Raw genomic sequence first — 57,671 nt, forward strand, 5'->3', positions numbered from 1 at the left:
GAGACCCTCACAAGGGGACTCTCACGCACATTCCGACTGCACGACCTTCTAAGTACACTTATCCCGGACGCTACTGGGCAACGCCCTAGGTTGGCAGGCCGATTACGCACGTTGGCTGAAGGCCAACGTCAACGCCCGACCGACGGTTAAATTTGGCCTTCAGCCAAATTGGGTTCATCGCCAACCATTACCTAGGGCGTTGCCCTAGGCTACGATGATTTTGGCCTTTGGCCAAATTCCCGCGGCCGCGGCTAGCGCGATGCCTTCTTATCGGCGTCCTTCAGCGCGACCTGCTGGTCGGCCTCGTTGCACGGCTCGCAGTTGATGTAGTAGTAGACGTCGCGGTACTCGACCACGGGCTTCCAGTAGAAGAGCTTGACCTTTGCCTTGCAGGGGTGCAGCTGCTTGACGATCTTGGTGCCGCGGGTCTCGATACAGCGGCCGTCGGCGCACTGCTTGTCGGTAAACTCCTTCTCGCTCACAAAGCACTTCTGCACGACCGCGTCGGTCGTGTAGTGCTCCTTCACGTAGCCCAGCACCGGCTCCTTCACACAGACCACGCAGTCCTGCGCGATGTCGGGGTGGGTCGGCTTCTGGAACGACCGCCACACCTTGCAGGCCTCGCCCGGGGTCTTGCCATCGCAGGTGCAGTCGAGGCAGCCCGGCGGCACCGCCAGTTCCTCCAGCCAGCCGATCGGTTCCTGGCCACGGATCGGCAGCCACGGGTTCTCGACCGCGTTGTACTCGACCAGCCGCGAGGCCTCTTCCTCGGTTGGCTCCACGGCGGGCGCCAGATCCTTGTCGTCCTGCTCGCCATCGAGGGCCGGGGCGGCCAGCTCTTCGGGGTCGTTGTCGGCCGGCCGAGGCCGCGGGTCGGTCCGGTAGTCGTCGACCGGGTCGGGCGACCCCGCCTCGTTCGGGCCGTCGAGAGGGAACGGCAGCTGCGCCGACGCGACTCCGCAGCACGATCCGCCGGCGAGGGCAATCGACAGGACGAGGCGTTGCAGGGAGATCTTCATGGGAGGCTCCGGTCCGGCGGGGGCTCGCGGCGCTGAGGTTCATGTTGCGTTGGGGCAACACACCGCGCCCCGCGCTGTTGCGAAACTGCAACACGAGAATCGTGCGCGACGCCGGCGCAAAGGCAAACGCCTGGGCAAGATATTCGGCCGACTTACGGGCCGCGGCCGCCGGCCGTGACGGTGGCGCCGGTTGCAACGCCAGGCCAGTCCCCGGTTAGCGGCTCGTGAGCGCGCTGCCGGTCTGCCGGTCGTAGATCGGCAGCGGGAAGTCCGGCTCGATCGTGCGGTTCGCCAGGTACGCCCGCTCCAGCCCGCGGACCCGCTCGGGGTGGTCGGCCGCCAAGTCGCGCGACTCGTTGGGGTCGTCCGCCAGGTTGTAGAGCTCCCAGTCGAGCTTGTTCTTCCGCTTGAGGTCCCGCCGCAGCGCCTTCCAGTCGCCGTCGCGGACGGCGACCATCCCGCCGTAGCCGCCGAACTCCCAAACCATCGGCCCAGGCCGCGTGAGGGCCTCGCCCCGGAGCACCGGCCGCAGGTCCTGCCCGTCCAGCGGCTGGGTCGGCTGGGCGGTCGCGTCGGCGATGCCCGCCAGCGTGGGGAACCAGTCCGGGAAGTAGCTCGCGGCGTCGGTGGTCTGTCCCGGCTTGGTGACGCCGGGCCAACGGACGATGCACGGCACCCGCAGGCCCCCCTCGTAGACGCTCGCCTTGGCGCCCTTCAGCCCGCCCGTCGAATCAAAGAATGCGACGTCCACGCCGCCCACGCCGCCCACGCCGAAGGTCGAGCCGTTGTCGGAGGTGAACACCACCACTGTGTTCTCTGCCAGGCCGTGCTGGTCGAGCGCTGCGAGCACTTGGCCGACGTGCTGGTCGAGGTCGGAGATTATGGCCGCGTAGGCCGCGCGGGGGCGGGGGTGCGGCAGGTAGCCGTTCTCGCCGCGGTACGGCCCGCGTTCGGCGTCCCACTCCTTGGGGTAGCGCTCGACCCACTCCTCGGGCGGCTGCATCGCCAGGTGCGGTTCGACAAACGGCAGGTACAGGAAGAACGGCCCCGACTTGTGGTCGTCGAGGAACTTGAGCGCCTGCTCCAGGATCAGGTCGGGCGCGTAGTTCTCGCCGCGGTAGTCGGCCGCGGCGACTTCGCCGGTAGGCTGCCGGAAGTGTCCCGGGATAGCGAACCGGTTGACCTCGACTTCGTGGTCGTCGCTGTCTAGGAACCGCGGGAAGTAGCTGTGGGCGTTCCGCTGGCAGAGGTAGCCGTAGAAGCGGTCGAAGCCCTTGTCGTTGGGGGCGCCCGTACTGCGCATCGGGCCGAGGCCCCACTTGCCGAAGGCTCCGGTAGCGTAGCCACGCCGCTTGAGCACCTGAGCAATGGTCGTGACCTCGGACGAGATGGGCCACTGGGCCGGGAAGATGCGTCCGTTGCCGGAGTCGCGGTTGGCGCGGATCTCGGCGTGGCCGCCGTGCTGCCCGGTCAGCAGCGAGCACCGAGCCGGCGCGCAGACCGGCGAGCCCGAGTAGTGCTGCAGGAACCGCACGCCCTGGCCGGCGAGCCGGTCGATGTTTGGCGTGCGGATCTTCTCCTGGCCGTAGCAGCCGAGCTCGCCGTAGCCGAGGTCGTCAGCCAGGATGAAGACGATGTTCGGCGGCGTTTCGCGGGTGGTGGCGTCCTCGGCCGCCAGAGCGGGCAGGGCGCGGCAGACCACCAGCAGGAACAGCAGGGCGCAACGCGTCATGGTGCAGACCAAAAGATCGGAGGAGGGGACCAGCGGCACGCGTTAGCATGCGCGATCCGCCCGCGCCGTTCAACTCTTGCCGCCGGCCCGCTACAGCTTCGCGACCCACTGCAGGAAGTTGGCCTGCAGCACGTCGAGGTCGGATCCGAAGGCCTCCGTAAAATAGGACACGCGTTCGGCCGCCGAGAACGTGCTGTAAACCGGGCGGTCGGCGGTCTGCTGTAGGTGCTGAGCGAACTCGCGGGGGCGGGTCTCGCTGAGGTAGAACGACAACGCCCACGCCTGGGCGTAGGCGGCCGAGGTGTTCCGCTTGAACGGCTGGTCGGAGGCGACAAACTCGCGGAGCGAGAACGGCGGCTTCTTCTCCGTGGCGTGGCGGCGGAACGCGCTGAGGTAGCCGTAGTTCACCCGGTCCCCGCGCTGGTCCGAGCCGCTCGGCCGCCAGACGCCGCGGGCCTCGAACAGCGTGGCGAGCCCCTCTGGGATCCAGTAGGGCGGCGGGCTGGTGCGGCTGTGCACGCCCAGGTTGAACGCCACCTGGTGGGTCGCCTCGTGGATGATGGTCGACGAGTTCTCGGTCCAGTCCTGATTGGGGTCGCCGCCAGTGATGTCATACAGGCAGACCCGGTTGGTGGAGTGGCTGTAGAAGCCAAGCGAGTTGGGCAGCAGCTTCGCGCCCGACCCGCGGACGTGCGACTCGTACTCCACCTTGTTGCGGAACACGACCGCCACCAGCGGGAACTGCGGCTGCTGCACGCGGAAGCCGCGGACCCGCACGCAGTTCACCAGCGCGCCGTAGATCTGCTCGAACCGCTCGGTCCAGGCGCTCCGCTCGCCGCGCGGGTGCACAACAATGTAGTGCTGCGTCGTGGAGATGCCGAACCGCTTGTCGAATTCGTCGCGGAGCAGCTGGGTCATCTCCCGCTCGTCGTAGCCCCGGAACTTGGGGGCGGTGCGGCGGGCGTCCTTGACGACGCGGGGGTCGAACTCGTGGAGCTGCCCGTCGCGACCCAGCAGGGTCATGACGCTGTCGGTCCAGTCGAGCGGCCGGCCCTCGACCCGGGCTCCGTCGACCACGGCGCTGAACATGAAGTCGGCCCCGGCGGCCGGCGCGGCCAGAATCGTGAGGCAGCCGAGTGCTATCAGGGTTCTGAGCGACATGTTCAAGGGAGTTGGGTGTCTGGGATTGCCCTAGGCGCCCTCGCTACCAGTAGAAAAGAAGCTGTTCCGCGGGCCCGCCGTACTTAAACCTAGTACAGCATTCGCCCACCCGCGGACGACGGGCGCGGACGTATCGATTAAACTACCGGCAGCGGAAAACCGGTACCTAGGGGTCGTGACATGTCGCTACGCTGCTGTTTGCTCGTCCTGGGGTCGTTGTTCGCCGCCCCGCTGATCGGTCGGGCCCAAGAACCGGCCGGACAGCCGCCGGCCGCCTTGGACTCGGCCGCTCAGGGACCGACCGCCGCCGGGCGGTTGGGCGAGGAGGTTGAGGGGCTGATCGGCCAGCTCATCGCCGACAGCGCCGCCGAGCGGGCCGACGCCCGGGCGCGGCTGCTGGAGCTCGCCGGCCCCGGGCCGAAGCGGGGCGAGCGCGTTCTCGAGCTGCTCCCCGAGCCCGACGAGCTGATGCCGCCGGCGCTCCGCACCCAGCTGAACGACCTCCGCCTAGAGATCGAGAAGCGGATCGCGAAGACCGCCATCGGCGAGTCGCGGGTCACGCTCGACGTGGCCGACGCGACGCTCGCCAAGGTGCTCTCGGCGATCACCCTCGAGACCGACAACAAGCTGCTCGACAACCGCGGGCAGTTCGGGCAGCAGGTGGTCGATCGCGCGATCACGCTCAAGCTGACCGACCGGCCGTTCTGGGAGGCGGTCGACCGGGTGCTCGACCAGGCCGAGCTGGACGTCTACGCGTACTCGGGCGAGGACGCCCTGGCGCTGGTCAACCGCGACGACGGCCGCGCCCCGCGGTCCGGGGCGGCGAGCTACGCCGGGCCGTTCCGGATCGCGGCCAACTCGATCACCGCCACCCGCAACCTGACGCGTCCCGATCAGAAGTCGATGAACGTCGAACTGGAGATCGCGTGGGAGCCGCGGCTGAGGCCGATCGCGCTGACGCAGCGGCTCGACCAGGTGGTCGCGACCAACGAGAACGGCGAGCGGCTGGAGCTCACCGGCCGCGAGCAGATCGACCTCGAGCTGTCGTTCGGCAACCAGGCGACCGAGCTGCGGCTGCCGTTCGCGCTGCCGCCGCGTGACACCACGACCATCGCCACGCTCCGCGGCACGCTCGAGGTGCTGGCGCCCGGCCGCGAGGCCGAGTTCCGCTTCGAAGACCTCAAGGCGGGACGCGAGTCGGTCACCAAGCGGGTCGGCGGCGTGACGGTCACGCTGGCCGGCGTGCAGAAGAACGGCGCCGTCTGGGAGGTCCACATGCGGCTGCGGCTCGACCAGCCGGGCGAGGCGCTCGCCTCGCACCGGGGCTGGGTCTTCGACAACGAGACCTACCTCCTCGACGCCGACGGCAAGAAGATCGACCACGCCGGATTCGAAACCACCCTGCAGACCCACGAGGAAATCGGTCTGGCGTACCTGTTCGACCACGAGCCGGGCGTCGAGGGCCTGACCTGGGTCTACCACACCCCCAGCAGCGTGCACCGCTTCCCGGTGGACTACGAACTCAAGGACCTGAAGCTGCCGTAGGCCAGCGGCGTGCTCCTAGCCGCAAGCCGCCGGCGCCCGCGGTGGGGTGCTGGCGGCGAACCCCTATTGAAGACCGCGTCGTCTGGTTGCGGCGCGACGCGTCCCCGCTGGCAGTGCGCGCGGCGCCTAGGCCCGACTGATTTATTGTGTTTCTACTAAAGGCGTAGTAGTATAGGTGTTCGATTAGATCGTGCGTTCAACTGCTACACGTCGGTGCGTGGTTTGAGTCGGTCGAGGATTTTCTAGCGATCTCTTTCGCAACCCCTGGCAAGCGGTAGAAGACCCTAAGTCCAGACGGGCGCGGCAGCGTCCTAAACCGATCGGCTGGCAAGGCGGATCGTTCGCTTCCCGCAGCGGCAGTTCCCTTCAACAACGCCAGCGTCGTTGGTGGGGCAGAGCGTGTTGCACCCCCGATCTACTAGCGCCTGCGCTTCGTATTCGGCAGACCCAACCGAGCGCTTGGCGGTCGGCACAACTCCCTGATGAGCGGCATCCATTGTCGGAGCGGAAGCTATGGCGGACGGCAAACGACTCGCGTGGACACGGCGCGTTGGTAGGAACAGCACTTCACAACCCCGCAAGCGACTCTCGCTCGAGCTCCTTGAAGACCGCCGCGTGCTTGCGGCGAGCGCGGTGATTAACGAGTTCGTCGCCTCGAACTCGTCCTCGCTGCTAGACGGCGATGGCGCCTCGTCCGACTGGGTCGAGCTCTACAACCCGAACGCCGCGGCCATCGACCTCACCGGGTGGCATCTCACCGACAACGACGCCGAGCCCGACAAGTGGACGTTCCCCAGCGTCACGCTCGACCCGGGCGGCTACCTCGTGGTGTTTGCCTCGGGGCAGGCGACTGAGAGCTACGTCGACCCTCTCGGCTACCTGCACACCAACTTCAAGCTCGGCGCCGGCGGCGAGTACCTCGGCCTGACCGACCCAGCCGGGATGGTCGTGCACGAGTTTGCCCCCGCGTTCCCGCCGCAATCGACCGACGTGTCGTTCGGCCTCGACTCGACCGGCGAGGGGTTCTACTTCACGAACCCGACGCCGGGCGCCGCCAACAACCAGGCGTCCGCCGTTTCGTCGAAGGTCGCGATCTCCGAGATCATGTACCACCCGGCCTCGAACGTCGACGCCGACGAGTTCATCGAGATCTACAACGGCGAGTCGACCGTCCTCAACCTGACGGGCTGGAGCCTGAGCGGCGCCATCTCGTTCGACTTTCCAGCGGTCTCGCTGCAGCCGGGCCAGTACCTCGCCGTCGCGAGCGACCTGGCCGCCTTCGCCGCCAACTACCCGGGCGTCACGAATGTGGTCGGCGGCTGGCAGGGTACCCTCGGCAACGACTCGGAGACCCTCGTCCTGTCCGACGCCAACGGGATCGCGGTCGACCGGGTCACCTACGCCGACGAGGGCGCCTGGGCGACCCGCGAGCGCGGCCCGCTCGACCACCTGCACGAGGGCTGGGTCTGGAGCGACGCCCACGACGGCGGCGGCGGCTCGCTGGAAGTGGTCAGCCTCACGCTCACCAACAGCCGCGGGCAGAACTGGGCCGCGAGCACTGCCAGCGGCGGCACGCCCGGCGCCGCGAACTCCGTCCAGGACGCCGACAACAACACCGCGCCGCTGATTGTTGATCTCTCGCAACTGCCGGTCATCCCCCACTCAACCGACGCCGTGATCGTCACCGCGCGGCTGATCGACGAGGGGACCGCCGCGCCGACCGGCTCGGTCATGTGGCGGCTCGATGGCGCTTCGACCTTCACCTCCGCGCCGCTCAGTGACAGCGGGACCGGCCCCGACGCCATCGCCGGCGACGGGCTGTACTCGGCGGTGATCCCCGCCCAGGCCAACGGCGCGATCGTCGAGTGGTACGTGTCGGCCGAAGACGCCCAGGCCAACGCCCGCACCAACCCGGCGCCGGTGCAGCCCTCCGGCCTGCAGTCGGCGAACCTGCTGTACCAGGTCGACGACACGTTCGACCCGGCCGCGCTGCCCGCGTCCGGCGACATGCCCGAGTACCGGCTGATCATGACCGATGCCGAGCGGGCCGAGCTGCAGCAGATCGGCTCGAACAACAACGAGGGCTACAGCCACGCGCAGATGAACGGCACGCTGATCAGCCTGTCGTCCAGCGGGGTGCAGGTCCGGTACACGGTCGGCATCCGCAACCGGGGCGAGGGCAGCCGCAACGAGCTGCCCAACAGCTACCACGTCAACCTGCCGACGGACGCCGAGTGGGAAGGGGTCACGGCCTTCAACCTCAACACGCAGTACACTCAGTCGCAGCTGATCGGCCTCCGCGCGTTCGCCGCGGCCGGCCTGATCGCCGAGGACGCGGCGCCGATCACCGTGCGGGTCAACGGGACCAACCTCGCCGGCCCGGGGAGCCCCGCGTACGGCGTCTATATCCAGCTCGAGGCCGCCGACAGCGACTTCGCCGCCAACCACTTCCCCGAGGACGACAACGGCAACCTGTACCGCGCGCTGCGGGGCGGGCCGGAGGGCGTCGCCGACCTGGCCTACCTGGGCGAGGACCCCGCGGCGTACTACCCCAACTACGAGAAGAAGACCAACGCCAGCCAGAACGACTACACCGACCTGATCAACCTGCTCCGCGTGATGGCGACCACGCCCGACGCCGACTACGTCAAGCAGGTCAGCAAGGTCGCGGACATCGACCAGTGGCTCGGCTACTTCGCAACCGTCGCGATCCTCGGCAGCGAGGAGACCAGCCTCGCCACCGGCGTGGGCGACGACTACCTGCTGTACGCCGGCGCGAAGGACCCGCGGTTCATGCTCATCCCGCACGACTTCGACACAATCCTCGGCGAGGGCGACACTGCGGGCAATCCGCAGAGCGGCATCTACCGCGCGACCGGCGTCGACGCGATCGATCGCCTCCTCAACCACCCCGAGATCCTGCCGCTGTACCACGCCAAGCTGCTCGATCTGCTCCAGACGACCTTCACGCAGGAGAACTTCGACCAGCTGATCGACCAGACGCTGACCGGATTCACGCCCGCGGCAACCATCGCCGACATGAAGGCGTTCATGGACGCCCGGCGCGAGTACATCCTGGCGGAGGTCGCCGGGCCGCTCACGATCGCGTCCAACCTGACCACCGCCGGCGGCTTCTACTCCACCACGCAGGACGTCGTGGGGCTGAGCGGCTTCGCGCCGCTGGCGGGCGTCGAGTCGGTTACCGTCGCCGGGCAGCTTGCGCAGTACGACCCCGCGGACGGCAGCTGGAACTTCGGCGAGACCCTCGGCGGCGTCACCGAGAGCTTCATCAACTCGCCCCACGTCTGGGACTACCTAGACGCGGGCCGCGTCCCGTCGACCGACCCCGACAGCGACTGGCGCGTCGACGACCCGGGGTGGACCGACTCCGGCCCGTCGCCGCTGGGCTACGGCGGCAACGGCGAGGTGACGCTCACCAGCTACATCGACACCGACCCGGGCGCGTCCGGCACGCAGAAGAACATCTCGACCTACTTCCGCACCACGTTTAACGTAACGAACGCCGACGAGATCACTTCGCTCAACCTGCGGCTCCGCCGCGACGACGGCGCTGTGGTCTACCTGAACGGCGACGAGGTAGTGCGCTCCAACATGCCGGGCGGTGTGATCACGCCGAGCACAGTCGCCAGCTCGACGGTCGGCGGCTCGGACGAGAGCACCTTCTTCGAATTCGCCATCAACCCTTCGCGGCTCGCCGAGGGCCAGAATGTGATCGCGGTCGAGCTGCACCAGCGTAACGACTCGAGCTCCGACACCATCTTCGACCTCGAGCTCACCGGCACACGCGGCGACAGCACCTCGCTGTCGGGCGTCCCGCTGACGCCGGGGATCAACCAGGTGCGCGTCCGGGCGTATGACGGCCCGGAGGGGCAGGGCAATCAGATCGCCGAAGAGACCGTCGACGTCTGGTACGACAACGGCTCGACCACCGCTGTCTCCGGAGTCATCTCAACCGACACCACCTGGACCGTCGCCGCCGGCCCGTACGTCGTGACGGGCGACCTGACGGTCTCCGGCGGGACGCTGACCATCGAGCCCGGGACCACCGTGTTCTTCAACCCGGGCGTCGGCCTGACCGTGTCCGGCGCAGGCCGCGTCGTGGCGGTTGGCGGCGATACGCCCCAGCAGCGGATCCGCTTCAGCCACAACCCGGCGATCGGCACGGAGCACTGGGACGGCCTGACCATCGAGAACACGCAGTCCGACAACCGCTTCGAATACGTCGACTTCCAGAGCGGCGACGCCAAGGGCAACGCGGTCGAGATCACGCACGGCCGCGCGGTGTTCGACCACGTCCGGTGGCTGGACACCAACAACCAGGTGCTCGACCTGGTGCACCCCACGCTCATCGTGAGCAATTCCGACATCCCCGGCATCAGCGGCGGGGAGACCATCCACCTGGTCGGCCTCGACTCCGGCGAGCAGCTGGTCTTCGACAACAACACGATCGGCAAGAACACCAGCGGCGACGACGTCGTGGACATGGCGCCCGACTCGTCCGACCGCCAGACCATCTACTTCCGCAACAACCGCTTCCTCGGCGGCCTCGACGACGGTGTCGACACCGACGGCACGCGGGTGGTGTTCGAGAACAACAGCTTCGTCGACTTCCACATCGGGACCGGGCGCACGACAACGTCCAACGCGGTCACCACCGGCCGCCAGGACGTGAGCGGCGGCACGCTGTACAGCGAGCTGACCCTGATTGGCAACACGTTCAACGACGTCGACCACGCGCTGCTGCTCAAGGATTACGGCTTCGCCACGGCGATCAACAACACTTTCGTGGGCGCCACGATTGGGGCGATCCAGATGCAGGAGCTGGCCGGCACGAACGTGATCGGGCCCGGCCTGGGCGTCGCCCTCGACGGCAACATCTTCTGGCAGAACATCCAGATCTTCGAGGCGATCCACCCCGACAGCCAGATCACGCTCGACCGCTCGATCGTCCCCGCCTCCCTGGTCGCCCTGGGAGTAGGGAACCTGGCGGCCAACCCGCTGCTGGCGGACCCGGCCGGGGGCGACTTCAGCCTGTTGGAGGGCTCGCCCGCGTTCTTTGCCGGCCCGAACGGGACCGACATCGGCGCCGTCCAGGCGCCGCGATACCCGGCCGCCGCGGCGGGCAACCTGCAGATCGGCGAGGTGCACTACAACCCGCTGCACGGCTCGGCGGACGCCGACCTGTGGGAGGTCTTCGCCGACGGCGACCTGTTCGAGTTTATCGAGCTCCACAACCCCACCGGCCAGACCATCGACCTCTCGCACGCCGCGCTGGTCGACGGCGTCGACTTCGAATTCCCCTGGGGCACGACCCTCGCCGCCGGCGAGCGGGCGGTGCTGGTCAACGACGTCGACATCTTTGTGTCGCGCTACGGCGCGTCGCCGCGGGTCCTGGGGCAGTACGCCGGCAACCTGTCCGACGGCGGCGAGGCTATTGAGCTGGTCGCGGCCAACGGCTCGCCGATCGCCGCGTTCACCTACGGCGATAGCAACGACCTCAACTGGCCCGCCGCGGCCGACGGCGCCGGACCGTCGCTCGAGCCGATCGACGCCACCGGCGACCTCTCCGACCCGCTCAACTGGCGGCTCGGCCTCGACCCGGGCGGCACGCCGGGCTACGTGGTCACGCTGGCCGGCGACTACAACGGCGACGGCGTGGTCAACGCGGCCGACTACTCCGTGTACCGCGACAACCTCGGCGGGTCCTCGCTGCCGTACAACGAGCCCGCCAGCCGCGGCGTCGTGGACCGGGCCGACTACGAGGTGTGGCTCGCCAACTACGGCGCCACCGGCCCGGCCGGCCAGCCGCTCGAGACCAGCCCCGGCATCGCGCTACAGGCGATCGCTGTCGACGCCGCGGTGGTAGCCGAGCCCGTTTCCGCCGCCGCGATAGTCGCCAGCCCGGACGAAGCCGACGGCGACGACCCGTCGGTCGAGGCCGCGTTCGCCTCGCTCGACGCCGAGGACACGCCGACGGTCGCACGACCGCACCGCCCGCGAACCGCTGCGTTCGCCCGGCCGGTCAGCTTCGACAACCTATACCTGCTCCGCCACGCCCGCGGTGGTGAAGCCGGTGAGCACGGGCAGGACGCTCCGGGCGACGCTGCGCCCGGCGGCGAATCGACCGCCGAGCCAACGCTCGAGCCCCGCATCCGCCGGCTATTCACCGGCCTTGGCCGGCGGTTCGGCTAGCCAATCGCGCAACACCGGACCCCAGTAACCCCCGGCGGAAGCCGTGGGGTAGGGGCCGCAAGCGCCCAGGCGGCGTGAAGCCTCGGCAACGCCGAATCCCTGGGGCTTCCGCCGCAGGTTATGGGGCCCGCATGGCAGGCGCGCTACTACTCGTCATCGCTGGCTTCTTCGCCTTCTTCCTCGTCCACGGCGAAGGCGTCGTAAAACTCTTCACGGGTGAAGAACTGCACGCCGGCGAGTTGGCCGCCGTGGGGTTCGGAGATCTGGTTGAGCTTGGCGATGGTGGCGGCCAGGGCGGCCTCGTTGTTCGTGCCGGGGACAAACAGGCAGATGCCGCAGTCGCCCTCTTCGTCACGCTCGTCGAACTGGTCGAAGTCGGCGAAGCCGGCGGCGACCGCCGCCTCGGCGATCTTGTCGGTCGAGGCCGGGTCGGGCGCGACCACCAGCAGCGTCCAGGCGAGTTCGGCGTCGGCTTCGACGCCGGCCTCGGTCATGTAGTTGAGCCGGGCCGAGACGTCCCCTGGCTGAACCCAGTCGTGCATGCCGTCCTCGTCCAGCGGGTCGGCGCACTGCACGCCCTCGTACTCCAGCCCCCGCGCGGCGGCGACCGCGTCGACCCGGGCGGCGATCTCCTTGACCTGCTCGGCCGTGAGCGCCTCGACGCAGATGACGCACATCAGCGGGTCGCCCGGCGTGGCGTTGCCCTCCTCGTCGAGCTCGTCGACCTCTTCGAACAGGTGGATGGCGAACTCGTCCTCGAATTCGTGGGCCGCCTCTTCCAGGGCCGCGTAGTCGCTCGAGCGGACGATGAACGCCCACTCCAGCTCGTCGGTCAGCTCGTGGTCGAGGTCGACCGTGAGGTGCTCGAACAGGGCGTCGATGTCAAAGGCCAGGTCGGGTTCATCAGCCATCAAAGGACTTTCGCAGAAGGGAAGCGACGCCGGCGGCGCCGGTCGGTTAAGGCGGAGCATTGTACACCCAAACGGGCCGGCTGACGCGGGCCCCCAAAGGGCGGGTCCCCTGGTACCAGAGGCCGCGGGATTCAGCCGCCCGGCAGCGAGAACTCGATCACCGGCGCGCCGCCGCTGCGGAGCTCGTCGAGCATCACGGCGATCTCGGCCGGGTCGCGCGGGTCGAGGCCCCGCGTGTAGGCGAGGATCTCGTCGGCCAGCTCGGGTTTGCCCTTCTTCTCTAGGCAGAAGGCCAGACCGCGGGCCGCCTCGTAGAACGGCAGGTTGGCCGGCTGGGCGCCCAGCAGCGGCCCGCTGCACTTGGCCCGCTTGATGGCCTTCTGGCCGAGCTGGTAGGCAAAGCCGAAGTGCCCCCGGGCGAGCGGGATGTCGTTGTCGAGCTCAATGGCGATCACGCCCGCTAGCACGTGGGCGGCCATGAACTCGCTGCAGCCCGACAGCAGCCAGCGGAGCTCGTCCTGGGCGATGTCGAGCTCGCCGGCCTCGATCATGTCGTTGACCTCCTCGAGGTCCTCACTGCGGTCGCGGGCCTCGCGGGGGTGGACCAGCACCCAGTCGCCGGCGGAGAGCCGCCGGGCGGCGACGCCCTGCTCGGGGCGGGACGGCTTGCGGTTCGGGTTGCCTTTGCGTTTTGCCATGCTGACAACAGCGTAATCGGCGGCCGCCTGCCCGTCTAAGGGGCAGCAATTGAATCGCGAACTCCAGGGGGCGTACGCTCGTGGGTGCGGCGGGTACGGCTTGGCTTTCGAGCGGGGTACCATAGAGAGGACCCCCTCACCAACGGAACGAGATGAGCCACTCCGACCTACCACCCGCGTTTGAGTTCGACTGCCCGCTGTGCGGCGGCGCGTTCGAGGCCGACCTGGCGATGCTGGGCCAAGAGGTCGAGTGCCCGCACTGCGACCGGGTAGTCGAGCTGCCGCAGCCGAGCGAAATGCAGCCGAGCGAATTGCCGCCGGGTGAACTGCAGCCGGACGGGCCGCCGTCAGAAAACTCCGGGCAGGCTCAGCCAGAGCCCGCGGGTGCTTCACAGTCGGCGGCGCCCGCGACGCGGGACGAACCACCAAGCCGGGCCGCCGCAGAGCCCGCGGCGGCCACCGAAAGCCGACCGCTGACCAGAGAAGAACGGGCGGCGGCGCGGCGGCGGCTGAACCTCACGCTGGCCGCCGTGGGGGCGGTGATCCTGATCGCGACCTTCGTGCTGCTGGTCAACCTCAGTTAGACCCGCACGGGGCGGTCAGTCCTCTTCGTCTTCTTCGTACTCGTACTCGTAGTCGTCGTCCTCTTCTTCCTCGTCGTCGTCTTCGTACTCGTACTCGTCGTCCTCGTACTCCTCTTCGTCGTCGTCGAGCTCTTCTTCCTCGTCGTCGTCCTCTTCATCGTCGTCGACTTCGACCCACTCTTCGTCTTCGCCGAGCTCCTCTTCCTCGTCGTCGAGCTCCTCTTCGTCGTCGTCGTCCTCTTCATCGTCGTCGACTTCGACCCACTCTTCGTCTTCGCCGAGCTCTTCTTCCTCTTCGTCGCCTTCTTCTTCGTCGTCCTCTAGTTCTTCATCCTCGTACTCGACGTCGTCGTCCTCTTCGTCTTCCTCTTCATCGTCGTCTTCGTACACGTATTCATACTCGTCGTCGTCGTCCTCGACTTCGTCCTCGTCGTCTTCATCCTCGAGCTCTTCTTCCTCTTCCTCCTCCTCGTCGATGTACTCGGCGAGCGGGCAGGGGATGGTCTGTCCCACCAGCGACGGGTGGGTCAGCAGCAGGTCGTCATCGCTGTCGTTCAGGAGCATCATCGTGCGTGTCATCGGTTGGTTTACCCCCCTCGCAGCGTCTGCCTGCGGCCGGCAGACCGCGACGAAGCATGCGTTCAGCTCGTGGCCAGTGGTATCGTCGCCGAGTCCGTATCGGCTTCAGCATCTTCTGCCAAATCCGCCGTCGAGAGGCCGGCCACACGGGGCAGGTCGTCGAGGCTTTTGAGGCCAAAAACTCGCAAGAAACGCTTGGTTGTCCCGTACAGAATCGGCCGCCCCAGCTCCTGCGAACGACCGACAATACGCAATAAGTCTCGTTCCATCAACTGGCGGAGCAGGTCGCCGCACTGGACGCCGCGGATCGCCTCGATCTGGGCCCTCAGCACGGGCTGCCGGTAGGCAGCTACGGCGAGCGTTTCCATGGCCGGCTGGGTGAGCCGCAGCTCGGCCTTGTCCGCCGCCAGCGGCTGCAGCCACGGCGCCAGGATCGGTCGGGTCAGCAACTGGTGCCCCCCAGCGATCTGAGTGATCTGGAACGCCGCGCCCCTAGCGTCGTACAGGCGGCGGAGCTCGTCGAGCAGCGTGCGGGCCTCGGTGGCGTCCTCTAGGTTCGCCATCTTCGCTAGACGCCGCAGCGGAAGCGGCTCGTCTGCTAGCAGCAGGATCGCCTCGAGGCGGGTCCTTCGGGCGACCGTGGTCCGGGGCCGCGGGGCAGGGGAGGGGGCCGCGGAAACCGCCGTGCTGGGTCGCCGGACCGCTCCGCCACCACGCAGGACAAGCGGGCTGTTCCACCGCAGGGCCGGGCTGGTCAGTCGCCGCGCGAGTGTGGTCATAGCCGGCCTTCCTCTAGCGGCTGAGCGCCGGGTTGGCGACCCGCCACTGCCGCACCTGATCACAAACCCGCGCCACAGCCAGCGGGGCGTTCGGCTCGATGGCGTCGAAGTGGCGGACGAAGCCGGTTTCGCCTGGCAGCGGCGCGCAGCAGGCAAACCGGTGATAGGCGCCCTCTGCCCCCCACGGCGTGAGCTGGATGTCCTCGGCCCCCAGCGCGCGGAGCTCGGACACAAGTTGCTTGACGCTCTCGGGGACCGGCTCGGCGGCCGGCTCTTGCAGCGCGGGGAGCGGGGCCAAGGGGGCCATCGGCTCGCGGCTGAAGTCGGCAACGGGGGACAACTCCGACGCCTGCAGACGCCCGGGCGCGGGCGGCATCAGGTCCTGGACCGGCGCCGCGAGGGGCGTCACGGCGACCGCCGGGGAGGGCGAATCCCCGCCCTGCAGCTTGTGGTACTCGGTCCGCGCCTGCTGGACAATCCGATCCAGCAGCGCCGACGCCTCGCCGGCTGGGGGACCGTACAAGTGGTAGGCCATGCCGCCTACGACCACGATGCCAACCATCACTACCAGCTTCAATAACGCCTGCACTGCCGCTTCGAACATCGCCTGGAACCTCGGGTTGGGCTCGGGTTGCGAGAAGGGGCGGATAGTAGGCGCCTGGCAGCACCAGCCGCAATGGCAATCGGGGGCCGCGCGGCAGGGTTGTGCGGCCCCCTCGGCCGTGGCTCTCCGGTGTCTCAAAGGCGAAAGCGGAAAGGGGAATGCCGCGCAAGCGGGTGGCGGCAGCAACCCAGGGTTAGCCACCCCTTTCCGCTTTCGCCTTTCCCCTTTTTGAAGTTCCCTTTTCGACCGCCCCCGTCGGTACGCTCGGTTTCCGCGTAGAATGCCCGCATGCAGCCGATCTACCTCGACCACAACGCCACGACTGCCCCGCTGCCCGCGGTAACCCAGGCAGTCGCCGACGCGCTGGCCGCGGGTTACGCGAACGCCTCGAGCCAGCACGAGCCCGGCCGCCGTGCCCGCCGCGTGGTAGAGCAGGCCCGCGGGGCGATTGCCGCCGCCCTCGGCGCCCGCACTGCTGGCATAACGCCGGACGAGCTGCTGCTGACCTCGGGAGGGACCGAGTCCAACAACCACGCCCTGCAGGCGCTGCTCGGCCCCAAGCCGGCCGGCGAGCGGCTGGTGATCAGCGCTATCGAGCACCCCAGCATCACCGGCTTCGCCGAGCTCCTCGAACGCCGCGGCGTGGCAGTCGACCGCCTGCCAGTCGACGCCAGCGGTGTGGTGCGGCTGGATGCCCTGCCAGAGCTGCTCGCGAAGCGGCCTCGGCTGGTGAGTGTAATGCTCGGCAACAACGAGACCGGCGTCCTCCAGCCGGTCGCCGAACTGGCCGCCCTCTGCCGCCCGCACGGCGTGCCCGTCCACACCGACGCGACGCAGGTAGTCGGCAAGCAGCCGGTCGACTTCCAGCGGCTAGGGGTGTCACTGCTGACGTTCACGGCCCACAAGTTCCACGGCCCGCGGGGCATCGGCGGGCTGCTGGTCGAGGGCGGTTTGCAGGCCGAGCCGCTGCTCTACGGCCAACCCGGCGCCCAGCGGCCAGGCACGGCGAGCGTCGAACTGGCGGTCGGGATGCAGCGGGCGATCGAGCTGTGGCAGGCCGAGGCGGCCGAACGAGAGGCCCGCATGCGGGCCCTCCGCGACCGGCTAGAACAGGCCATCACCGCCGACGACCCCAACGCCATTGTCGTGGGGGCCGACGCCAAACGGCTTCCCCACACGTCCTGTGTGGCGTTCCAGGGGCTCGACCGGCAGGCGCTGCAGATGGCTCTCGACCACGCCGGAGTGGCGTGTTCGACCGGTTCGGCGTGCGCCAGCGGGTCGAGCGAACCATCGCCAACGCTGCTCGCGATCGGCGCCGCTGGGGGGCTTTCTGAGGCCGCAATCCGTGGCTCCGTGCGGTTTAGTTTGGGCGCCGCCACAACCGCCGCCCAAATCGACGATGCCGCGGAGCGTATCTTGTCTATCTGCAAGCGGTTACGAAGACGCGAATAACCCTGGAAACTAGCCCGTTAGCGCTCCCCGAGGGGCCTGCAATCGGGTACAATCCGGGCTTGCCTGGCGGCCGCTAGCGCCCACGGATGCGGCCGCTTTTCCTTGCCTCATTTTTCACTGCCGATGCAGGACGGAGCCGACGTGGTCCCCGCGACCCAATCGACAGCCGAGGCACACCCCCAGACGGCCCCCCCACACACACCGGGTTCGGCGGGTCTGGCGGCGACGGACCCGTCGTTGTCCGCAACGTCGCGTGCCGCCCAAGGCGCCGCCGGCGGGGTGGTGAAGCTCCCGCTGTCTGGTCGACGGATGCACGCCACCAGCGACGATCCGAGCACCGCCGCGGCCTGCACGCTGCCAAGCTTTGTAGCCGGACCCGAGAACCGCTTGGTCGCCGCGGTCTTCGAGCGGCTGCTCGACGACAAAACCACTGGGCAGACCCCGTCAGAGTCTGCCCCGTCAGGGTCCGCCCCCGCAGGCGGCCTGGGCGTTGGCTCGCTGCTCCTGCTCGGCCCCAGCGGTAGCGGCAAAACGCACCTCGCCCGAGGGCTTGGCGAGGCGTGGAACGCCCGGCTCGGACACACCAAGAATGGCGACTCGCAGGTCGCCTATTTGACCGCCAGCGACTTCCGCCGGCAGGTCGCCTCGGCCGTTTCCGATCGCTCGATCGACGCCCTCCGGCGTCAGCTGCGTCGGTGCCGACTGCTGGTGCTCGACGACCTCCCGCGGCTCGCCGGCGAGGCCTACGTCCTTGAGGAGCTAGTCCACACGTTAGACGCCCTGTCCCAGAGCGGGGCGCTCTTTGTCGCAGCGTCGCAGAAGCCGCCCGCCGAACTCCCCGGCCTGAGCCGCGCCCTGATCGGCCGCCTGCTCAGCGGCCTGACGCTCGAGATTGCCCCGCCGCGGCTCGCCGCCCAGCAAGAGCTGCTGCTGCAGGCCCTAACCGCGATGGGCTGCTCCGCCACGGCTGGAGCGCTCCGGGCCCTAGCCGAACAAGCCCCGGCCGACCCCCGCCAGCTGCTTGGCGTCGCGATGCGAATCCGCCGGCGGCTGCGGGCCGGAACGGTCCTCGACGAGCAGACGGCCCTCGGGCTCATCAAGCTCGACCTGCAGCGGCCGACCCCGCCCGCCAGCGATATCCTGACCGTGGTCGCCCGCTACTACGGGCTCCCGAAGACCAAGCTCACCAGCTCCAGCCGGCAGAAGTCGATCGTGCTCGCCCGGGCGGTCGCGATTTTCCTGATCCGCGAGCTAACACCGCTCTCGTACGACCAAATCGGGAAGATGCTCGGCGGCCGCGACCACTCCACCGTGCTGCACAACTACCGCCGGATCGAGCGGGCGCAGGCAAGCGACCGCGTGCTCGGCCACGCCCTCGGTGAATTACGCCGTTCAATCACCGTCGGGGCAGCAGCGTGAACAACCTGTTGATAGACGGTCGAGAGGCAGACGACTCGGCGTCGCGTACCTGGCCGATCCGCCAAATAGCCGCGATTGATCAACACGAATTGCCGGTCAGCCAACACGCGATCGACAACCAGCCAACCGGTTTTCCACAACTCAACGGACACTGTAAGTGATTTACCTGAAACAACTTGCAGCACAGATTCGGCAGTTGCCAACAATCCAGACCGCCGATCTTTAATAACTGCGTAATTAAAAACTAAATCTATTAACTCTCTGGCCGACCGTCCCCAGGGGACGCTCGGCGGCCCTGAGTTCTCCCATGAAGATCACATGCAACCGTGAGCAGCTCCTGCAGGCCTTCCAGGCTGTGGCGGCTGTCGCCCCGACCCGCAGCCCCAAGCCGATCCTGCAGAACGTCAAGCTCGAGGTGAGCGACGACTCGGCCACCTTCCTCGCCACGGACCTCGAGGTCGCGATCCGCTACCAGGCGACCGGCGTCGAGGTCGAGCAGGCCGGCGCGTGCATCCTGCCGACCGCGCGGTTTGGCCAGATCCTCCGGGAGAGCTCCGACGAGACCTTCCACATCGAGGCCGACGAGAAGCAGATCCGCGTGCGGGGCGAGCGGAGCCAGTTCAACCTCGCGGCCGAGAACCCGATCGACTACCCGAGCATCGCGGTGTTCGACGACCAGTCGTACTACGAGACCGCCGCCCGCTGGTTCAAGGAGTTGATCCGCCGCACGATCTTCTCGACCGACAACGAGTCGAGCCGCTACGCGCTCGGCGGCGTCAAGATGGAGTGGGTCGACGGCGTGCTGACCGGCGTCGGCACCGACGGCCGCCGCCTGGCCAAGATGGAGGGCCCGGTGCGGGCCGTTGGCGAGCCGGCCGACTTCGGGGCCGCGACCATCGTCCCCAGCCGCTCGCTCAACCTGGTCGACCGCGCCGTCAACGACGACGACGGCGAGGTCCAGATCGCCATCCGCCAGAACGAGATGCTGGTCAAGAGCCCGCGGGCGATGATCTACTCCCGCCTGCTTGAGGGCCGCTACCCCGACTGGCGGCGGGTGTTCCCGCAGCGGACCAACTCGGTGCAGGTCGAGCTGCCGATTGAGCCGTTCTACCGGGCCGTGCGTCAGGCGGCGATCCTCACCAGCGACGAGAGCCGCGGCGTCGACTTCACGTTCGGCGAGGGCTCGCTGGTCCTCTCCGGCCACGCCGCCGAGGTGGGCGAGTCGCGGATCGAGCTGCCGATCTCGTTCGACAGCCCGGAGGTGACCATCACACTCGACCCGCGGTTCGTGATCGACTTCCTCAAGGTGCTCGACAGCGACAAGTCCTTCACGCTCGACCTGCAGGACGGCGAGTCGGCCGCGGTCTGCACCACCGACGACGGCTACGGCTACGTGATCATGCCGCTGGCGCGGGACCGGTAGCGGCGGCTAGTTGGAAGGCGCCGGTTCGCCGGCGCCGCGATTCCCGGCCGCGACAACCGAACAAGCAAGAACCAGAGAACGAGCATCGTGTGCCACTGGCTCTGCCAGTGTTTCACCAGCTGATTCAGGAGATTGAAGCCGGGCAATCAACCGAGACACACCATCTCACTGGCAGAGCCAGTGGAACACGAAGAGCCCCTCTACCAACCAAGTTTCCACCCGCAAACCAGCGCCCAGCGCCCTCCCACCAGCGCCCCCATGACCGAACCGATGGACCCTGAACTTGTCGCCGAGAAGCTCGCCGAGCTCTCGCAGCGCGCCGCGCGAGAGCAGCGGCGGCGGCACGCGCGGGCGCCCAAGAAGGCCGCGAACGTGGTGGCCCAGCTGTTCGCCAAGAAGGGCTACGGACAGCCCCGCACGAACGAGCAGCTCCGCTCGGCGTGGGCCGAGGCGGCCGGGCCGGCGCTCGGCAAGTTCTGCCAGGCCGCGGCCGTGCGGCGGGGCGTGCTCGAGGTGATTGTCGCCAACAGCATGATGGCCCAAGAGCTCGGCTTCGAGAAAACCCGACTCCTCAAGGCGGTGCAGCAGAAGCTGCCCGACGCCAAGATCGAGGGCCTCCGCTTCAAGGTCGGACGGCTCGCGTAACCCAGATCACCCGCCGCCCCGCGCGGCGATCCACCCCACTCAGCGACGCTTCGCTTTTCGAGAACGACCAACACGAGTATGTCCGAAGAACCCCAAGACCAAGACGCCCCGCAGCCCCAGCAGCCGCTAGAGCCGGCGAAGAAGGCCAACAGCCACCACGGCAACGCCGAGTACGGCGCGGGCGACCTCGAGCACCTGTCCGACCTGGAGCACGTGCGCGAGCGGCCGAGTATGTACATCGGCGACACCACCGCCCGCGGCCTGCACCACCTGGTGTACGAGGTGGTCGACAACTCGATCGACGAGGCCATGGCCGGCCACGCCACGACCGTGAGCGTGCAGATCAACGTCGACGGCTCGATCACGGTCGAGGACGACGGCCGCGGCATCCCGACCGAGAAGCACGAGCAGCTCTCCGAGCAGATGGACCGCGAGGTCAGCACGCTCGAGGGCGTGATGACCGTGCTCAAGTTCGGGGGCAAGTTCTCCAAGGGCGCCTACCAGACCTCCGGAGGCCTGCACGGCGTCGGCGTAACGGTGGTCAACTTCCTCTCCGAGTGGGCCGAGACCGAGGTCGCCCGCGACGGCCACCTGCACCACCAGGAGTACGAGCGCGGCGTCCCCAAGGGCCCGGTGCGCAGGGTCGGCGCCAGCAGCAAGCGCGGCACCAAGACCACCTTCAAGCCCGACCCGCAGATCTTCCAGACCACCAAGTACGTCTACGCCACGCTGCAGAAGCGGCTGCAGGAGCTGGCGTTCCTCAACAAGGGCGTGCGGATCACCATCACCGACGCCCGCACCAACGAGTCGGACGCGTTCCTCTACGAGGACGGCATCCGCGAGTTCGTCAAGCACCTCAACCGCGCCAGCGACCCCGCGCACGAGGAGATCCTGTTCGTCGAGGGCGAGGCCGAGGGCGTCTCGCTCGAGGTCGCGCTGCAGTACTCGGGCGAGTTCACCGAGAACGTCCACACGTACGTCAACAACATCAGCACGCACGAGGGGGGCACGCACCTCTCCGGCTTCCGCTCAGCCCTCACGCGGACCATCAACAACTACGGCAAGAAGGAGGGCCTGTTCAAGGACCTCACCCCCAGCGGCGAGGACGTCCGCGAAGGCCTGACCGCCGTGATCAGCTGCCGCGTGCCGCACCCGCAGTTCGAGGGCCAGACCAAGACCAAGCTCGGCAACAGCGAGGTCGAGGGCATCGTCAACTCGCTGTTCGGCGACTACCTGCAGAAGTTCTTCGAGGAGAACCCCAAGACCGCCAAGCAGATCGTCAAGAAGGGCGTGCTGGCGGCCGAGGCCCGCGAGTCGGCCCGCAAGGCCCGCCAGCTGGTCCGCGAGCGGAAGGGCGCCCTCTCCGGCGCCGGCCTGCCGGGCAAGCTCCGCGACTGCTCCAGCAAGGAGGTCGACAAGTGCGAGCTGTACCTGGTGGAGGGCGACTCGGCCGGCGGCTCCGCCGAGGGGGGCCGCATCCGCGAGTTCCAGGCGATCCTGCCGCTCCGCGGTAAGATCATCAACGCCTACAAGAGCCGCGAGACCAAGGTCCTCGAGAACCAAGAAGTCCGCAGCATGATCGCCGCGATCGGCGCCGGCATCGGCCAGGAGCAGGACGTCAGCAAACGCCGCTACGGCCGCGTCGTGATCATGACCGACGCCGACGTCGACGGCAGCCACATCCGCACGCTGCTGCTGACGTTCTTCTACCGCCAGATGTACGACCTCGTCGCGAAGGGCCACGTGTACGTCGCCCAGCCGCCGCTGTTCCGCGTCCGCAAGGGCAAGCAGGTGCAGTACGTGCAGACCGACGAGGAGATGAAGACCCAGCTCTTGGACCTCGGCCTCGGCGACAGCGTGTTCGACGCCGGCGACGGACTGGTGGTCGAGGGCGAGCAGATGACCCGCCTGGTCCGCACCCTGGCCGCCATGGAAGAGGCGCTCATTGCGCTGGAGCGGCGCGGTATCTCGCTGAAGCTTCACGCCGTAAGGCAGGACCCCGAGAGCGGCCGCCTGCCGGCGTACCACGTGTTCCTGGGCGCCGACGAGCACTGGTTTTTCGACCGCGAGTCGCTCGACCAGTTTGTCAAAGAGCAGGAAGAAGCAGCCGGCGGCGAGCTGCTGGTCGACGGCGGCCCCACGCCCAGCATCCCGGAGAGTGAGCCCGCGGGTGAGATCGAAGAGAGCGGCGACACCGACGCCGGCGACGCGAACGGGGCCGAGTCGAACGGCGTTGCCGCGCTCAACGCCAAGCGGCTCCGCATCGTCGAGCTGCACGAGGTCCGCACCATCAACACCCTGCTGGGCGACCTCCGCGAGATGGGCTTCGAGATCGGCGCCCTCATCCCGCAGGACCGCACCGGCGAGGAAGGGAGCCGCTACCGCGTGATCCGCGGCGAGAACGAGACCGGCCTCGAAGACCTCCGTGCCCTGCCCGGCGCGATCCGCTCGGCCGGCGAAAAGGGCCTGCAGATCACCCGCTTCAAGGGCCTGGGCGAAATGAACGCCGAGGAGCTCCGCGAGACCACCCTCGACCCCGCCAACCGCACGCTGCTCAAGGTCAGCATGGAAGACGCCGGCGCCGCCGACGACCTGTTCCGCGTCCTGATGGGCGACCAGGTCGAACCCCGCCGCGACTTCATCCAGAAGCACGCGCTGGACGTGAAGAACCTGGACGTGTAGCAATGTATCCCCGGTTCTCCGAACCGGAAACTTGTGGAGCTACGCCAATGCCAATGGCTGGAGCCTATCGTCGGCCTCAGCGGAGAGAAGCGTGAGTTCCTAAGGGGTTAGTCCAGAAGCTCACCATTTCGGCTCCGTTGAGTGATTGAGCATGCCAGATCGTGACAAACTGCAAGCTATGTTTGTTGCCCGATTTCATGTCGGCGATCCACCAGTCCCTGCAACAGAACAGCAAGTGGAGTCGTTGGGTGTTGAGCTCAGCACCGCGGTGCCTGAGGCGTACCTGAGTTTCATCACGCGGTTCGGAGCGGTCTATACACCGCACATACTCGACGCCATCGTTGATGCCGCGCTGGATTACTCGGATGTGCAGAACTTCTTGACAGTAGAACAAGCGATCACGGACACCAAGGCTTACTGGGCTGCTGGGATGCCTGAAGATGTGATTGGAATCGCATCTGATTGCATGGGGAACTTTTTCGGTTTCCGACGTCAAGGAGCCAAAAGCGACGACGCTCCTGTTGTGTTTTTCGATCACGATTTTGTTGACGTATCAACCGTGGCCGATTCGTTTGACGCGTTCCTCACGTGGTATGTTGAAAACATCGGTACGTGATGGAGCCTGTTTTTTGGTAGTCGGACTGATTTCGCCGTCGTCGTAGTGAAACACGCCCGTGCGTCTCGGCCCGTATTCTTGCCGTTGTCTACCAGTTTCTTATGGCAAGCGGCTGCCCGGCGCGGTCCAATAACTGGTTGCCCGGTGGTGCGTGGCGCGCTCCCGAGAGCCGTTCGACCGATCGTGAGGGCGATGACGGAAGGCCATTCAGCGCGGAGACGTTAGGCCCGGCATTTATGCCGGGTCACCCCATCGCAAGGAATCGAGAAGCCCCGTTAACGGGGCTTGCTTGGTTGGCTTTAGACCTTGAACCCGGCATGAATGCCGGGCCTAAAACCCGCTAGCCGATGAATGATCTTGAAACAGCACGGAGCCAAAATCCCAACCGAGAGACTTCCGTCCGCTGCACCGCGCACAAACGGGCAAAAGTCGGCCGCAAGATTCAGAGCATAACTGCGAAGACCCTGCTATAGCAGGGCGAAACCGCCTTCGGGGCGGCCGGTAGGGCGCGACTTTTGTCCCTATAAATCGATGTCGGAATGGGGGACAAAAGTCGGCTGGTGGTAGCGAGTCGATTGGGTTAGCCGGCTGCCGTGGCGCACACTTTTGTACGTGGTGGGCTTGGCGGCTCACGCTAGGGGTCATCGTAGCTCGGCTCTCCGAGCCGAGAGTTTTTCACGGTTCGGAGAACCGTGCTACATTGCCGCCATGAAGTACGACCTCGACCAGCTCTGCAGCGTCCTGTCGGCGAGTTGCGAGAAGGAGTCGCCCGGCACGGGGCACGTGCAGGTCCGCTTCGCCGACCCGCTGCTCAAGTACGAGATGGCGATCGACGAGCAGCACAACAGTATTTCCCTCGCGGCCGACCCCGAGAAGCCGATCCAGGCCTGCCCGCTGCTGGAGTACTACTTCGCGTGCAATGAGATCGCGATCGGCGAGAGCGGCTACGGCGATGGGCCGGCGGTTCGCTTCATGGAGCACCGCGAATCGCTCTTCGGCACGCGGCTCACGATGATCAAACGGCACGATGGCCGTTGGTACTTGTTTGCGAATGCGTTGCTGAGGCATCCGATGGAAGGCGGATGATTTTGAGAGCCGCGACCTCAATCCTCGATGGAAACCTGCGCCAGGTAGATGCTGGTGTGGTCCTCGTGGCTCGAGTAGTAGCTGACCCACAGCCGGTCCTCGTGCCAGACAAGGCCGGGGTAACTGCAGTCGCCGCCGGACGGGAGCACCAGTATGTTTTCGAGGTGGCCGTCGGCGGGGTTGAGCTCGGCGATGACCGTCCGGGCGCCCGCCTTAAGCAGCTGCCTGCCCGCTGCCACCCAGCGGCCGCTCGGCAGCTGCAGCAGGTTGGGGCCGCCGATAAACCGATCGAGCCGCCGCCACTGCCAATCACGGTAGGGCGGGTCGGCCTTGCCGAGGTACGCGTGGTTGTCGTCGCCGTCGCACCGCTGCAGGCAGTACGCCACGCCCGAGTCGGCGAACCGGATCCGGGCCTCGGTCGGCCGGCCGCCAATCGTGAGGAAGTCGGGGGCGAAGACATTGAAGCTGCGTCCGTCGGTCGAGGTCAGCAGCTCGTTGCGGCCGGCGTTATCGGGCGTGCCGTAGCTAACGCCGTAGGCGGTCCCCTCGCGCCAGGTGACGCCCCACATCCAGCGGCCCGGTTCGATCACCATGGCAGGCGTAGTCCAGGTGCGCCCATCGGTCGTCGCGGCAGTGAAAGTGCCGGTCAGTCGGCGGTTGTCGCGATCGATCTGCGCGCCGCCCACCATCATCAACTCGCCGCTTGGCGTGATCGACAAGTTGGCGTCGCGGAGGTCGAACTCGTTGTGGTCGAGCCGCGCAACCGGTTCCCAGGCTTCACCGTCAGTAGAGGTGAGCACCCGGAGGAAGCCGTGCGACCCGGCGTGGGTGTCCCCCTCGCGGAACGCGCACCACCACGCGTCCTCCCAGCGGATCAGGTCGGTGAAGGCGTTGTGGCGGCCCTCGTCCCAGATCCGCTTGACGCCGATCAACTCGGCCTGCAGGGTTTCGTCTGCCGACGCGTGGGAACCGAGGGCGGCGAGCGCAAGCATCGCGATGCCGCAAACACGGCGGGTCAGGGGGGCAGGCATCGGGGGTGGTCCCGTAAGTGCGAAGGAGTAGGCGCCAATCGCTCCCTGGCGTGGCGCCCTATTGTATCGCGTTCCGCGGGACGGGTGGGTCACGCTGTCGCCCTCTCCCTTAATCTGAAGAACCTATTGCGGCGCGGTCAGCTTGACGATCAGCTCGCCGTCGGCGATCTCGAGCGAATGCGGCAGCGGCGTGGGCTGGCCCGGCTTGTCCATCCGCAGCGCCAGCTCGGGCAGCTCGCCGGTGGTGTCGAGGAAGAGGTTGCCCTGCAGGCGGGACTTCTCTTTCGGCAGCAGGCTCGTCAGCGCCGAGAGTGGCAGCGGCAGCCGGCCGATGCGGGCGTTGTCGATCTGCAGCCGCAGCTCGTTGTTCGGGGCGGGGTTGCCGGCGGCGGCGCCGTTGGCGATGGGCTGCGGGGCGAAGCCGGCCGAGACGACCAGCTCGCCAAACGGGGTCGCCAACGCGACGCCGACCAGCACCCGGCCGTCGACCAGCCGGATCCGGGGCGCCGACACCTGGCCGGCGTGCGGCCCGTCGGAGACCAGCAGCGTGTTGATCTCGTCCTCGGTGACGCGGATGGTGTGCGTTGGGCTGTGGTTGGGTTGCGCCGGCTGGGCCGCGAAGAGTGCGGCGATGACATCGTTGTTGGCCTTGGCAGGTTTTTCGCGTGCCGGCTGGAGCGACGCCGCCCGCCAGCGGAGGTAGTCGTCGCGGAGCTGCTCGAAGTGCTGCTCGGCCGCCTGGACCGCGGCCGGGTCGGCCGAGAGGGAGGCGCGCTCCGAGTAGAAGCTCGGGGACCAGAGCGCGAGGGTCACGGCCGTGCCAATGCAGAAGAGAACCAACCCAAAACAGACGAAGCCGGCGAGCAGCAGGCGGAGGACAAGGCGTTTCATCGTTCGGCCGTCGGGAGCGGGGTGCGGGTAGGAAATGTGCGTCGACACGCAATTCTAGTTCACGCCGCAGCCGTGGGCCGTCGGCGGCCCGATGACCGCTCAAACCCGCGTGAACGCACCCCCGGCGGGCCCCGTTCGCTCGCCCTGGGCCGGCTGATTAGAATCGGGCTAGCCCGGGCCGCTCCTCACCCTGCTCGTTGGCGCCTATTTGGATGAACGCCGTTATGCCCATGCTTTGCCGCTATGCATTGCTGACTACGTTGGCGCTCGCCCTGCCGTGCCGTGCGGAGTGGTCGGTCACGCCAGCCGGTGCAGTGACCCTCGACGGCAGCGCGCTGCCCGCCGCCACGTTTGCCGAGATGAGCGGGATCGGTCATTTTAGCGGCTCGCGGTACTACGTGGTGCAGGACTCCGGCGCGCAGGTCATCGGGATCGATGTGACGTTCGCCGCCGGCAGTCTGACCCAGGCGCAGGCCGCCGAGGTCTACCCGCTGTCGTCGTCGCTCGATTACGAAGGGATCGCCGCCGGGCTGAGCGAGCCATTGCTGTTCGTATCCGAAGAGGGAGGGCCGGGCGTCCTCGAGATCAACCGCGACACGGGCCAGCAGGTGCGGAGCCTGACGATCCCGGCGGTGTTTGCCAACCGCCGCGGCAACCGCGGCTTCGAGTCGCTCGACCGAGTGGGCGATGTCCTGTGGACCGCCAACGAGGAGGCCCTGACGGTCGACGGGCCGGTGGCGACTACATCCGCGGGCAGCACGGTGCGTCTGCTGAAGCTCGACGCCGTCAGCGGCGAGCCATTGGCCCAGTACGCGTACAACGTCGAACCGATCCACACCAGCGGCTTCTCCTCGCAGAGCGGGCTGTCCGACCTGCTTATCGCTCCCGACGGGCGGCTGATCACGCTCGAACGCTCGTTCGCGGGTCTGGCGAATCCGGCCTACCTGTCACGGATCTACGAGGTCGACCTCACCGGCGCGACCGACATCAGCCAGGCGGCGTTCGACAGTGGGCTGATCGGTCAGACTTACACGCCGGCAAGCAAGCGGCTGCTCTGGTCGGGGAGCATCGGCGCGGCGGGGCAGAACCTCGAGGGGCTGGCCCTAGGGCCGCAAGCGGCCGACGGCTCTTGGGACTTGCTAGGCGTGGTCGACGACGGCGCCGGCGGCGACCCCTACAGCGGAAACACGGTGGTCGGTTTCCGGCTGGCGCCCAGCACGCCGCAGGTCGAGGGCGACTACAACGGCGACGGCCAGGTCGACACCGCCGACTACGACACCTGGCGCCGTGCGTACGGGCTTAGCTACACCGCGGGGCAGGGCGCCGACGGCAACGGCGATGGCGTGGTCAACGCCGCGGACTACGCCGTCTGGCGCGATGCGCTGACCGCGACTGAATCGGCGGCCCATGGCCAGGCGCCAGAGCCGACGGCGGCTGTGTTAGCGCTGATGGTAACGGGCGTCGGCTTGATGAAGCCCCGCAGCTAGAACCGCTGGGCCTCGTCGGGTCCGGGTGTGGCGTACGCCGGGTCCTTCGCGCGGACGATCACCTCGCCGGCGTCGGTGGTGCGGACGTCGAGCGGCACGATGGTCACGCCCTGCTCGTTGATCGTGTAGGCGTTGTCGCTGAGGTCACGCTGCTCGATACCGTCGCGTGGCACAGGCGGCAGGTTGCCGTTGAAGAACGCGGTGCACCACCAGCGGCCCTGGCGGTCCTGGAACGGCGTGCCGTGGCCGAGGAACCGGCCGACGAACTTCCGCGGCCCATAAGGCCCGGTGATCTCATCGGCGACGCAGTAGTACAGGTTGTACGAGCCGCGGCGGCCCTGGTCGGTCGACCACGCGGTGCCGAGGTGCACGTACTTGCCGCCGACCTTGATCATCGTGGCGCCCTCGTGGCCGATCCGCTGGATTGGCTCGCCGTCGGGGCCGGGGCGGTCGCCGGCTGGGTCGATGCGGGTGCTGGGGCCGGCGTAGTCGCTGAGGTCGGCCTTCAGCGGGGCGATCTCGGTGTTGCCCCACAGCAGGTAGAGGGCGCCGTCGTCGTCCTGGAACAGCGACGGGTCGTGCCGCCTGCCGAGCCGGCGGCCCATCGGGTGCGACCACGGGCCGGCGAGCTCCTTGCCCTCGGTGAGCGCCAGGCTCGCGACGTACTGCGGGCAGTGGACCAGCGCCCAGCGTTCGCCGAGCCAGTGCACCTCGGGCGCCCAGATCAGCCGCCGCTGCGGGTCCGAGACCCGGCGGCCACGGATCGAGTCGTCGAGCGTGAACGGAGCGCCGAGCGGCTCCCAGTCGATCAGGTCGCGGCTGCGGTACACGCGGACCTGCTCGCCGACGATGCTCTTGACGCCCAGGCCCGTGTTGTACGGGTCGGCCGCCTCGCGGGGGTCGCCCTCGTCGGGCTGGGTGCCGGTGAGGTAGTACCAGTCGTCGGGCCCGAGGACGATGTACGGGTCGCGGATCCAGCCCGACTTGATGTACAGCGCGCGGTCGTGGCTCTCGAGCCCAGCGCGGATCGTTTCGGCGTCCATCACCGGCCCTGGCTGGCGGTCTGTCGGGACCGCGCGGAAGCGGGGATTCGGCTCAACAACCTCATCGCCCGCGGCGCAGCAGGGCGACACGCCCTGCGTCAGCAGGCAGGAGAGGGACAACAACAGACCGGCGGCAATCGAGTGGTGCATGGCGCAATCGGGGCAGGGGGGTGCGGGTGAATCAGGATTCAACGCGACCGCAGCCTGCCAGGCGCCGCGGGTTCTCAATAGTCGCTGCTACAGGTAGCTGCAGCAGTAGTCGGCCACGCCGGTGATCTTCAGCTTGAAGCTGCTGTTGGCCGGCACGTAGTAGCTCTCGCCGGCGGCGTAGGTCTTCCACTCCTCGCCCGGAAGCTGCACCTGCATCTCGCCAGCGAGCACTTCCATCAGCTCGCGGGCGTCGGTGTTGAACTCGTAGTCGCCGGCCAGCATCACGCCGAGGGTTTTCTTCGTGCCGTCCTCCAGCACGACGGTGCGGCTGGTGACCTTGCCGTCGAAGTAGACGTTGGCTTCACGGACGATCGTGACATTGTTGAACTCGGACACGCGGCGGCTTCCTGGAGGCAGGGTCGGGGGGATGATCAGAGCAGTAATTATAGCCTGGGACGGCCCGCGGCGGGGAGCCGGGCGCGGGGGCGTTGGGACGCTGTGGCGATTGGTGCGCAGGCGAGAATCCACACATTTTTCCCCTCGAGCGGCGGCGATTGTCGATCGGTTGATCCGCATTCCGAAGCCGTTGCCGTTGGCGGAGTAGCGTCGGCGGGCGTGCGGAATCGCACGCATCTCACGGCGGCGGCGACTGCCCCCGCTAGTGGAAATCCACATCGCACCGGGCCGCCGAGAGCTACACCTGAACAGCAGCGCTCGTTTGCCTGCTTTGCGACACAACCGCGTAGAGGAACTACCCCATGACGATCGCCAGCCTGTTTGCCCCCGGAGCCTTCAGCGCCCACGAGCCCGAAACGACGAGCCCGCCTGTCAGTGTCGTTGACGGCCCGTGCGACCCCACCAAGCGCCTGCGGCAGGCGGTCGGGTCGTCGATGCAGATCAGCGAGGCGATGACGGCGGTGTCGTTCGCCGTGGGCGACCTGCACGAGATCAATGCGCGGACCCAGACCATCAGCGCCGCCACCGAGGAGATGCTCAGCACCATCAGCGAGATCTCCCGCACCAGCAACGAGTGCGCCGGAGCCACCAACGAGTGCCGCGGAGCCATCGCCAAGGGCGCCGCCGCGATCGACGAGAGCGTCGAGGGGATGGCCAGGATCTCTGCCCTCACCAAGGACGGCGTCGCCCGGGCGGCGCAGCTTCAGCAGGCGAGCGAGGCGATCGGCAAGATCGTGCAGATTATCCAGGACATCGCCGGCCAGACCAACCTGCTGGCCCTCAACGCCACGATCGAGGCCGCCCGGGCCGGCGCCGCGGGCAAGGGCTTCGCCGTGGTGGCGGCCGAGGTCAAGGAGCTGTCGCAGCAGACCGCCAACGCGACGCAGGACATCGAGAAGCAGATCAACGCCATCAAGGACGGCATCCTGCTGATGCACGAGTCGATGCAGCAGTCGAGCGAGGCAGTAACCGAAGGCGACGCCCAGATCCGCGAGGTCGGTCGCGAGATGGAGCAGCTCCAGCAGTCGATCGATCAGACCGGCATCGCGGTGACGTCGACCGCGGCCAGCGTGACCGAGCAGACCGCGGCGATGGAGGAGATCTCCCGCTCGATCCACGACATCGCCGCCCTGACGCGCAAGTCGACCGCCCACGCCGAGACCGCACTCGACAAGGTCAGCAGCACCGAGCAGATCATCGAGGAGCAGTTCGACGAGCTCGACCCCGACACGATTGAGAACTACGTGCTGTACCGCGCCCAGAGCGACCACTACCTCTGGAAGAAGCGGCTGGCGGAGCTGCTGGCGGGGCGGTCGCAGCTCACCGAGCAGGAGCTCGCGAGCCACCACGACTGCCGGCTCGGCAAGTGGTACGACGGCGCGCGGCTCGACCCGGTGATCGGCGCCATCCCCGAGTTCGTCCAGCTGCCGGGGCCGCACGAAGAGGTGCACCAGCACGGCAAGCAGGTCGCGCGGCTGGCGAACGCCGGCCAACGCGACCAGGCGATCGTCGCCTTCGAGCAGATGGACAAAGCGTCCGAAGAGGTGATCCGGCTGCTGCAGGGTGTGCTGCAGCGGCTGGCGTAGCAGGCTGTGTGGCCGCTGGCCGTCGAGGCGGCGAACCCGGCTCGGCGGCGGGCGGCGCTACGCGACCGACGGCTCTAGCTCGCCGTCACTGTCGGCCAGGTCGGGCGGCGCCTTCTCGATGACCCGCATCGAACGCCACTTGCCCCCCAGGAACCGCATCAAGAAGATCACCCCGAGGATCCAGATCCAGGCCGTGATCAGCACCCAGCAGCCGTAGATCCCCAGCCCGATCTGCGTCACCGCCACCCAGCTGGCGGCCGACAGCAGCGTCGACATGATCAGGCTGACCCACAGCACGAACTGCGTGTCGCCCGCGCCCTTGATCGCGCTGACAAACACCATCAGCGTCGCGTCGAGGAGGTTGTAGGCGGCGACAAACCGGAGCAGGGTCACGGCCATGTCGTACACCTGGCCCCGCTCCTCGCCGAGGAAGAACCAGCGGAGGTACAGGTCGGGCACGGCAACGTACATTAGCGAGACCGTCGCCATGTAGGCCAGCGCGACGTGCAGCGAGGTCCAGGTCGAACGGGCGGCGACCTCATCGCGGTCCTCGCCCAGGTGCTGGCCGACCAGGATGCTCGCGCCCATCGACAGGCCGAAGATCGGCATGAAGGCCAGCGTGCTGATACTGAAGGCCATGCTGGTGGCCTCGGCCTCGACCGCGCCGAGCCGGCCGACCAGCATGATAAACACCGTGAAGCCGGTGACGTCGAGCGCCAGCTGGTAGCCGCTCGGCCCGCCGTAGTACATCACCCGCTTGAACAGCGGCCAGTCGAGTCGCATGCCGGAAAGCGTGGCGAACTGCGCCCGGTTGGCCGGCAGCATCAGCAGCACGACGTAGGTCGCGGCCTTGAGCCACAGCGAGACCACGGTCGCCCAGCCGGCGCCGGCGATGCCCATCTCGGGGAAGCCCCACTCGCCGTAGATCCACGCGTAGTCCAGCAGCAGGTTGACGACCGCGAAGAGGGCGTCGACCAGCATCACGACGCGGGTCCTGCCGCGGCCGCTGTAGAACGCGCTGAAGGACTGCGCCAGCAGCATGGCCGGCGCGCCCCACATCAGCACTTGGAAGTAAATTATCTCCAGCCGCATCGTCTCCGCGCCGTGCCCGGCGGCGGCAAACATCGCCGGCGCCAGCGGGATCGTCAGCAGCATCAGCGGCGAAGCCAGCAGCGCCACCCACACGCCCTGCCACACCGAGGGGCCGATCCGCTCGGGCTGGCCGGCGCCGAAGTACTGCGACACAAACGTGCTGGCGTACATGCAGATGCCCAGCGGCAGGCAGAGCGCCGTGAACCACAGCGTCGACGCGCTGAACGCGGCCGACATCGCCTCCCCGCTGACGCCCTTGAGCAGCACCCGGTCGACAAACGTCATGACCGTCCACGACATGGCCGACACCACCAGCGGCGCCGACACGCTCAGCACCTCACGCCCGCCGCCGGGGCGGGACCACCAGGTGTCGCGGCTGATAGCAGGGGAGTCAGACAACGGGCGGGCAGTGGGAAGGCAGGAACCGGCGGGGCAACCTGGGCGGCGTCAGCCGCGGGGCGTTAGCCCCCGGTTTGGGTGACGGAAGGAGCAGCAGGACGCACGGTGGGGAACACAAATCAACACTAATCACCGGCTCATTGGCGTCGATTCGTGTTCTCCGCCAACCTTCCCACTATACCGCGGACCAGGAACCCTGTCGGTAGGGCGGCCCGCGAGAGACAAGTCGGCCGCCCCGCAGGTTCGCACCCCGGTCAATCAGGCGTGAGCCGGATTGGCAGCTCTTCCCGCTTCAGCTTGCGGCGGATCCACCAGCCAGGGTCGTACGGCTCGTCGATAATCGCCAACGGCTTGCCGAACCCCGGCAGGTTGTCGAACTGCCCCTCGTCGATCGCCGCCTGGATCTTGGCGTCGGCGATGCGGGTAAGGGTCGAGTCGTTGAATGCTAGCGGTTCGGGCATGAGCAACGCGCCTGAGGTCTGCTGGAAGGCGAGCCGCCGCGATCAGCCCGCGGCGTCGGGCAAAGGGGACTTGATATCACTGGAGCCCTTGAGCAAATCTGCACCGCTGGCTGTCGTCGGGTTCCATACCGGTCGGTCAGACGCCGCCTGCCGCCGCGCAGCGTCCGCGGCGATGGCAAACACATCGCCGTCAAATCGTTCGGAGATCTCACAGCGCACTTTGTGGATCTCGTCGATGGTGGTGTCCGTTTTATTCGGAGTCATTTCCCAGCATCTCTTCGGGTGTGCAGATGATCGGGATTGGGATTCCTAAGGCGGCCCGCCGGGAGGTCATCACGGCTCCTAACCAGGTGTTCACGGTGTTGGCGGCTCCTTGTTGCAAGATGCGTGCTTGCACCAGTCGTCCAAAAGGTCAGCAAGCGCTTCGTCGGATCCGATGGAGACTTCTTGCGGCTGAGATAGGCAAGAGTAGCCGTACCCCATCTCCAAGATTTCGTCGCTTCGATCTGCAACTACGGAGTAGTCGGACACAAGGAGCATACCGTTGTCGCCACCGTATCCTCTGAGACGCACCTCTGTGAATAGGACGACGCCATCGCGAAACAGCAGACGGTATGGAATGTCGACGTCGAGCCGGTGCTGCTTGGCTAATAGGGACCAGTGTCTTTGAAGTGGAGTAAGAACCATGCTCTGCAAAGCACTCCCTGCTAGCGGACCTCTAACCCCTCAACCCCCAGCCACCGCGCGTACGCGTTGATCAAATCGACCGGTTCGCTGTGGTACGCCTCGCGGAGGGCCTCGTCCCACTTGAGGCCGGCCTTCATCCCCTCGACAAACGCCGCGTAGGCGTCGCCGTTGGTCTGGATCATGAACCGCGCCAAACTGGACGCCAGGCCGTAGTCGCCGAAGCCGATGTGCGAGTCGTCGAAGAACGTGCGGGCGATAGTTGGGTTCTGCTTGAAACGCTCGACCAGCTTCGACTCGCGGAGCGGGACCGCCCGGCTCTTGGGGACCATCAGCGAGCCGATGTAGTCCGCCATCCCCTCGTTCACCCAGCTCGGCAGACCCTGCATGGTCTTGTAGCGGTGGATGAAGCCGTGGCTGGTCTCGTGGACCAGCATCGCGGCGAACTCGTCGAGCTGCTGGCCACGGTAGCAGGTGATCACCACCTCGCCGCCCGACGTCTGGTGGCACAGCCCGTATGTGCCGTCCTGCGGGTTGTTCTGGAAGAACTGCCGCTCGTACGCGACGAACTGCTCCTTGGTCAAGAAGGCGTAGACCGGCGCCTTGCCGAGCCACACCTGCGCGTCGCGCGGCAGGTTGTAGGTGGTCAGCATCCAGTCGTACATCTGGTCGAGCCGCTCGATGATTGGCCCGACGTCGTCGGCCGGGATGTTCGAGTAGAACAAGAACCGCCCGGTCTCGTAGAGCCGCAGCTCGGGCATCAGCCGCTGCGCTTCGGCGCCTTTCTCTTTGTACGCCCGCAGCGCGGCTTGGTGCTCGCGTTCGCCGACCTCGGGCCACGCCTTGACGCTGTTGGCGGCGAGCCTGGCGAGCCAGTTCCGCTTGGCGATATCGGCCCGCCGCTTGGCGGCGGCCTCGAGCGCGGCGCGGCGCTCCTCGCGGGTCAGCTTGCGGAGCTCGGCCCGGGTTAGCTCGGCGGCCGGCTCCATGGTTTCGGTGTCGGCCTCGCTGCCGCCGCTTTCGCGATCGCCCGCGCCGCTGAACAGCGTGGCGTCGGCGGTGCTGATCTTGTCGATGTCGGCCAGGTCGATCGTGCGGAGCCGGCCGGCCGAGAGCCGCAGCCGCACCTTCTCCGGGGCGTCGTTACCTACCACCCGCAGCAGCGTGGCGTCTTCGTAACAAACGCCCGAGGTGAGCGTCACGTCGACCGTCGAATCGACAGCCCCGCGGAGCGCGTCGGACGTGGCCGCGACCGCGGCGCACGGCAGCGCGAGCAAGATGGCGAGCAGGATCAAACGCATAGGGCAGGGGCTCAATCAGCTTTGGTCTCGGCGGCGTGCTTCAGGTCCAGCAGGTCCTGTCGCATTGCCTTCTCGATCGACCCTACCATCATACCCGACAGCGGCGACATCAGCTTCGCGAACACCGACACGGCCCGCCAGTCGAGCTCGAGCGACATCAGCGTGCCGCCGTCGGTAGGGCTAAAGTCGAATCGGCAGTCGAACTGGGCGCCGCACGAGTTGCTCGACACCGTGTACCCGCGGGGCGGTTCGAACTGGGTGATCGCCAGCTCCTCGGTCGACTCGCGGCCGAACATGGTCCGGGTCTCACGCCAGCGGGTTCCCAGGCCGACCGGCCCGTCGGTGAGCAGCTCGACGCGGTCGATCCCGGCGATGTGCTCGGCCGCCCGCGGCAGGTCGGTCGCGATCGCGAACACCGTGTCGACCGGCGCGGCGATCTGCTGGTTGAAGGCGAGGTGGCCCATGCGCGGCGGGTCCGAAGGGCTGAGGTGAGGGGAGCGGGTAGCTCCACTATACCACCCGCGTCTGTCTGCCGGTTGGCTGATTCGGCTCAGCCCGCCAGCGGCAGCTTGACCTCCACCACGGTGCCGTGGCCTGCCTCGGAGTCGATCTCCATCCCGCCGCCGACGCGTTCGACCACGCTGCGGGCGAGGAACAGGCCCAGGCCCATCCCTTTGCCGGGCTCCTTGGTCGTGAAGAACGGCTCGCCCGCGCGGGCCAGCACCTCGCGTGGCATGCCGGGGCCGGTGTCGCGGATGGCGATGCCGAGCGTGCCGTGCGCGTAGACCTCGATCTCGACCTCGCCGCCGGGCCGTGCGTCCAGCGCGTTCTGCACCAGCGCCCGCAGCGCCTGCGACAACGCGGTCCGCGGCGCGGTAAGCCGCGCGTCGGCGGCCTCGCCCGCGTAGGTGGTGTCGATCAGCACCGGGTCGGGCAGCTCGTTGATGACCTCCAAGAGGAGCTCGCCGGCGGTGAAGGTCTCTGGCGCCTCGCCGGCGGCTTGGCCGGAGGCGGTGGACATCCGGTCGAGGATCGCGCGGCAGCGGTCGAGCTGGTTGCGGATCAGCTTGACGTCCGCCGCGACCTCGGGCGAGACACTCGACGCGTCAAGCTCGTGCTCGAGTTCTTTGGCGACGACCGCGATGGTTGAGAGCGGCGTGGCCAACTCGTGCGCGGCGCCGGCCGCCAGCGTGCCGAGCGCCTCGAGCTTCTCGCTGCGGGCTCGGAGCTCCTCGGCGCGGAAGCGGGCCTCCTGGTTGCGGCGGAGCTCGCGGGTGAGCCAGGTCGTGAACGACACGATCACCGACCCGCAGGTGGCGAAGGCGATCAGCGTGCCGCCCCCCACCACGGGGATGCCGCCCAGCTCGCGGAAGCTCATCAGCCGGCTGGCGTGGCGGAGCTGGGCGATCGGGAAGTACGTGTACGAGATCGTGGCGAACGCGGCAGTCGCCATGAGCACCAGCAGCCACGCCCAGCGGGCCGGCAGCAGGATGCCGCCGAGCGCCAGGTTGACGAAGTAGAAGATGACGAACGGGTTGGTCGGGCCGCCGGTGAGCTCGAGCATCACGGTCAGCACAAACAGGTCGAGCACCATCAGCCCGCCCAACAGGGCGTGCCACTCGTACGGCCGGACGACGTGCATGGCGAGCCGTCGTCGCCGGGTCCACGCCCAGAAGACCGCGTTGGTGCCGGCCGTCAGCGCCGCCATGCCGAGCAGCGGCCAGAACGGCAGCTTCACGCCGAGCGGCCCGGCGGCGATCAGGATCGTGGCGAGCTGGCCCGCGACCGCCACCCAGCGGAGCTTGGCGAGCCACGCGGCGTTGATCGCCAGACGCTCGGCGTCGGAGTGCGACAGTTCACCGCCCGGTTCCACGTGAGTCGACCGTCAGCAAAAGGAAAGCGCAAAGCAAAAGAGCCCCCCGGCCGGCGGCCGGGGGGCTCGGGAAGGGCGTGCGGCCCTGGCTTAATCGAGCAGCTTGATCAGCACCTTGCGGAAGTGGACCTCGCTGCCGGGGTCGTGCCCCTGCAGGGCGATCGTGCCGTGCGAGATCTGACGGCCGGAGCGGTCGGCGGGCGCCTCGTGGTCGTCGGGCTCGGTGTAGTCGCAGGTCACCTTGCCGTTGACCTTCACCACGACGTGCTTGCCCTCGACAATCACCTCCTGCGTGTACCACTCGTTGTCCTTAACGGGCGACTTGTCCATGACGTCCTTTACCGCGTACAGGCCGCCGGTCTTGCGGGCGTCGCTGTGGGTCTGGTTGACCTGCACCTCGTAGCCCTTGTTGGGCCAGCCTTCCTCCTGGTACTCGGTGTGGAAGTACATGCCGGAGTTGCTGTTGGGCTTGGTCATGATCTCGCACTTCCAGGCGAAGTCTTTGAAGTCGGCGCCGCCGACGTCGCCCGCGTAGAACGCGTGGGCGCGGGGGCCGTTGACGACGATCTCGCCGTCCTTGACCGAGAAGGTTTCGGGATTCTCGGAGATGTCCCAGCCGGAGAGGTCCTTGCCGTTGAACAGCGAGACCCAGCCGTCCTCGTCGGCCAGGGCCGGGGCGGCGACCGCCAGCAGGCAGCAGCAGGCGACAACGCGGGAGAGCAGTTTCATGTTCGGTGTTTCCTGGAGTCAATCGCGCCGCTTGGCGGAGCGGAAGCAGTCACGGTCGAGCGCCGTGCGGAGCTATGCAGAATAAGGGCTCCCTGTTTGCAATTCAACTTCCGCGGGTGGGTTGAGCGGCTGCCCATACGAAAAGAAGCCGCCCTCCCCGGGCAGGGGAGGGCGGCTTGTGGGTTACTTAACTGACGCAGCGGAGCGCCGCCAAAAGACCGCAGCAGGCTGCCCCGGGTTGAGATCCGGAGAGTCGGCCGGGTGTCTTGTCGCTCGCGGCACAGCAGCGGAGTGGGGCAATGAGGAGGCCCCGCAACGCCGACCGCACCTCACTCAATCAGCCTTCGATCAAGCGGACGTTCTCAGCCCGCGGACCCTTCGGGCCTTGGCCCTCGGTGTACTCGACAAGTTGACCTTCGCGGAGGTCATCGAATTGGCAGTCATCGCAAGACGAGAGGTGGAAGAAGATGTCTCCCCGCTCTCCCTGGATGAAGCCAAAGCCCTTGTCCGTCAACTTTTTAATCGTCCCCTGCGACACTGCGCCACTCTCCAAAACACGCACTTCAAAACTAAAACGGGTGGGTGCGCCGTGCTATGCGCTCCGACCAGGCAAAACGTAGATTCCGCTAGAAGGGCCGACCAGGCGGCGCGTGAGCTGGGCTCAGACGAGCGGCGTCGATTCCGGACTCTTCCAACATCGTGGAAATTAACCTCGGCAGAAACCGCGGTCAATCATGCAAATGGGGGTCTGGGCCGACTTTTTTCGGGTTGCCGTCTTGCGGGTTAAGGCGCCAAAGATGCTAGCAGTGGCGCCGCCGCCGGGCGAATTCCTCGGGGATTTCTCGCACTCGGGCCAGAGCCCCGAACCTCTCGGCGACGATACTTGACTAAGCAGGTCAGGATACCTAGGATTGCCCGTCCGCGGAGTTAGTCCGTGATTTCCTTCCGCTCGAGCCAGCCCCGCCCAGAGCCCAAACTCCGCCAGACGTAGCACACATGAGCACCACCTCCGAAACCCGCTCGGTCGCCCCGCCAGCCAAGGGCGAGGCCCCCTCGCCTGAGTTCCTCGAGTACCTGGCCACCAAGAGCCGCGAGCTTGAGAACGCCACGCCTGAAGAGATCATCCGTTGGGCCGCCACGGAGTACGGCGACGGCCTCACCATGGCGACGGCGTTCGGGCCCGAGGGGTGCGTGATCTTGTCGATGCTGGCCGCCATCGCACCAGAGACTTATGTCTTTAACCTCGACACCGGCTACCAGTTCCTCGAGACCCTCGACACCCGCGACCGCATTGCGCGGAAGTACGGCATTGAGGTCGACATGCTGCAGCCCGAGCTGACCGTGCCGGAGTACGAGGCCAAGCACGGCGGTCCGCTCTACAAGACCAACCCCAACCAGTGCTGCATGGACCGCAAGATCAAGCTGCTGTACCGCGGCGTTGAGGGACGCACCGCCTGGATGAGCGGCATCCGCCGCGATCAGAGCGCCGACCGTGCGCAGGCGGCCATCGTCGGCTGGGACAAGAAGTTCGGCTTGGTGAAGGTCAGCCCGCTGGCCAACTGGACCAAGAAGGAGGTCTGGGGTCGGATCCTCAAGGACGACGTCCCCTACAACCCGCTGCACGACCAGGGCTACCCGAGCATCGGCTGCTACCCATGCACCCAGAAGGTGATTGAAGGCGAGTCGGACGAGCGGGCCGGCCGCTGGTCGGGCACCGCCAAAACCGAGTGCGGCCTGCACAGCCTCGAGACCGACGGCAGCGGCATTTAGTAGGCGCTGGTTGGAGGGCGCTGGGCGCTGGAGGGGCGGCCGCATGCCGCCGTCCTGAATCGCACGCATCATCCCCAGCCAGGCCATTCGTCACCGACCAGAACCAGCGCCTAGCGCCCTCCAACTAGCGCCCCCCATGAAACTCAGCGCTAAAACCGAGTACGCCCTGCTAGCGCTGATCCAGCTGGCCGAGGACCACGCCCAGGGTCAGCCGGCTTCGATGCGGGCGCTGGCCGAGCGGCAGCCGATCCCCGACGGGTTCCTGGTGCAGATCTTGCAGGAGCTGCGGCGGGCCGGCCTGGTGACCAGCACCCGTGGCGCCTGCGGCGGGTACCGGCTGGCGCGGCCGGCGGCCGAGATCTCGCTCTGCGACGTGCTCTGTGTCATGGACGGCGACGACCCGCTCCGCAGCAACCTGGCGAACCCGACGCCGCTGGCCGAGGTCCTGGTCGACGAGCTCGAGGAGGCCCGCCGACGCTGGCAGGAGCAGCTGCGGGAGGTCACCCTTGAAGACCTGGCTTCTCGCGCGGCGGAACTCGGTTCGCCGATGTGGTATATCTAGCTTAAGTCAGACGCCGATTCTGGGCAGCGCGTCCCGAACGGCGTGGAGAATCACCAGCAACGGCCCACGCCCTCCGAGGGCGTGCCACCCTTCGTGTTCCCCTTTGTGTCGTCGCATGATCCTGATTGTCGATAACTACGACTCGTTTACCTACAACCTGGTGCAGCGGCTGGGCGAGATCGACCCCGCCGTCGACATCCGCGTCGAGCGGAACGACCAGATCACTGTCGACGAGATTATCGACCTCGCGCCCGAGCGGGTGATCATCTCGCCCGGCCCCTGCACGCCGACCGAGGCCGGCATCTCGGTGGAGTGCATCGAGCGGCTGACCGGGCGGTTCCCGTTGCTCGGCGTCTGCCTGGGCCACCAGTCGATCGGCCAGGCGTACGGCGCGAAGGTGGTCCGCGCCAAGAACCTGATGCACGGCAAGACCGACCTCATCTACCACGACGGCGGCCGCCTGCTGGAGGACCTCGACGACCCGTTCCAGGCGACCCGCTACCACAGCTTGGTGATCCAGCCCGACACACTGCCCGACGAGCTGGTCGTGACCGCGTGGAGCAACGAGCCCGACGGCCGCCGCGAGATCATGGCGATCGAGCACCGCGAGCACCCGCTGTTCGGCGTGCAGTTCCACCCCGAGAGCTTCCTGACGCACAGCGGAACTGACCTGCTGAAGCGGTTCTTGTCCTTCTGAGCTGCGTGCTGGGGCGACCGCCGTGCCGGGCCAATTACTAACCGTGGACGCGGCCTTGCGGCTGATCGAGCAGCAGGCCGCGCCGCTCGCCGCAATCGCGACGCCGCTCGAAGAGGCGCTCGGCCTTTGCCTGGCCGCCGACGCCGTGAGCAACGTCGACTCGCCGCCGCACGACAAGGCGATGATGGACGGCTACGCCGTGATCGGCGACGAGCCGCTCAGCGAACTCGCCGTCATCGAAGAAGTCGTCGCCGGCGCCGTGCCGACCTTAGCCGTCGCCGCGGGCCAGGCGACACGCATCATGACCGGCGCGCCGATTCCCCCGGGCGCCGAGGCCGTGATCCCGGTCGAGCAGACCGAGCTGCGCGACGCGGACACCGTCCGGCTCACATCGCCGGCGCCCCCCGCGGGCAAGCACGTGATGCGTCGCGGCGAGGTGTTCGAGCGCGGCGCGGTGGTGCTGACCAGCGGCACGCCGATTGGTCCAGCGCAGCTGGCGCTGCTCGCCGAGACCGGCAACGCCACGCCGGCGGTCATCCCCACGCCGACCGTCGGGGTGCTTGCGACCGGCGACGAGCTGGTCGGGGCGGACCAAACGCCGGCCGCCGGTCAGATCCGCAACTCCAACGGGCCGATGCTGCACGCTTTGGTGCGTCAGGCCGGCGCCAGACTGCTGCCGCTGGGAGTCGCCCGTGACAACGCGGAGTCGCTTGCCGAGCGGATCACCGCCGGCGCGACCGCCGACGTGCTGGTGCTCTCCGGCGGCGTGTCGGCCGGCAAACGCGACCTGGCCCCCGGCATCCTGGCCGAGCTGGGCGCCCGCCAGGTCTTCCACAAGGTGTCCGTGAAGCCGGGCAAGCCGCTGTGGTTCGGCGTCTGGCGGCACGCGGACGGCCGGCAAACGCTGGTGTTTGGGCTGCCGGGCAACCCGGTGAGTGGGTTTGTCTGCTTCCATCTCTTTGTGCGGCCGGCTTTGCGCCGGCTCGCCGGCGGCGAGTTCGCCGGCCTGCCGAGGGTCGCCGTGACGCTCGACCAAGCGGTCACCGTGAAAGGTGACCGCCGCACCTACCTGCCTGCGGCGGTGGCTCTCGACCCCGCGGGAAGCAGGCGGGCCCGGCCGGTGGCGTGGCGCGGTTCGGCCGATCTGCTGGGCCTCGCTGCGGCCGCGGCATTGCTTGATCTGCCGGCCGAGCGGTCGCCCTACGCCGCGGGCGACCGGGTCGAGGCCCTGTTGCTGACGCCCGCAGGGGTCGCGTGAGCCGGCCTGGCGGCCCCGATCTGCCCCTACGACCCGCATTTCTCCGCGGTTCGGGACCCCGTCCGCCCCGCAAAACAGTTGACATAACGGCTGATCGCTAGGGAAGATAGGGAAGAAGGACACACGGAGGGGCCGTCCCGACCCGCCGCGAACATCGGCGCGCCTCAGAGGCTGCGCGTCGAATCCGCAGTTCCCGCCGGGTCGGCGAGACGCAATCTCCCACCCTAGATAAGCCGCCGAAGGGCCACGGCGGTTGGAGAGTCCTTGCGGAGCAATCCGCTGCAGGCCGCTCAAGGCATGCGACAACGGAACACGACCAATCGGAACCGAGACCCACCGGCAGGGGCAACGCCAGGCAGGCGCGTGTCAGCGACACGCGCCACGCACGGCACAACACCGGGCTTACCGCCCTGGAGACGATCTACCTATGATTTCGCACCGCGCGTTCCTCCCTCGTTCCCTGTACGCACTCGCGGCCCTGTTGGTTGCCGGGGCGGTGGCCGCCCCTGCCCAGGCGCAGCTCACTACTTCGGGCCAGGTTTACCCGTCGGACAACCCGTTCACGTCCGACTTCGAGGGCTTGTACGGCTTCGTCAACACGTTCCTTGACCCTGCAACCGAAGACCAAGAGTTCTGGGAGCGCGACCGCAACATCACAATCGGCGAGGGGAGCTTCGGCTCGGTGCGTCTGTCGCAGGGCGGGTTCCTCAACTTCCAGCACCTCGTGCTCGGCGGCTCGGAGTCGGACGTCGAGCAGAGCGGCGCAGCCGGCCGCTCGGGACCGGGCAACGGCGCCCCGGAGGACGGCTTCGAACCGGGGTCGCCGATTACCGGCCACGGTGTGCTGCGGATCGAGGACTTCAACTCGTTCTACAATAACCACCCGGGCGTGATTCCTTCCCAGTATCAGGACGTCTATAGCGGCGGGTCGGGCAACGCCGACCAGCTCCTCTTCAACACCACCAACACGCGTGCCGACGACGTCGGCTTCGACGCGTACATCGGTCTGACCGGTTCTGGCGCCATGCACGTCACGGCCGGCGGCCGCGCCGAGATCCAGGACGCGGTGGTGGTCGCCTACGGAGCCAACTCGACCGGCTATCTCGAAGTGAGCGGACTCGGGTCGTACTTGGCGGCCTACGGCGGTCTGAACCCGAACGCGACCACCATCGACCGCGACATGTTTGTGCAGGACCCGGGCATCCATCAGATGATCATCGGCGCCTACGGCCAGGGCACGATGGAGATCACCGACGGCGGCTATGTCGACGCGTTCTACGGCGCGGCGATCGGCGTCACCCGCTCGGACGGTGACGACGAGATCACCGACGGCGCCTTCGACCGCGCTGGCCAGCCCCAGGGATCCGGCTCGGTAGTGGTCGACGGGCCCGGCTCGACCTGGAACATCATGGTCACCGCGTTCGATGGGGACATGCCCGTCCAGAGTCTTTCGACCCAGGGCGGCGCCCTGGCGATCGGCGAGTTTGACGAGTCCTCCTCAACCCCCACCTACACCGATAGCGAGCTCGGCCGCGGCTACCTGTCGGTCCGCAACGACGGCCTGGTCCGCGTGCAGCGTTACGAAGAACCGACCGGCTCCTCTGCCGCCGACGACGACGCCGACCTCCGCATCGGGCGGATGGGGACGCTCGACTTCCGCGGCGGCAAGGTGGTAGTTCGCGACCAGCTTGTCAGCGACGGCGTCATCCAGGCCAAGTACGACGGAACCGGCGTCGAGGGGGGCCAGTCCTCCAGCGAGAGCATCCTCGAGGTCGGCACGTTTGAGAACCGCTACCTCGGCGAGGTCCGGATCGGCGCCGGCCAGTCGCTCAAGGTGGTTGCGACCGCCGAAGACAACTACACCGCGCCGGACGCCCCCGAAATATTTGTGGCCGCCAATTACGGCCTGATCGAAGTCGTCGGCGACAGCCAGAACGGCCGCGCCGAGTTCGAGTTCGACCGCGAGTACGCCGGCTCTGAAATCACCACCCTCGACCCGCTCAGCGTCCGCCCGAACGACGTCTTCTTCAACGCGGGTGAGACCACCGCCCCCGGGCAGATTGTCGCCCAGGACGCTACCCTGCGGTTCCGCAACGGGTTGTGGAACTCCGGCAGCATCGCCTTCACCGGCGGCGATAACACGATCTCCGGCCGCGTGATGAACGACTCGGACGCGGGCATCCCCCGCGGGTCGATCTCGATCACCAACGGCGCGACTGTCGTGTTCGACGACCTCGTCACCAACGACGGTCAGATCACGCTGACCGACGACTCCAACGCCCAGTTCCTCGGTCGGCCGATCGACCCGCTCATGCCCGTGCCGACCTACCGGGGCGTCGGCGAGCTCAACATTGTCTCGACCGGTGACGTGGACGTCGCCGGCGACTTCTTGCTGGGAGATGGCTCGATAGGCGGCACGCTCCGCCTGTATGTCGAGGACTTCGCCGCCGACTCCTACTCGCACCTCGTGATCGAGGGCGACGCCGACTTCAGCCTCGGCAGCATCGAGATCCTTGGCAACATCGGCCCCGTCACGCCCGGCGACGCCATCGACCTGATCACGGTGCTCGGGACCGCCAACTTCACCGGCACGGTTGTGTCGACGCTGGTCGCCACCTCGCCCGGCATCGTGCTGCTGACCGACACCTCGGGCCCGGCCCTGACGCTGGTGGCCGTGTCGTCGATCGGCGCCCTGGCGGGCGACTTCAACGGCGACGGCGTGGTCGACGCTGGGGACTACACCTTCTACCGGGACAACATCGGCGGCTCCGAGCTGCTGCTGCTCGGCAACGGCGACGGCATCGGCGTGATCGACGCCGCCGACCTCGCCATCTGGCGGGCCAACTACGGCGCGATGCTGACCCTGCCGGCCCCGGTCGCCGCCCTCGGCGCCGTGCCCGAGCCGGCCGGCCTGGCGCTGCTCGCCTCGATCGCCCTGCTGGGCGTGCGTCGCCGCCGCGCCTAGTGCGTCGGCAACAATGGGAACCTTCAATCAGGCGAGCGGCCAGCCGGCCGCTCGCCTGATTCTTTGCGCCGCTGCACCGCCATAAACCGCGCCGCCGACCACAGCCCATCGAAGCGGAACCGGGGGTCGATGTACCGCTCGATCACGTAGAACGCGAAGTAGTACGCGCGGCAGAACGCCCACACCGTGAGGGCGAGCAGCGCGGCAGTGCGGGCGGTGCGGGACTCGAGCAGCAGCAGCGCGGCGCCGATCGCACCGATGCCAACGAACAGCACCGCTTTGACGCACATCAGGCGGGGGTCACGCAGGTCGGCCATGCAGGGTAGTCTTGCGGCCGAGGTGAATCACTCGCCGCCCGCTACCAAAGCCGCCAGTCGCCCATCGTCACGACCCACACGCCCAGCAGGAAGTTGGTCACCGCGTGGGCCACGACGCAGTCCCAGAAGTTCTTGGTGCGGAGCATCAGCCAGGTCACCAGAGAGAACCACACCAGCGAGGCCAGCTTCTCGGGGTGGTAGAGCATCGGGAACGCGGTGCCAATGACGATGGTCATGGCGCCCGCCTTGCCGAACGCTACCTGCCAGAACTCGGGGTGGTAGCCGTCGGTCTCGAGGTTGCGCATCAGCCAGCCGCGGAGCATCAGCTCCTCGATGATCGGCACCAGCACCGCCAGGCCGATGAACCTGACCACCAGGAACGCCCACACGAACCACGCCGGCTGGTCGGCCAGCTCTTGGAAGGGGTTGAACGCCGGGCGGGGTCCGAGGCCGAGCAGCATGACCGCCGGGTTCTCTTCGCCCAACATCCGCACCAGGTAACCCTCGAGGTCGACCCAGCAGATCGCTACCCACAGCACCACGCCCACCACACCGACCACCACGGACAGCGGCGACACGCGGAAAGGGAACTGGCTGATGATCGGGCGCCAGCACCAGGCGAGGGTCGCGAAGCCCAGCAGCAGCCGCACCGCGTAGGCGTACGGGTACTGGGAGAAGGTCAGGCCGAACCAATTGTCCGCCTCGGCGGCGGCGGCGGCCTCGGGGGTCGCGTCGGGGTCGGGGGCGGAGGGTTCGAAGGTCGCCAGCAGCATGAACACCGCCAGCGGCAGCACGAAGGGCAGCACGGGACGGCTGGCGAACCAGCCCCAGGTGGCGCGATCGGGGCTGGGCTGGTTGGCTGGCTCTGGCATTAAGATGAGTGTGGGTCAGTGTTTAGGTGGTCAGCGGCAATCCGCTGCTCGGCTCTGCCCGGTCGCTCCGGGGAGCCGTCCGCCCGGATCGGGCAAACTAATCTAGGTGGAAAGCCGATAAGACTCTACTCTACTGATTGCTGCGCCGAGGCCTCACCGCGAGATCCATTGGGCGGGATTCCCGTCATAATCCCTAGCCGTAGGCGTGCTGTCGAGTATGATACAGGCTTCGCTGGCGACGACCGGCGAGGCCAAAGGAGTCGGCGATTGCGCCGGCGCCCCAGTTGGCTTGCCAAGGTTGATTGGCGTTGGGTCACACGCGGCACCGCGACCGACGACGCAACCTCCCCACACCCACGCGATCGCTAACAACGATCCGATCGCGCCCCGCCTGTTGTCCGCTCCTGATTTATCAGGATGGGGGATCGCAGGACGAGGAGTCCACCCGAAGGCAACGATCATGAACTTGAAGAACGTTCGCAACATCGGCATCTCGGCCCACATCGACAGCGGTAAGACCACGCTGAGCGAGCGGATCCTGTTCTACGCGGGTCGGATCCACAAGATCGAGGACGTCCGCGGCGGCGGCGACGGCGCCACGATGGACCACATGGAGCTGGAGAAGGAGCGTGGCATTACGATCACGTCGGCCGCCACCAGCCTGCAGTGGAAGAACTACGACATCAACCTGATTGACACCCCGGGCCACGTCGACTTCACGGTCGAGGTGGAGCGTTCGCTCCGCGTGCTGGACGGCGCCATCCTGGTGCTCTGCTCGGTCGGCGGCGTGCAGTCGCAGTCGATGACCGTCGACCGCCAGATGAAGCGCTACCACGTCCCCCGCCTGGCGTTCATCAACAAGATGGACCGCACCGGCGCCAACCCGTTCAAGGTGGTGCAGCAGGTCCGCAAGAAGCTCGGCGCCGACGCCGTGCTGATGCAGCTGCCGATCGGCAGCGAAGAGAACTTCAAGGGCGTGGTCGACCTGGTCGCCATGAAGGCCTACTTCTTCGACGGCGAGAAGGGCGAGGTGGTCCGCGTCGACGAGATCCCGGCCGACATGAAGGACGATGCGGAGGCCGCCCGGCACGAGATGCTCGAGTCGCTCTCCATGTACAGCGACGACCTCATGGAGAAGCTGCTCGGTGAGGAGGAGATCAGCGAGGAGCTGATCCACGACATCACCCGGCACGCGGTGATCGAGCAGGAGTTCACGCCGGTCTTCATGGGCTCGGCGTACAAGAACAAGGGCGTGCAGCCGCTGCTCGACGCCATCACCCGCTACCTGCCGTCGCCGACCGAGGTCACCAACAAGGGCGCCGACCCGCAGGACCCGGACAAGGTGATGAAGCTGGAGCCGGACGCCAGCAAGCCGCTGGTCGCGATGGGCTTCAAGCTCACCGACGACGAGTTTGGCCAGCTCACCTACACCCGCATCTACCAGGGCAAGGTGAAGAAGGGCGAGAGCTACTTCAACCAACGCACCGGCCGCAAGGAACGCTTCAGCCGCCTGGTCCGGATGCACTCCGACAAGCGTGAGGAGATCGACTCCGCGTCCGCCGGCGACATCATCGCCGTGATGGGCATCGACTGCGCGTCGGGCGACACCTACTGCGACCAGCCGAACTACTGCACGCTGGAGAACATCTACGTCGCCGAGCCGGTGATCAAGATGTCGATCAACCCGCTCAGCCGGGACAACAGCGACAAGCTCAGCAAGGCCCTGCAGCGGTTCCGCAAGGAGGACCCCACGTTCCACGTCTTCACCGACGAGGAGACCAACGAGACCGTCATCGCCGGCATGGGCGAGCTGCACCTGGAGATCTACGTCGAGCGGATCCGCCGCGAGTACGGCGTGGACGTCGAGGTCGGAGCCCCGAAGGTCAGCTACCGCGAGTCGGGCCAGCAGCCCTACGAGTTCGACCACACCCGCAAGAAGCAGACCGGCGGCTCGGGTCAGTACGGCTGCATCATGGGCGTCATGTCGCCGCAGACCGAGGAAGACCGCGAGGCGGTCCGCGAGACCGGCTCCGAACCGAACGAGCTGATCTTCATCGACAAGGTCACCGGCGGCCGCATCCCGAAGAACTTCATCCCGGCCATCGAGAAGGGCTTCCGCAACATGCTGGACAAAGGCCCGGTCGCCGGGTACCCGGTGGTCAACATGAAGATCGAGCTGGTGGACGGCAAGTACCACGACGTCGACTCGTCCGACATGGCGTTCATGCTCACCTCGCAGGAGTGCTTCCGCGAGCACTTCAACAAGATGAAACCCGTGCTGCTCGAGCCGATCATGCTGATGGAGATCGAGTGCCCCGAGGAGTTCCAGGGCCAGGTGGTCGGGCAGGTCAGCTCGAAGCGTGGCATGATCGTCGAGACCGAGACCAACGACGGCATGACCAAGATCATCGCTGAGGTCCCGCTCGCCGAGACCTTCGGCTACTCGACCGACCTGCGCAGCAACACGCAGGGCCAGGGCACGTTCTCGATGGAGTTCGCCAAGTACGCCCCGGTGCCGTCGAGCATCCAGACGGAGATCGTCGAGGAGCGCAAAAAGGAGCTGCAGCCCGCCTAGGGCTTTCCGGTGCGACCGCGACTGCAGACCATCAAGCCCCCCGGCGATCCGCCGGGGGGCTTTTTTTGTGCCCGGCTAGCGCTGCTCCGCCGCTCGCCCCGCACGAAGTTTGTGCCGCGGGACTCCGCGGGGTAGACTCACGGGCTGGGCCGACGAGTCGTCAGGGGCAAGACCGACGGCGCCCAACCAAGGCGGAGCCCTCTATCAATGCGCGTTCTCCGAGTCTTTGCCGTCGCGCTGGCGTGCGCCGGCCTCGCCGCGTCCGCTTGTGCGCAGTCGGACCCGGCCGGGTTCACGAACGTCTACAACATCGACTTCATCAGCCGGCTTAGCAGCGTGGGGTCCGACACGCAGATCAATCTGCTGGAGGGCGGGATGCTGTACGACAGGATCCAGGTCGGCTCGTTCAGCCCGCCGGGGTCGAACATCGAGCTCAACCTGCTCGGCGGCTCGTCGTTGATCCGCATCGACGCTTACTCGGGCAGCGTCACGAACCTGGTGGAGGGATCGGTCGGCGGCCAGGCCTACTTCTACGAGGGCAGCGTCCTGAACGTGCTGGGCGGAAGATTCTCCGCCCAGCTGTGGGCCCAGCCCGGGAGTGAGGTGAACATCCATAGCGGCGAGGTCACCGGTAGCCTCACGGCGTACGACCGGTCGGTGGTGAACGTCTTCGGCTCTGGGTTTGGCGACCAGGTCAACATCCAACCAGGCGCCAGCGTCAACCTGTCGGGAGGGGCGCTGGGCAACCGGGCGCGGCTCGACGGCAGGCTCGACTTGTCGGCCGGCTCCCTCGGCTCGGACGCCGCGGTCGCCGGCGTGGTCACGATCTCTGGGGGAAGCGTTGGCGACCGGCTCAAGATGTCGCCGGGCGCGGTGGTCGCGGTCAGCGGCGGCCGCGTTGGCGATCGCCTCAATGCGGCCGGTGGAACGCTCGACTGGTCGGGCGGCGGCATCGGCGACTACCTCGTCGTCGGGCCCGACGCGCTGCTCAACCTCGCTGGCGGCGAATTCTACCTGGGCGGCTTGCCCGTGGTTGGGCTGAACACGGCGGGCGACTCGCTGACCCTCGACCTGCCGGCCAATGCCGTGCTGACGGGCGTGCTGGCCGACGGCACGCCGTTCGCCCTCTCACCGAGTGACGGCGATCTGGTCACCGCCGGCACGCTCACGCTCCACTACGCAGAAACGCCGCCCGCCCCGCCAGGCGTGGTCGCCGCCGCGCCGGACCTGCTCGGCCTGCGGGCGGCGCAGGTTGTGGTGCTGGGGGACGGCGACGCCCTCGGCGACAACTTCAACGCCGGCCGCCTGTCGACCATCATCCAGGGCGCGGGCAGCATCATCGGCGCCAACCTCGAGCTGGTCGACGCCAACATGGTCATGGTCGGCGGCACGCTCGGCGACGACGCCGACGCGTTCGACGGCGCCGAGCTCACCGTCAGCGGCGGGCAGGTCGGCAACCGTATGCAGGTCCACAGCGGCGGCTCGGTGAAGATTACCGGCGGCGCGGTCGGCTCGTTCCTTGAGGCCCGCTCCGGTGGCCGTTTGCAGATCTCCGGCGGCGAGTTGGGCGCCGGCATGGTAGTCAGGGAGGGCGGTTCGCTGACGCTGTCGGGCGGGTCGGTTGCCGGCGGCTTCACCGTTAGCGAGGGGGCCGAAGTGTCGGTCCTGGGGGGCGAATTCAGGCTCAACGGCGCGACGCTCCCCGCGCTCGGGGCGCCAGGCGGGACCGCCACCGTCGAGCTCGGCGACAACGACGTGCTCACCGGTCTGCTGGCCGACGGCACGCTGCTGGCGCTCTCGCCGCTCGACCTCGACTCGATCGACGCGCCCATCCAACTCACGACCACCGCCCTGCCGACGCCGATCGCGTTCGAGCGGGTCGTCGACTCTGCTGAGCCCGAGACCAACCGGCTAGCGGCCGGTCAGAAGCTGACGCTTGTCGCCGGCGGGTCGCTGCCCGAAAACTTCCAGGCGAGTGGCGGCCAGCTCCGCCTCGAGGGCGGCGCGGTCGGCGGCGACCTCGAGGCGGTCAACGCTCAGATCACGATCACCGACGGTTCTCTTGGGAACGATGCCGACCTCTTCTCTGGCGCGTCGCTGCGTGCCGAGGGGGGGCAGGTCGGATCCGATCTGCAGGCGTTCTACGGCAGCTCGGTCGAGGTGGTCGGCGGGGGCCTGATTCTGCAACGCTTCGAGGCAATCGGCGCCACCGTGGATGTAAGCGGCGGGCGGGTGCGGTCCGGCTTTAGCGCCCGGGCCGGCGCAGAGGTCACCTTGTCGGGGGGCGCGATCGACAGCGCGACCACCAGCGACGGCGCCCGAGTCGTGGTGCAGGGGGGCGACATCGACGGCGCCATAGTTGTCGCCAACGGCGGGCTGCTCGAGCAGCAGGGCGGCGGCATCGGGAGTCGCTCCCGCGTCGAATCGGGCGGCGAGGCCGTCCTCTCCGGCGGCTCGATCGGGGACGCCCTCCGGGTGGACGAGGGCGGCGCCGCGACCATCGTCGGCGGCCAATTCCTGCTCAACGGCCAGCCGCTGCCGGTCCCGCGTCCTCTCGCGATCGACTTGGCGGACACCGACGTGCTTACCGGCGTCCTCGCCGACGGCACGCCATTCCTCTTCTCCCGGATGGATCGCGCGTCGATCCCGCGGCGGTCGCAGGCGCTCACCGCCGCGGACGCGCCGACGGCGAGCTTCACCGGCGACCTGTTCGCACCCGGCACGCTGATGCTGAGCCGTGTAGAAGTCCCGCCGGCCAAGCCCGGCCTGGCGCCGATCGGCGCCGAGCCGCCACGGGGCGTCCGCGATGGCCAGCTGGTCGTCGTCGACAACGGGCGTTCCTTGCCGAGCAACTTCAGCGCCGGCGCCGGGTCGGCGGTCGCGATCGTCGATGGTTCGATCGGCGGCAACCTCGAGATGAACGGCGCCTCGCTGCTGATGACCGGCGGCTCCGTCGGCTCGTACTCCGACGCCTTCAACGGCAGCACCGTCACCGTCGCCGGCGGGGTCGTGGGGCCGTACTTCGACTCGTTCGGCAGCACCGTGGTAGTATCCGGCGACGGCCGCGTTGACCCGGGGTTCAACGCGTTTGAGGGCTCTGAGGTAGTGATCAAGGGCGGACAGGTGCTCGGGGTCTCGGTGCACCAGAGCCGGCTCGACGCCACCGGCGGCTACACCCAAGGCGCCAGCATCTACGCCGAGGGCTACGCAACGGTCGACGGCGACGCCGAGCTGGCGAACGCTTTGGTTTACGCCGGCGGCCAGATCACGATCACTGGCGGGGCCGTAGGCTGGCTCCAGCTGCGCGGCGGCGAGGCGCTCTACACGGGCGGAGACCTCATGAACTTGACCGGCGACTCCGGCCTGCTGCGCGTCGAGGGCTACCAGTTCTTCGCAGACGGCGTCGACCTCACGTCGCAGATGACGCCCGGCGAGCCGCTGCGGATCGAGCAACGCAACTTCCAGCTCTCGGCGGTCCTGGCCGACGGCGGCGACGCCGCCTTCTACGTGGGCGCCAACTTCCAACCAAGGGCGATGCTCGAGCTGGTCCTCACCCCGCTGATCCTGGGCGACTTCGACCGCAGCGGCGTGGTCGACGCCGACGACCTGGTCGTCTGGCAATCGCAGTACGGGCAGCAGGTCGACTACCCCGGCGCGGGCGCCGACAGCAACCGCGACGGCGTCGTCGACGCGGCCGACTACACGATCTGGCGGGACAACCGCGCCACGCCGCGACGCGGCCTAGGGGCGGTCCCCGAGCCGGCGGCGGCGCTGCTAGTCGCGTTAGCGTTCACCGCGGCATTGCCTCGCCCTCGCCGCTAGTGCTGCTGGTCAGCTTGGTCTCGTGCCAACTGGCATGCTGGTGAGCGGGCCGTGGGGCGGCCACGCTGCTAGTGCGCCCCCTGCGGCACTGCCGCAGCAGCTTGACGCAAGAGCACCTCGGCGGCCGGCAGGCTCAGGCGACGTTCTACTACTTCAAGGACGACCACGGATGGTTTCTCATTGGCGATGAGCTCGGGGTCGAGGGAGAAGCCCTTGACGAAGACGCAGCGCTTAAAATGCCGAGCCAGCACCGGCAGCATCACTTCCCCGAACGAGTCAATGTAGACGATGGCCGAGTCGTACTCGCCGTCGGCGCAGTGGGTGACCAGCCGCTGCCGCGGATCGAAGTGGTCCAGGAACCCCCCTCGGTTGTCGAACCCCGGTTCGGGGATGGGCGAGCCGTCCGCAGTGGCCACCTCCCGCGGCGGTTCGAGCGAGACGCTGAAGATCTCTTCCGGCATCAGCCGCGCCATCCCAATCTGACGCGAAAGGTCGCCGCCGTTCTCCGACCGCGTCCGCCGCTCGATCGAGGACGGCTCGACCGGTTCGCCCAGCAACGGGCCGAAAGCGGTTGTCAGCTCGCGGGCGGCGATCGCCGCCCCGTACTGGTTCCAGTGCGTGTCGGTCAGGTGGTAGCACCGGGCGTCCGCCTTGGCGCGGACGAGGGCGTCGTTCGGGTCGACGATCGTGAGGCCAGCGGCTCGGGCCGCGTCGACGAATTCCTCCTTGCGGCCCGGCCGGGACGCGACGGTGAAGCGGTCGTCGACGTGCTCGGGGTAGACGGAGTACTTGTTGGGCGCCACCAACATGACGAACTGGGCGCCGCCCTGTTCGGCGGCCGCCTGCCAAGCGGCGGCGGCGTCGACCCACTCCGAGAGCTCCCGGGGGCTGAACGGGTCGAGGCGGCGGTACTGCTGGAGCGACGACTCGCTCTTCAGGAACAACCAGCCGTCCGTGCCCAACGCCACGTTCGGCGAAGGGGAGGTCGCGAGCCCGTCGACCATCAGTCGGCCGTGCAGCTCCAGGCACAGGTCGCGGGTGGCGAACGCACGCTCGAAGTAGTACTTGAACCCACCAGGGTAGGAGATCGCCTCGCGCAGCGAGGCGGGCGTAGCGGGGGGTGGGGGTCGGTGCGCGGCGGTTTGGTCGAGCAGCCGGAGCCCGACCACCGAGCAGAAGAGCGTCGCGAGGATCACGGCGGCCAGCGTGAGGAACGTGCCGATCTCGACAGTCCGGACTTGGCGACGGAAGGGGCTCATGGCTGCGGTGGTCCTGGGCGTCAGAATTGAAAGTAGATGAACGGGTTGTACGCGTCGCTCGCGGCCCGGATGGTTACAAGCACCGCCAGGACCCCGTAGACCGCGGCGTGCAGCGTCGTTGTTGCCGCCGCCCGGCTCGGCCGCCGCCCCGTGCGGGCCGCCGCCCGCGTGAGCACCAGCAGGATCGGCGTGCAGGCGATCGCCGCCGCGAAGAAGACCAGCAGATGGGCCGGGAAGACGAACTCGGCGATGGTGTGCTGCAACCCGGGACTGCCGGTCAGGCCGAACATCGCGCCCAGGTACCCAAGGAAGTAGCCGAAGGCGTCTCCCTCGGGGGTGGGACCTGTCGACGCGCGGAACAAGATCCAGCCGATGACCGTCCCCAACATGGCGTAGGCCCACCCGATCGGCGCCGGCATCTTTGAAAGCAGCCGACCAAGACCGGCCCGCTCGGCGATCAAGAACAACCCGTGGTACGCCCCCCACAGGATGAAGCCCCACCCGGCGCCGTGCCACAGGCCGCAGAGCAAGAAGACGATCAGGAGGTTGCGGTAGGTGGCGGCCTCACCGCCCCGGTTCCCGCCTAGTGGGATGTACACGTAGTCCCGGAACCAGCTCGACAGCGAGATGTGCCAGCGGCGCCAGAACTCGGTGATCGACCGGGAGATGTACGGGTAGTTGAAGTTGCGTGGGATCCGGAAGCCGAACAGCCTGCCCAGCCCGACGGCCATGTCCGAGTAGCCGCTGAAGTCGAAGTAGATCTGGAACGTGTAGGCGATCGCGCCAGTCCAGGCCAGCGGGGCGCCGAGCTCGTCGGCAGGGAGGGAGAAGACCCCGTCGGCAACCTCGGCCATTGGGTTGGCGATCAGGAGCTTCTTGGCCGCCCCGATGACGAACCGCCGCGAGCCCGCCGCCATCAGCGAGAACCGCCAGAGTCGGCCGTGGAGCTGGTCGCGGAGCTGGGTGTAACGGACGATCGGGCCCGCGATGAGTTGTGGAAAGAGGGCGATGTACAAACCGAGGTCGAGCGGGTTGCGCTGCGGACGGGTCCGTCGCGCTGCGACATCGAGCACGTACGACAGGCCCTGGAACGTGAAGAACGAAATGCCGATCGGCAGGTGGGTCGACGCGAGGCGGGCGACTATGCCGGAGTCGAGCGCCGGGGTGTTCTGCGCGATGAACCCGGCGTACTTGAAATACACGAGCGGCGCAAGGTTCACCGCGACGGTCGCCGCCACCAGCGCGCGGGTGGCCCACGGCGACCCGTGCACGCGGTCGATGGCCAGGCCGAGCAGGTAGTTGGCCCCGATCGAGCCGATCATTACCGCCACGTACTCTTTCTCGCCGAGCGCGTAGAAAACCAGGCTGGCTCCGAGCAGCAGTGCGTTGCGCAGTGGCAGCGGGCAGAGGGCGTACGCCATAACCACCAGCGGCAGGAAGACAAACAGGAAGGTCGGTTCCACGAAGAGCATGAGGTGTCGCCGAGAGTCGTGATGGGTGGCGTGTCGCGGTTAGGGGGCGTTGTGCTTGGGGCGTGCACTGAGCCACCACAGCGACTAGCCGGGGAGGGCGAACGACCGCCTGCGGGACGCCGCCGTTCGGAGCCGTTCGGTGTGCGCAAGAAGGTGAGGCAGGGTCGTCGGTTCTCGACCTGAGGGATCGATTGTCATCTTAATTGGCGGCCGCAAAGGATACCAAGAATTCTGCACCAGCGTTCTAGGCCGTTCAGGACCCTTGCCCGACGAGTACCGTCAGGGGCTGTGCGCGGCGGCAGCCCGCGACCCGTGAGCCCCCACCGGGCGCTAATCCGAAGCACCGGCCACTCGCCACGATCTAACAAGCAGCGAGGGGGTTGTTTCTTGCTTGTCTCTTGCCTGCCGTCGAGGACGCCGCTCGGCTGTCGCAGGGCTACGCCGGCCGGCAGGGTGGCACATCCCTGCCAGGGCGTGGCGGCGTTGGTGGTGATTCACCACGCCCATTATGGGCGTGCTACCCGTGGCCAGTCCGGCGACGGGTTTCTCGCCAGTTTTGCGTAGCGACGGGGCCAGCAGGCGTATCTAATGAGGGTTGCGCTGGCTGACGGTTGCGGCGCTGCCGCCGCCGACGGCAGCCCGGGTTCGGTGGGGCTTGCGCGCTGGCCAAGCGTTGAGAAGCCCGTGCCCGTGGCGACCACTGTGGGACAAAACCCACGTAGGGCGATCGGGGCGTTTGTCGCAAGTGCTTTTGGAATAGCGGCTTACGGAAATCATGGCCGTCGGTAAAGTCCGGGTTTTGTCCCCTCCGTTGAAAGTTTCGGACTAGACCCGCCGGTGGCGGCTGCGGATCGAGCGCCCTTCCTTAGTTTCCTGCGGGAAGAGAGAATGGGGGATTGTCGCACGCCCGGCGGCGCTGGCGGGTCCCCCACCTTGCGGTGGGGGCTGTCCGAGGCCGACCGCTCCCTAGCGTCCTCCCACCTGAAATCCATCCTCACTGCTGGCCCCTATGGCGTCTGCTCCGACCGAATCGACCCCCCAGCCCGCGCCCAAGAAGAAGCCGTCCGGCAAGCTGGTCGACCCGAAGTTCATCCGCAACTTCTCGATCATCGCGCACATCGACCACGGCAAGAGCACGCTGGCCGACCGCCTGCTGGAGGTGACCGGCACGGTCACCCAGCGGGAGATGAAGGAGCAGCTGCTAGACGACATGGCGCTCGAGCGGCAGCGCGGCATCACGATCAAGGCGAACTCGGTCTCGATGCGGGTGGTGTACGAGGGGCAGCAGTACGAGCTGAACCTGATCGACACGCCGGGCCACGTCGACTTCCAGTACGAGGTGTCGCGGTCGCTGACCTGCTGCGAGGGCGCGCTGCTGCTGGTCGACGCGTTCCAGGGCGTCGAGGCCCAGACCGTGGCCAACGCGTACAACGCCATCGAGCACGACCTCGAGATCGTGCCGGTGCTCAACAAGATCGACCTGGTGCACGCCCGGCCTGACGAGGTCAAGGAGGAGATCGAGCAGACCTTGGGCCTGGACGCGTCCGAGGCGATCGGCTGCAGCGCGAAGACCGGGCTCAACTGCCAGGCGGTGATCGACGCGGTGATCGCACGGATCCCGCCGCCGACCGGCGACAACACCGCGCCGCTGCAGGCGATGGTGTTCGACAGCCTGTACGACGAGTTCCGCGGCGCGATCATCTTCGTGCGGGTGATGAACGGCGTGGTCCGCAAGGGCGACCGCATCAAGTTCCTGCAGGCGGGCACCGAG

44 protein-coding genes (1 of these 44 running past the window's edge) are annotated in these 57,671 nt (G+C 67.6%); 20 read left to right on the forward strand and 24 right to left on the reverse strand.

Annotated elements, in window-relative coordinates; all coding sequences use genetic code 11:
• Window positions 1-251: 251 nt before the first annotated feature.
• From Pla123a_RS00005 to Pla123a_RS00015, 3 genes are all read right to left on the reverse strand, one after another.
• On the reverse strand, window positions 252-1,019 hold the full coding sequence (locus Pla123a_RS00005) for a hypothetical protein (protein ID WP_146583477.1): 768 nt from the start codon (window positions 1,017-1,019) through the stop codon (window positions 252-254).
• 214 nt (window positions 1,020-1,233) lie between these two features.
• Window positions 1,234-2,751 carry an arylsulfatase gene (locus Pla123a_RS00010; RefSeq protein WP_146583478.1) on the reverse strand — a complete coding sequence of 506 codons (1,518 nt, stop codon included), beginning with the start codon at window positions 2,749-2,751 and terminating at the stop codon, window positions 1,234-1,236.
• A 90-nt stretch (window positions 2,752-2,841) separates the two neighbouring features.
• Window positions 2,842-3,912 carry a DUF1570 domain-containing protein gene (locus Pla123a_RS00015; protein WP_146583479.1) on the reverse strand — a complete coding sequence of 357 codons (1,071 nt, stop codon included), beginning with the start codon at window positions 3,910-3,912 and terminating at the stop codon, window positions 2,842-2,844.
• Between the two features lie 180 nt (window positions 3,913-4,092).
• On the opposite strand from Pla123a_RS00015, the gene Pla123a_RS00020 reads away from it, so the two are divergent.
• Both Pla123a_RS00020 and Pla123a_RS00025 read left to right on the forward strand, forming a co-directional pair.
• Complete coding sequence (locus Pla123a_RS00020; protein ID WP_146583480.1) at window positions 4,093-5,457, forward strand: hypothetical protein; 1,365 nt, start codon at window positions 4,093-4,095, stop codon at window positions 5,455-5,457.
• Between the two features lie 513 nt (window positions 5,458-5,970).
• Complete coding sequence (locus tag Pla123a_RS00025) at window positions 5,971-11,670, forward strand: lamin tail domain-containing protein (protein ID WP_146583481.1); 5,700 nt, start codon at window positions 5,971-5,973, stop codon at window positions 11,668-11,670.
• A 146-nt stretch (window positions 11,671-11,816) separates the two neighbouring features.
• Here Pla123a_RS00025 and Pla123a_RS00030 read toward each other — a convergent pair whose 3' ends face one another.
• Window positions 11,817-12,581, reverse strand: coding sequence for a ribonuclease E inhibitor RraB (locus tag Pla123a_RS00030; protein ID WP_146583482.1), 765 nt, complete (start codon window positions 12,579-12,581; stop codon window positions 11,817-11,819).
• A gap of 131 nt (window positions 12,582-12,712) precedes the next feature.
• Window positions 12,713-13,279 (reverse strand): hypothetical protein, encoded by a 567-nt coding sequence (locus Pla123a_RS00035; protein WP_146583483.1) that lies wholly within the window; start codon window positions 13,277-13,279, stop codon window positions 12,713-12,715.
• Window positions 13,280-13,431: 152 nt separating this feature from the next.
• On the opposite strand from Pla123a_RS00035, the gene Pla123a_RS00040 reads away from it, so the two are divergent.
• Window positions 13,432-13,863, forward strand: a complete 432-nt coding sequence (locus tag Pla123a_RS00040; protein WP_146583484.1) for a hypothetical protein — start codon at window positions 13,432-13,434, stop codon at window positions 13,861-13,863.
• A 15-nt stretch (window positions 13,864-13,878) separates the two neighbouring features.
• On the opposite strand, the gene Pla123a_RS24385 is transcribed toward Pla123a_RS00040, so the two are convergent.
• The 3 genes from Pla123a_RS24385 to Pla123a_RS00060 form a co-directional block, all read right to left on the reverse strand.
• Window positions 13,879-14,430, reverse strand: a complete 552-nt coding sequence (locus Pla123a_RS24385) for a hypothetical protein (RefSeq protein ID WP_197527544.1) — start codon at window positions 14,428-14,430, stop codon at window positions 13,879-13,881.
• A gap of 74 nt (window positions 14,431-14,504) precedes the next feature.
• Window positions 14,505-15,221 (reverse strand): SMC-Scp complex subunit ScpB, encoded by a 717-nt coding sequence (gene scpB, locus Pla123a_RS00055; protein ID WP_146583485.1) that lies wholly within the window; start codon window positions 15,219-15,221, stop codon window positions 14,505-14,507.
• A 13-nt stretch (window positions 15,222-15,234) separates the two neighbouring features.
• Window positions 15,235-15,825: a hypothetical protein gene (locus tag Pla123a_RS00060; protein WP_146583486.1), complete on the reverse strand. Its 591-nt coding sequence runs from the start codon at window positions 15,823-15,825 to the stop codon at window positions 15,235-15,237.
• Window positions 15,826-16,113: 288 nt separating this feature from the next.
• Between Pla123a_RS00060 and Pla123a_RS00065 the strand changes: the two genes are divergently transcribed.
• The 7 genes from Pla123a_RS00065 to Pla123a_RS00095 all read left to right on the forward strand — a co-directional run bounded on the left by Pla123a_RS00065 (window position 16,114) and on the right by Pla123a_RS00095 (window position 25,148).
• On the forward strand, window positions 16,114-17,277 hold the full coding sequence (locus tag Pla123a_RS00065) for a cysteine desulfurase family protein (RefSeq protein WP_146583487.1): 1,164 nt from the start codon (window positions 16,114-16,116) through the stop codon (window positions 17,275-17,277).
• A gap of 237 nt (window positions 17,278-17,514) precedes the next feature.
• Window positions 17,515-18,696 carry a helix-turn-helix domain-containing protein gene (locus Pla123a_RS00070; protein ID WP_197527545.1) on the forward strand — a complete coding sequence of 394 codons (1,182 nt, stop codon included), beginning with the start codon at window positions 17,515-17,517 and terminating at the stop codon, window positions 18,694-18,696.
• A 307-nt stretch (window positions 18,697-19,003) separates the two neighbouring features.
• The gene (gene dnaN / locus Pla123a_RS00075; protein WP_146583489.1) at window positions 19,004-20,119 is read left to right on the forward strand and encodes a DNA polymerase III subunit beta; all 1,116 of its coding nucleotides are present in this window, start codon (window positions 19,004-19,006) and stop codon (window positions 20,117-20,119) included.
• A gap of 258 nt (window positions 20,120-20,377) precedes the next feature.
• Window positions 20,378-20,764 (forward strand): DUF721 domain-containing protein, encoded by a 387-nt coding sequence (locus Pla123a_RS00080; RefSeq protein ID WP_146583490.1) that lies wholly within the window; start codon window positions 20,378-20,380, stop codon window positions 20,762-20,764.
• Between the two features lie 78 nt (window positions 20,765-20,842).
• Window positions 20,843-23,446 (forward strand): DNA gyrase subunit B, encoded by a 2,604-nt coding sequence (locus tag Pla123a_RS00085; protein WP_146583491.1) that lies wholly within the window; start codon window positions 20,843-20,845, stop codon window positions 23,444-23,446.
• A 151-nt stretch (window positions 23,447-23,597) separates the two neighbouring features.
• Complete coding sequence (locus tag Pla123a_RS00090; RefSeq protein ID WP_146583492.1) at window positions 23,598-24,062, forward strand: SMI1/KNR4 family protein; 465 nt, start codon at window positions 23,598-23,600, stop codon at window positions 24,060-24,062.
• A gap of 708 nt (window positions 24,063-24,770) precedes the next feature.
• The gene (locus tag Pla123a_RS00095) at window positions 24,771-25,148 is read left to right on the forward strand and encodes a hypothetical protein (protein ID WP_146583493.1); all 378 of its coding nucleotides are present in this window, start codon (window positions 24,771-24,773) and stop codon (window positions 25,146-25,148) included.
• A gap of 17 nt (window positions 25,149-25,165) precedes the next feature.
• On the opposite strand, the gene Pla123a_RS00100 is transcribed toward Pla123a_RS00095, so the two are convergent.
• Together Pla123a_RS00100 and Pla123a_RS00105 are read right to left on the reverse strand one after the other, a co-directional pair.
• Window positions 25,166-26,179, reverse strand: coding sequence for an exo-alpha-sialidase (locus Pla123a_RS00100; protein WP_146583494.1), 1,014 nt, complete (start codon window positions 26,177-26,179; stop codon window positions 25,166-25,168).
• Between the two features lie 123 nt (window positions 26,180-26,302).
• Window positions 26,303-27,070 carry a hypothetical protein gene (locus Pla123a_RS00105; RefSeq protein ID WP_146583495.1) on the reverse strand — a complete coding sequence of 256 codons (768 nt, stop codon included), beginning with the start codon at window positions 27,068-27,070 and terminating at the stop codon, window positions 26,303-26,305.
• 224 nt (window positions 27,071-27,294) lie between these two features.
• Here Pla123a_RS00105 and Pla123a_RS00110 point away from each other — a divergent pair, with 224 nt between their 5' ends.
• Complete coding sequence (locus Pla123a_RS00110; RefSeq protein ID WP_197527546.1) at window positions 27,295-28,557, forward strand: esterase-like activity of phytase family protein; 1,263 nt, start codon at window positions 27,295-27,297, stop codon at window positions 28,555-28,557.
• On the opposite strand, the gene Pla123a_RS00115 is transcribed toward Pla123a_RS00110, so the two are convergent.
• Together Pla123a_RS00115 and ppnP are read right to left on the reverse strand one after the other, a co-directional pair.
• The gene (locus Pla123a_RS00115) at window positions 28,554-29,750 is read right to left on the reverse strand and encodes a family 43 glycosylhydrolase (RefSeq protein ID WP_146583497.1); all 1,197 of its coding nucleotides are present in this window, start codon (window positions 29,748-29,750) and stop codon (window positions 28,554-28,556) included. The two genes, Pla123a_RS00110 and Pla123a_RS00115, sit on opposite strands and share 4 nt — an antisense overlap.
• An 87-nt stretch (window positions 29,751-29,837) precedes the next feature.
• On the reverse strand, window positions 29,838-30,146 hold the full coding sequence (ppnP, locus tag Pla123a_RS00120; protein WP_146583498.1) for a pyrimidine/purine nucleoside phosphorylase: 309 nt from the start codon (window positions 30,144-30,146) through the stop codon (window positions 29,838-29,840).
• Window positions 30,147-30,508: 362 nt separating this feature from the next.
• On the opposite strand from ppnP, the gene Pla123a_RS00125 reads away from it, so the two are divergent.
• On the forward strand, window positions 30,509-31,792 hold the full coding sequence (locus Pla123a_RS00125; protein WP_146583499.1) for a methyl-accepting chemotaxis protein: 1,284 nt from the start codon (window positions 30,509-30,511) through the stop codon (window positions 31,790-31,792).
• A 57-nt stretch (window positions 31,793-31,849) separates the two neighbouring features.
• On the opposite strand, the gene Pla123a_RS00130 is transcribed toward Pla123a_RS00125, so the two are convergent.
• From Pla123a_RS00130 to Pla123a_RS00165, 8 genes are all read right to left on the reverse strand, one after another.
• Window positions 31,850-33,283, reverse strand: a complete 1,434-nt coding sequence (locus Pla123a_RS00130; RefSeq protein ID WP_146583500.1) for an MATE family efflux transporter — start codon at window positions 33,281-33,283, stop codon at window positions 31,850-31,852.
• 254 nt (window positions 33,284-33,537) lie between these two features.
• Window positions 33,538-33,744: a DnaJ family domain-containing protein gene (locus tag Pla123a_RS00135; RefSeq protein WP_146583501.1), complete on the reverse strand. Its 207-nt coding sequence runs from the start codon at window positions 33,742-33,744 to the stop codon at window positions 33,538-33,540.
• A 42-nt stretch (window positions 33,745-33,786) separates the two neighbouring features.
• Window positions 33,787-34,008 (reverse strand): hypothetical protein, encoded by a 222-nt coding sequence (locus tag Pla123a_RS00140; protein ID WP_146583502.1) that lies wholly within the window; start codon window positions 34,006-34,008, stop codon window positions 33,787-33,789.
• A 443-nt stretch (window positions 34,009-34,451) separates the two neighbouring features.
• Complete coding sequence (locus tag Pla123a_RS00145; RefSeq protein WP_146583503.1) at window positions 34,452-35,729, reverse strand: hypothetical protein; 1,278 nt, start codon at window positions 35,727-35,729, stop codon at window positions 34,452-34,454.
• A gap of 11 nt (window positions 35,730-35,740) precedes the next feature.
• A complete protein-coding gene (locus Pla123a_RS00150; RefSeq protein WP_146583504.1) occupies window positions 35,741-36,193 on the reverse strand; it encodes an SRPBCC family protein in 453 nt (150 codons plus the stop codon).
• A gap of 86 nt (window positions 36,194-36,279) precedes the next feature.
• On the reverse strand, window positions 36,280-37,602 hold the full coding sequence (locus Pla123a_RS00155) for an ATP-binding protein (RefSeq protein WP_146583505.1): 1,323 nt from the start codon (window positions 37,600-37,602) through the stop codon (window positions 36,280-36,282).
• Between the two features lie 90 nt (window positions 37,603-37,692).
• Window positions 37,693-38,331 (reverse strand): 3-keto-disaccharide hydrolase, encoded by a 639-nt coding sequence (locus tag Pla123a_RS00160; protein ID WP_146583506.1) that lies wholly within the window; start codon window positions 38,329-38,331, stop codon window positions 37,693-37,695.
• A gap of 337 nt (window positions 38,332-38,668) precedes the next feature.
• On the reverse strand, window positions 38,669-38,893 hold the full coding sequence (locus tag Pla123a_RS00165; protein ID WP_315852871.1) for a cold shock domain-containing protein: 225 nt from the start codon (window positions 38,891-38,893) through the stop codon (window positions 38,669-38,671).
• Window positions 38,894-39,327: 434 nt separating this feature from the next.
• Between Pla123a_RS00165 and Pla123a_RS00170 the strand changes: the two genes are divergently transcribed.
• From Pla123a_RS00170 to Pla123a_RS00190, 5 genes are all read left to right on the forward strand, one after another.
• Entirely contained in the window at window positions 39,328-40,101 is a 774-nt protein-coding gene (locus Pla123a_RS00170; protein ID WP_146583507.1) for a phosphoadenylyl-sulfate reductase, read from the forward strand.
• Window positions 40,102-40,237: 136 nt separating this feature from the next.
• Window positions 40,238-40,663 carry an RrF2 family transcriptional regulator gene (locus Pla123a_RS00175; protein WP_146583508.1) on the forward strand — a complete coding sequence of 142 codons (426 nt, stop codon included), beginning with the start codon at window positions 40,238-40,240 and terminating at the stop codon, window positions 40,661-40,663.
• A gap of 115 nt (window positions 40,664-40,778) precedes the next feature.
• Window positions 40,779-41,360, forward strand: a complete 582-nt coding sequence (locus Pla123a_RS00180; RefSeq protein WP_146583509.1) for an anthranilate synthase component II — start codon at window positions 40,779-40,781, stop codon at window positions 41,358-41,360.
• 43 nt (window positions 41,361-41,403) lie between these two features.
• Complete coding sequence (locus Pla123a_RS00185; protein WP_146583510.1) at window positions 41,404-42,618, forward strand: molybdopterin molybdotransferase MoeA; 1,215 nt, start codon at window positions 41,404-41,406, stop codon at window positions 42,616-42,618.
• A gap of 427 nt (window positions 42,619-43,045) precedes the next feature.
• Window positions 43,046-45,583 (forward strand): hypothetical protein, encoded by a 2,538-nt coding sequence (locus Pla123a_RS00190; RefSeq protein ID WP_146583511.1) that lies wholly within the window; start codon window positions 43,046-43,048, stop codon window positions 45,581-45,583.
• A 23-nt stretch (window positions 45,584-45,606) separates the two neighbouring features.
• Here Pla123a_RS00190 and Pla123a_RS00195 read toward each other — a convergent pair whose 3' ends face one another.
• Window positions 45,607-45,900 (reverse strand): hypothetical protein, encoded by a 294-nt coding sequence (locus Pla123a_RS00195; protein ID WP_146583512.1) that lies wholly within the window; start codon window positions 45,898-45,900, stop codon window positions 45,607-45,609.
• 41 nt (window positions 45,901-45,941) lie between these two features.
• Window positions 45,942-46,772: a CAAX prenyl protease-related protein gene (locus Pla123a_RS00200; RefSeq protein WP_146583513.1), complete on the reverse strand. Its 831-nt coding sequence runs from the start codon at window positions 46,770-46,772 to the stop codon at window positions 45,942-45,944.
• A gap of 460 nt (window positions 46,773-47,232) precedes the next feature.
• Between Pla123a_RS00200 and fusA the strand changes: the two genes are divergently transcribed.
• Together fusA and Pla123a_RS00210 are read left to right on the forward strand one after the other, a co-directional pair.
• Window positions 47,233-49,347 (forward strand): elongation factor G, encoded by a 2,115-nt coding sequence (fusA, locus tag Pla123a_RS00205; protein WP_146583514.1) that lies wholly within the window; start codon window positions 47,233-47,235, stop codon window positions 49,345-49,347.
• A gap of 207 nt (window positions 49,348-49,554) precedes the next feature.
• Window positions 49,555-53,169: a hypothetical protein gene (locus tag Pla123a_RS00210; RefSeq protein WP_146583515.1), complete on the forward strand. Its 3,615-nt coding sequence runs from the start codon at window positions 49,555-49,557 to the stop codon at window positions 53,167-53,169.
• A gap of 68 nt (window positions 53,170-53,237) precedes the next feature.
• On the opposite strand, the gene Pla123a_RS00215 is transcribed toward Pla123a_RS00210, so the two are convergent.
• Window positions 53,238-54,428 (reverse strand): alginate O-acetyltransferase AlgX-related protein, encoded by a 1,191-nt coding sequence (locus Pla123a_RS00215; protein WP_146583516.1) that lies wholly within the window; start codon window positions 54,426-54,428, stop codon window positions 53,238-53,240.
• Between the two features lie 20 nt (window positions 54,429-54,448).
• Entirely contained in the window at window positions 54,449-55,900 is a 1,452-nt protein-coding gene (locus tag Pla123a_RS00220) for an MBOAT family O-acyltransferase (RefSeq protein WP_146583517.1), read from the reverse strand.
• 1,009 nt (window positions 55,901-56,909) lie between these two features.
• On the opposite strand from Pla123a_RS00220, the gene lepA reads away from it, so the two are divergent.
• Window positions 56,910-57,671, forward strand: the 5' end (the start) of a protein-coding gene (lepA, locus tag Pla123a_RS00225) for a translation elongation factor 4 (RefSeq protein WP_146583518.1). Its footprint extends 1,116 nt past the window's final position; only the first 762 of its 1,878 coding nucleotides appear in the window; the start codon lies at window positions 56,910-56,912; its stop codon lies off the right edge, out of view.

Origin of the sequence: Posidoniimonas polymericola (genome assembly GCF_007859935.1) — a bacterium.
In the GTDB taxonomy this organism is placed as follows: Bacteria; Planctomycetota; Planctomycetia; order Pirellulales; family Lacipirellulaceae; genus Posidoniimonas; species Posidoniimonas polymericola.

Coding starts and splice junctions, on each gene's coding strand:
- Pla123a_RS00020 (WP_146583480.1), top strand. CDS start 4,093: ATGTCGCTACGCTGCTGTTTGCTCGTCCTGGGGTCGTTGTTCGCCGCC.
- Pla123a_RS00005 (WP_146583477.1), bottom strand. CDS start 1,019: ATGAAGATCTCCCTGCAACGCCTCGTCCTGTCGATTGCCCTCGCCGGC.
- Pla123a_RS00160 (WP_146583506.1), bottom strand. CDS start 38,331: ATGAAACTGCTCTCCCGCGTTGTCGCCTGCTGCTGCCTGCTGGCGGTC.
- Pla123a_RS00125 (WP_146583499.1), top strand. CDS start 30,509: ATGACGATCGCCAGCCTGTTTGCCCCCGGAGCCTTCAGCGCCCACGAG.
- Pla123a_RS00190 (WP_146583511.1), top strand. CDS start 43,046: ATGATTTCGCACCGCGCGTTCCTCCCTCGTTCCCTGTACGCACTCGCG.
- Pla123a_RS00180 (WP_146583509.1), top strand. CDS start 40,779: ATGATCCTGATTGTCGATAACTACGACTCGTTTACCTACAACCTGGTG.
- Pla123a_RS00105 (WP_146583495.1), bottom strand. CDS start 27,070: ATGAAACGCCTTGTCCTCCGCCTGCTGCTCGCCGGCTTCGTCTGTTTT.
- Pla123a_RS00025 (WP_146583481.1), top strand. CDS start 5,971: ATGGCGGACGGCAAACGACTCGCGTGGACACGGCGCGTTGGTAGGAAC.
- Pla123a_RS00010 (WP_146583478.1), bottom strand. CDS start 2,751: ATGACGCGTTGCGCCCTGCTGTTCCTGCTGGTGGTCTGCCGCGCCCTG.
- Pla123a_RS00215 (WP_146583516.1), bottom strand. CDS start 54,428: ATGAGCCCCTTCCGTCGCCAAGTCCGGACTGTCGAGATCGGCACGTTC.
- Pla123a_RS00080 (WP_146583490.1), top strand. CDS start 20,378: ATGACCGAACCGATGGACCCTGAACTTGTCGCCGAGAAGCTCGCCGAG.
- Pla123a_RS00170 (WP_146583507.1), top strand. CDS start 39,328: ATGAGCACCACCTCCGAAACCCGCTCGGTCGCCCCGCCAGCCAAGGGC.
- Pla123a_RS00065 (WP_146583487.1), top strand. CDS start 16,114: ATGCAGCCGATCTACCTCGACCACAACGCCACGACTGCCCCGCTGCCC.
- Pla123a_RS00140 (WP_146583502.1), bottom strand. CDS start 34,008: ATGACTCCGAATAAAACGGACACCACCATCGACGAGATCCACAAAGTG.
- Pla123a_RS00015 (WP_146583479.1), bottom strand. CDS start 3,912: ATGTCGCTCAGAACCCTGATAGCACTCGGCTGCCTCACGATTCTGGCC.
- Pla123a_RS00100 (WP_146583494.1), bottom strand. CDS start 26,179: ATGCCTGCCCCCCTGACCCGCCGTGTTTGCGGCATCGCGATGCTTGCG.
- Pla123a_RS00030 (WP_146583482.1), bottom strand. CDS start 12,581: ATGGCTGATGAACCCGACCTGGCCTTTGACATCGACGCCCTGTTCGAG.
- Pla123a_RS00035 (WP_146583483.1), bottom strand. CDS start 13,279: ATGGCAAAACGCAAAGGCAACCCGAACCGCAAGCCGTCCCGCCCCGAG.
- Pla123a_RS00210 (WP_146583515.1), top strand. CDS start 49,555: ATGCGCGTTCTCCGAGTCTTTGCCGTCGCGCTGGCGTGCGCCGGCCTC.
- Pla123a_RS00195 (WP_146583512.1), bottom strand. CDS start 45,900: ATGGCCGACCTGCGTGACCCCCGCCTGATGTGCGTCAAAGCGGTGCTG.
- Pla123a_RS00085 (WP_146583491.1), top strand. CDS start 20,843: ATGTCCGAAGAACCCCAAGACCAAGACGCCCCGCAGCCCCAGCAGCCG.
- Pla123a_RS00175 (WP_146583508.1), top strand. CDS start 40,238: ATGAAACTCAGCGCTAAAACCGAGTACGCCCTGCTAGCGCTGATCCAG.
- Pla123a_RS00220 (WP_146583517.1), bottom strand. CDS start 55,900: ATGCTCTTCGTGGAACCGACCTTCCTGTTTGTCTTCCTGCCGCTGGTG.
- Pla123a_RS00110 (WP_197527546.1), top strand. CDS start 27,295: ATGCCCATGCTTTGCCGCTATGCATTGCTGACTACGTTGGCGCTCGCC.
- Pla123a_RS00115 (WP_146583497.1), bottom strand. CDS start 29,750: ATGCACCACTCGATTGCCGCCGGTCTGTTGTTGTCCCTCTCCTGCCTG.
- Pla123a_RS00090 (WP_146583492.1), top strand. CDS start 23,598: ATGCCAGATCGTGACAAACTGCAAGCTATGTTTGTTGCCCGATTTCAT.
- scpB (WP_146583485.1), bottom strand. CDS start 15,221: ATGACCACACTCGCGCGGCGACTGACCAGCCCGGCCCTGCGGTGGAAC.
- Pla123a_RS24385 (WP_197527544.1), bottom strand. CDS start 14,430: ATGATGCTCCTGAACGACAGCGATGACGACCTGCTGCTGACCCACCCG.
- Pla123a_RS00135 (WP_146583501.1), bottom strand. CDS start 33,744: ATGCCCGAACCGCTAGCATTCAACGACTCGACCCTTACCCGCATCGCC.
- Pla123a_RS00145 (WP_146583503.1), bottom strand. CDS start 35,729: ATGCGTTTGATCCTGCTCGCCATCTTGCTCGCGCTGCCGTGCGCCGCG.
- fusA (WP_146583514.1), top strand. CDS start 47,233: ATGAACTTGAAGAACGTTCGCAACATCGGCATCTCGGCCCACATCGAC.
- Pla123a_RS00150 (WP_146583504.1), bottom strand. CDS start 36,193: ATGGGCCACCTCGCCTTCAACCAGCAGATCGCCGCGCCGGTCGACACG.
- dnaN (WP_146583489.1), top strand. CDS start 19,004: ATGAAGATCACATGCAACCGTGAGCAGCTCCTGCAGGCCTTCCAGGCT.
- Pla123a_RS00095 (WP_146583493.1), top strand. CDS start 24,771: ATGAAGTACGACCTCGACCAGCTCTGCAGCGTCCTGTCGGCGAGTTGC.
- Pla123a_RS00200 (WP_146583513.1), bottom strand. CDS start 46,772: ATGCCAGAGCCAGCCAACCAGCCCAGCCCCGATCGCGCCACCTGGGGC.
- Pla123a_RS00040 (WP_146583484.1), top strand. CDS start 13,432: ATGAGCCACTCCGACCTACCACCCGCGTTTGAGTTCGACTGCCCGCTG.
- Pla123a_RS00060 (WP_146583486.1), bottom strand. CDS start 15,825: ATGTTCGAAGCGGCAGTGCAGGCGTTATTGAAGCTGGTAGTGATGGTT.